Genomic DNA, 56,966 nt, shown 5'->3' with positions numbered 1-56,966 from the left:
GACCGTGTGGGTCTGCGCGCTGCGTGATGTCACGGCGCAGATGGAACTGCAGCAGACCCTGGAGCGCGCCAGTCGCGATTCCGAGGATGCCCGCGCCGCTGCGGAGGCGGCCAACCGGGCGAAGAGCGCCTTCGTCGCCACCATGAGTCACGAAATCCGCACACCGCTCAACGGCATCCTCGGCCATCTGGAACTACTGGCACGCTCACCGTTGCAGCCTGCGCAGCAGGAGCGCGTGCAGCGCATCCGGCTGTCGGCGGACTCACTGATGGCGATCATCAGTGATGTGCTCGATTTCTCGAAGATCGAGGCCGGGCAGTTGGATATCGACCCGGCTCACTTCAACGTTCGTGAACTGATCGAGCAGGCCACGCTGCTGTATGCGCCCGAGGCGCACAAGAAGGGCGTGAAGCTGTTCTATATGATCGATGGCGAGCTTGAGGATGCCTACCAGGCAGATGCGCATCGCATCCGGCAGATCATCAACAACCTGCTGAGCAACGCGGTGAAGTTCACCGAGTCCGGACGCATCACGCTGCACGCCGGGCTCGGGAACTGCCTGCAGCCGAACCAGAGCGTGCTGCGGCTGCGGGTCGTGGACTCCGGCATTGGCATGTCCGACGAGCAGCTTGCGCATCTGTTCCGTCCCTTCGAGCAGGGCGATGCCAGCGTGTCCCGGCGTTACGGTGGCAGCGGGCTGGGGTTGGCGCTGTGCAGGCAACTTGCGCATCTGCTGGGCGGCAGCATCCAGGCCGAAAGTACGCTGGGTGTCGGCACCGTGTTCACCCTGGAGGTGCCGGTTCACCCTGTCGATGCGCCGCATGGCGGTGACCAGCCGCTGTCGGGCACCACCGTGACGCTGCTTTCCGCAGCGCCGGAGTGGCGGCAGGAAATCGGGCAGGTCCTGCAGCGCTGGGGCGCGGGGTTGACCGTCCTTGATCGTCCGGCCGCGCTGCCCACCGATGCCGCAACGACAACGCTGTTGATTTTCGGCGAGCGCCGCGCATGGCCGGAGGAGGATGAGCAGGCGCTGTGCAGCCTCCACGCCCGGTTGGTGCGCGCGTACCCGAGCGGCCCCCTGGCCCCCGAACGCCGTCCTGATGGCGTGCACGTCACCAGCTATTCCAGCCGGGCGCTGCTGCGCGCGTTGCTGCAGGATGCGATGGGAGCGGAAGCGCCATCGCCGGTCGCCGCGCAGGCACGGCCGCCGGCGGGACGGGGAAGGGTGCTGCTGGTGGAGGACAATCCGGTGAACCGCGAGCTGATCCAGCAGCAGCTGGAGGAGCTCGGCTGGCATGTGGGCACCGCCGAGGATGGCCAGGCCGCGCTGAGCCTGTGGCCGTCAGCCAGCTGGGACGTCGTGCTGACCGACATCAACATGCCGGTGATGGACGGCTACGAGCTGGCCCAGGCGCTGCGTGCACGCGGGGATAAGGTGCCGATCCTGGCGATCACCGCAACCGCACTGGCCAGCGAGCGGGAGCGCTGCCGGCAGGCGGGCATCGATGGGCTGCTGCTCAAGCCCCTGGATCTGGAACGGCTGTCGGCGGCGTTGTCCCGCTATGTTCCCCCCAGCAACCGCAGGGCGTCCCCGTCGGCCGCGGGGGAGGGGCTGCCGCTGAAACTTCGGGCCCTGTTCGTGGAAAGCGGCGCGCGTGATCTTGACGTCCTTGCCGCCGCGCTGCGGGAAGGGCAGCAGGCCGCGCTGCTGGACAAGGTCCATTCCCTGAAGGGCGTGCTGTTGATGATGGGGGAGCGTCCGCTAGGTGAGCGCTTTGGTGCTGTGGAGCACCGCCTGCGCGAGCACGACACGGTGGATGAAGCCGAGCTGCAGGCGCTTCTCGCGTCCCTGTCCGCGCTCATCGACAGCTATCGGGAGGGCCTGCCGGACGGCTCGTGAGCGAACGCCGATCAGTCCGGATCGGGGCCGTTTGAACGCAGGCCGAGTTCCGTCGCGAACTTGAAGAGATCGGCTTCCTTGTCGATGCCCAGCTTGGCCATCCCGATCCGCTTTTGCGTGCTGATGGTCTGCTTGCGCCTGTCCAGGCGCTCGGCAATTTCGTTGATGCCAAGCCCCGACACGAACAGCGTCAGCACTTCACGTTCCCGTGGCGAGAGCGCTATCTTCCTTGACGCTGCGGCATGGTGTGGCAAGATCTGCGCGACCGACGGCGAGAGGTAGCGCCGGTTGGCCCACGCCGCAGCGATGGCCGCCGGAACATGGCTGGTGTCATCGGCCTTGCTGAGGATATGGGTGATGCCGCGCTGATAAAGTGACTGGATGACCACCGGCTGGTCCATGCCCGTCATCACGATCACACGCAGGTCGGGGTAGCGTTCGCGGAGTGTATCCAGCAGGGCGAGGCCGTCGCCGTGCGTGCCGCCCGGCATGGCGTAGTCGGTCACCACGACATCACATGCGGTACTGTCCAGCAGCGCCACCAGCTCCGAGGAGTCGGACGCCGTTCCAATGCACTGCAGCGTGGGAACCGCATCGATTGCGGCCTCGATTCCCATGCGGATGACCGGGTGGTCGTCTGCAATGGCTACACGAATGATCGGATGAGACATGCAACAGCCCCGCGCTGAAGTTGGCCCGCCACACCGGCGACCCGCCGCCGCAACTATAGGCCAGGCGACCGCGTGTTGGCATGCCTGGCGATACCTGCAACCAAGAGGATGACTGTATGGCCTTGAACCTGGTCGTTGCCGACGACCATCCCGTGATGCTGGCCGGCATGGAAATGCTGCTGCGCTCCGAACCCGGCATCGCGGTCGCTGGCCTGGCCAGCGACTCGACCGGACTGGTTGCGCTGCTGAGCGCCGCATCGGTGGACGTGGCCGTCTGTGACTTTTCGATGCCGAACGGACGCTACGGCGACGGCGTGACCCTGCTCAGATTCCTGCAGCGGCGGTTTCCCAACCTGAAGCTGGTGGTGCTCACCGGCATGGAGAGTCCGCTGGTCCTGCGCTCCATCCAGGCCGCCGGGGTGACGTGCATCGTGAGCAAGAGCGATTCGCTGGAGCACGTGGTTCCTGCGGTGCATGCGGCCCGGTCCGGCCAGCCGTTCGTCTCTCCGGCCATTGAGCGATTGCTCGCCGACGCGGCCGAAGCACCTGCCAGTGGCGCGTCCGCACTGTCAAAGCGGGAAACAGAAGTGCTGCGCATGTTCGCCGAAGGATTGACCATCCGGGAAATCGCCGAGCGGGTAGGGCGCAGCAGCAAGACCGTCAGCACGCAGAAAATGGCGGCCATGCGCAAGCTTGGGCTTAAGCGCGACGCGGACGTGTTCGAGTACGCGCTGGCGCATGGGCTGGTGCAGGCATCACAGTGCGCCCGTGCAGGCGCCGGTGGAGAATCGGACTGATTCAGGCATTGTCCGATGGTTTTGCGCTGCAGCGTTCGTATTCTCGGTGGGGCACACCCCTGTAACCGGTGACCACGTGCCCGACCCCAATTTTCTGGTAACGCTGCTGCTGCTTCGATTCAGCGAGCTTTCGGCCAGCTCGCAGGCGAGCTTCCTGGACTGCCTCAATCAGTACCTGTTTGCCTCGCCGCAGTTGCGCCGAGCGCTGCGCCGCCAATGGCAGGACCGATGCAGTGACAGCGAAGCGGGCCAAGCTTCGGGCCCGGCACGGGGCACTGTAAAGCAGAACGCTTCTCAACACGATTCTTGACGTCTGCCAACAGGCATGGCCGCTGCAACGCACCCTGGTGGCATCTGCCGGGGCGGGCGGCGCACGCGCGCAGCGCCTCGGGCAGGGCTGCAACGCCGGGTCCCCCCGCTTTTGGGACGAGTCCGATTCGACTCCCGGGTGGCCCTCACTAACCTCGCAAGTGTCCGCTGAGTGCTTCCCCTTCGGTTCGTCCGAACGCTCCAGGAAGCCGTCCAGCCTTCATTTCACTTCGAGGAGAGCCTCATGAACAAGATTCATTCAATCGTCTGGAATGCGGCCGCCGGTCGATGGGTCGTCGCCTCCGAATTCGCCACCCGTCGCCGTCGCGCCCACGCGGGCAGCCGTACCGTGCTCCGCCCGCTGCAGCTGGCTATCGCTGTCGCCCTGGCGTGGGGCGGTGCCGCTGGTGCAGAGACGCTGCAGTTCCCCGGCGCCCCGGTTGACGTTGCCGATGGCACGCGAGTCGTCGAGGACATCATTGTAGCCAATGGCGCGACGGGCGTCGTCGTTGGCAACGGCGGCACGCTGATCCAGCAGGGAAATTCCTTCCGCATCGGCGGCACAGCGAACCGCGCCACCCAGAATCTGGACCTCAGCGGGCTGTCTCACTACGTCTACGACAATGCCAGCCTCATCTTCAGCGTCGGTGGCCGCGTCATAGGCGGCACACGGGATCAGACCGGGGCTACCACCGGTACGGTTGTTTTGGCTTCGGATACCAACCTCATCCGCGCATCGCATATTGGCATAGGCGATGTTGGCCGTAGCATCAGCGCAGCGGCCACCAATCAAGGTACCGTGCGTCTGGGCCAGAACAATACGATCAATGCCGACAGCATCACGCTCGGCGGCAACCAGAGCACCGGCACCCTGGTTTTCCAGGACTCAGTCACGGACGGGACTCTTATCCTGCGTGGGTCGGACGGGGAAAGCGCCGTGGGCACCTGGAACATTGGCACGGGAAACAGCAGCAATTACAGCGGCACCACTGGCAATGTCGACCTGCGCCGAGGTGTGCTTGACGCAAAGGTGGACGCCCTGAACATCGCCGGCGCGACCTATGGTGATGCCACCGCAACTGGCACACTCAGCCTGGGCCGGGGCGTGCTCGAGGCCAACACCATCATGCTCGGCGAGCGGAGCAGCACCTCAGGCACCGGTGGCTCGAACGGGCGTCTCAACATTGGCCAAGGCGGCACCGTGCTTGCCAATACCATCACCTTGGGCAACCGCACCGGTACGACAGGGACAGTGTCGTCGAACATCACCCTCGATGGGGGTGCGCTGCGTGCTGGCAGCATCCTGGCGGGCGCCGGTCCCGGCACGCGTGTGATCACCTTCAACGATGGCGTGCTGGGCAACCGTGCCGCAGGCCAGGACATGCGGGTTGACGTTCCGGTGGTGCTGGCCGCAATCGGCGAGCACGCGTTCCGCGTCGATGGCGATGATGCCGTGATGACCGTCAGTGGTCAGATCAGCGGCAATGCAGGCACCCTGACCAAGACCGGCGAGGGCGTGCTGGCCCTGACCGGTGCCAACACCTACAGCGGCTCGACGCGCGTCGATCAGGGCCTGATCCGATTCCAGTCCGGCAGCAACCTGGGCACCGGCAGCATTGTCTTGGATGGCGGCGGCCTGCAGTGGGCCGCAGGCAGCAACGAGGACATCTCCGCGCGACTGGAGGCGCTCGGGACTGCGGGCGCGGTGCTGGACACCAACGGCAACGCTGTCACCCTGGCCACGGCGCTGCACGGCGAAGGTGGCCAGCTGATCAAGCGCGGCAACGGCGCGCTCACCCTGACCGCAGACAACACCCACACCGGCGTGACCCGCATCGAACACGGTGAACTGGTGCTGGGCGATGGAAGCGCAGCCGGCAATGTGGCGGGAGACATCGTGAACAACGCGCGGCTGACCCTCAACCGCGGTGACCGCATGTCCCTGTCCGCCAACATCGCCGGCAGCGGCGAGCTGCTGCTGGCAGGCAGCGGCACTGTCGTGCTGTCCGGCGACGTCGCGCACAGCGGCGGCACCCGGGTGGCGGCCGGCACCCTGCAGATCGGTGACGGCGGCTCGCGCGGCACGCTGGGCGGCGATGTCAGCCTGGCCGGTGGCACCTACCTGGACGTGGACCGCAACGACACGTTCCTGCTCTCGGCGCGTGTCGCCGGCGATGGCGCGCTGCGCCAGATCGGATCGGGCACCACCGTGCTGGACGCTGACCACCGCTACGCCGGCGGCACGTTCATCGCGGCCGGTGCGTTGCGCCTGGGCAACGGTGGCACCAGCGGCAGCGTGACCGGTGCAATCGACAACCAGGGCTGGCTGGAATTCAACCGCAGCGACGACGTGCTGCTGGACAATGCGGTGAGCGGAACGGGCGGCCTGGTGCAGATGGGCACGGGTACCCTGCGCATCGCCGATGACCAGGCCTACACCGGTGCCACCCGCGTGCTTGCCGGTGCACTTCAGGTTGATGGCAGCATCCGGTCGGCAACCGAAGTGGCCAGCAATGCCACCCTGAGCGGCAACGGCGCCATTCACGGTGACGTGGTCAACGCCGGCGTGATCCGTCCGGGCAGCGGGAATGACTACGGTCGCCTGACCATCCAGGGCAACTACGTGGGCCAGCAGGGGCAGCTGGAACTGAACACCTGGCTGGGCGACGACGCATCGCCCAGCAGCCAGCTGGTGATCGATGGCGGCAGCGCCAGCGGCAGCACCACCGTGCGCGTTCACAACACCAGCGGCACCGAAGGCCACACCGTCGGGGACGGCATCCTGGTGGTTGCCGCCATCAATGGCGCCACCACGTCGGCCGATGCCTTCAAGCTCGGAAACTACGCACGAAACGGCGCATTCGGGTTTGGACTCTTCCGCGGCGACCTGGAAGGCAAGTCGGCCGAAAACTGGTACCTGCGCAACGCCTTCGTCGTGCAGCCGCCGGTCGATCCGACTGACCCGATCAAGCCGACTGACCCGGTCAATCCGGTCGACCCCATCAACCCGGTCGATCCGACCAACCCGGTGCCTCCGGTGGCCCTGCCCATCTTCGGCCGCGAGCTGGCGACCTACGGTACGGTCCAGCCGCTGGCGCGCGAACTGGGTGCACTGGCGATGGGCAACCGGCGTGACAGGGCGCAGGCCGCCGCTGCGGGCGACAGGCCGCATGCTGCCTGGGTGCGTGTGGCAACCCGCGACCTGCACAACCGGTACGAATCCATGGTTGCGCCGGAAGCCAAGGGCAGGCTCAACGCGCTGCAGGTCGGAAGTGATTTCTGGCAGGCCGCCCCGTCGGCAGGCGCCCGCTGGCAGGCGGGCGGCTACTTGTCGCACGCGAGCAGCAATGCGCAGGTCGACGGCATCTATACCAATGATGAGCGGACCCGCTATGTGCGTGGGGCGACCGGCAACGTCGAACTGCAGGCCACCAGCGCTGGCTTGACCCTGACCGGCGTTGGCAGCCGAGGCGGCTATCTTGACGCCGTCGTCCAGCTGACCCGCTACGGCGGTTCCGCCAATGCGGGCCCGGTTCGTCTCAACACCCGTGGCGGCGGCTACCTGGCATCGCTCGAGGCCGGCTATCCGTTTGTCACGCAGGCCGGCACCGGGCAGTTCACGCTGCAGCCTGAGGTCCAGCTGGTCTGGCAGAAGGTGCGTTTCGATGCAGGGCAGGACGTTGCAGGGCAGGTGTCGCTTGGGAGCACGCAGGGGCTGAGCGGGCGATTGGGCATCAACGGCAGTTGGCAGTTCCAGAGCGCGGGCGGCGTGCAGTGGGCGCCGTACCTCGCCGCCGATGTGTGGCACGAATCGGATGCGCGCTCGGCAGTGACGTACGCCGGCAAGGACCAGATTCCCCTGGCGGCGGGTGGAAACCGAGCTTCGTTGAGCGCTGGCGTCAACGTCCGGTTGAATGAGCGCTTCAACCTGCAGATCTCCGGTGGGTGCGAGCGCTCGATGGGCAACAGCAGTGGTGCCAGCCGGGAAGGCTCGTTCGGCAACCTCAGCCTGCAGGTGCGCTGGTAAGGGCGAGCCGCCGGTGTCGTCCATCAGATGCGGCGATCCCGCATCTGATGGCGCCCCAGCGATCACCGCAGTCGAGCAGGGCATCCAGGGGCGTGCCTGCTGCCCAGGCTGATTCGTGGGATGATCCTGACATGACAACACCATCGGAGCGGAATCGGCTGTTGTCTGCGGCAACGGAATCGGCGATGGACGCCAAGCTGGGCCAGAAGCTGACGTCAGCGGAGAGCGACAAGATCTGGAACACATGGGACTTCATTGGCAGGGAAGGGGAGGGGCTGGAGCTGTCGGTCGTCAACCCCACAGCGGTCCTGGGGCCGGTACTGGGCGCGGACTATTCCCACTCCATCCGGTTGATCAAGCACATGCTGGAAGGACAGCCAGGATGCCCGAAGATCAATTGTGGATTCGTGGATGTGCGTGACGTGGCCGACCTGCATCTACGCGCGATGACCCACCCAGCTGCCAGCGGCCAGCGCTTCCTCGCCATCGCGGGCGAAAGCCTATGGCTGAGCGAAGTCGCCAAAGTTCTGCAGCAGCGACTCGGCACGTCCGCAGCCCGGGAATCGAGCGCTCAGCGATGTTGATCGAGCCCGCCAGGAGGCGAAGGAACTCCAGGCGCAGCTAAGCAAGGCATCCGAACAGCACAGGGCACTTGAGAAGCAGCTGCGTCAGGAAATCCAGGCCGCCCAATCAGCGGCCGCCACGGCCAGTCAGTCTGCCGATCTCCTGCGCGGCAGATGTGATGCGCTCGAGGGGCAACTTTCAGGGCTTCGAGATTTGCCAGCTCAACTGGAAGTAGCGCTCAAGCGATCCAAAGAAGTTCGCGTCGCTGCTAATGTCAGACCGAAACGCAAGCAGCCGAAGCAATGACCACCTGGCCGCAATCCCGGCCAGTGACACGAATAGGGATCAAATCTGGCTATTTGGCCGGCCCCATTGCCACGAACTCGGGTCGAATTTGAAGCAAATTTGGCCCTAGTTGCCGCACGTGCCACTCCAGACACGATGGCCTCCAAAGGGCGAACCGAATCGCCCGAGCTCCTCCAGCTAATCCATTTGCCCGCCAATCCGCCGTTAGGCCAGATCTGGGGCAACAGTTTCGCGGTTTCGTCGAATTAGGGGCGCCTTGATGGAAGTTCCACCAAATGTGTGGCGACTTTTCGTAGCAAATGGGGCGACTTTCCGTAGTAGGTGGGGCAACTTCTCCCCGTCAATCAGCCGAGCCAGAGGCCCAGCCATTGCCACGCCGAGGACACGAACGCGGCCGTAGCCCGATACATCATTTCGCATAATGTATATTATGTTCGCGAAGCTCCGGGGCTGGCTGGCACGTCTCTTGCCTCGGCCCCTGACCCTGTTGCGGCATGGAGCCTGATTGTGCGTGATCGGAACCTGACCGGCCCTTGGGCCGGTTTTTCGTTTAGGGCTGGCCGACTGGTCACCCCCGAAGGCCGCGAGCTCGAACCACAGGATCTGGCCTGGCTATCGCTCACTGCTGCTCAGGCACAGGAATGGCGGCGTCTGATGGGCGAAGCTCGTTCAGATCCGTCGATCGACAGTTCTATACGTGGGAACAATCGACGCGCCGGCTTCCCGCATTGTCCTGCCACTGTCGTCAATCTGCGCGATGTTGTGGCTCGCCGCCAAGAGCGGTTCCCCAGGGTGATGGCTGACCCCGACGCCGATCCATCGCGTGCAGCTCCACATGAACGAGGGCCTCAGCCTCGCCAGCGCGTGTGAGGCGCTTCCGTAGGGGCGCTGCCCCTACACCCCGGCTAGAATGCGCGCAGGACGCCTTGGGGAGCCGTATGGACCGCGAACGACACGAACCAACCTTTAGCGCTCCTGATCTGCATGACGTGCAGTTCCGGGGAAATCGAAGCCGCCCAGCCCGGCAACAAGAGCCAGCTTCGCCCTGGCTCTACATGGCCGTCGCCGCAGTTACGCTGATCGTGATCGCCATGGGGCTGATCGAGTGGAATGCTCGGCGGCAAGCCGCAGCGATGACCCGCGAACTGATGCGCCCTATGACGGCGCAAGAGGAAGCCGAGTTCAAGGCACAACTGGATCGCGACATGCAAAAGCTCGAGGCCGAGAACGCGGCGGACGTGGCAGCGGTTCGCCGAACCATCCAACTCGACCGAATACTCTCGCCTGCGCCACGGCGCCCACTCGGCGATGGGGAGCGTTGTATGCAAGGCCATCGCTTCAAGCGCATCGAAGGCGGCTGGCGCGACCTTCCCAACGATCCCTGCTAGGCAAGAATCGTTGCGATTAGCAGCAACACCACAAGATGGCCGATGTAGTAGCCATAAAAGACCTTGCCGGAACGCGGCACAGCAACGTTGAAGTGGCCCAGCCGCAACGCTGGAATGGCGAGCAACGCCCACGCGTTGCCGTTGTAGGCGCACAACAGGCCCATGCAGCCCCACACTAGCCACGGCTGACCACCCTGCCCTCTATACCAGCGCCAACCCGCCAGAACGAGCCACACGCCCGGCCAAGCGTAGTCCAGCCATACCGGAGCGACTACAGCGAGAAGCGCGACCAGCGCCCAGTATCGGCGTTCGATGGCCCATATGCAGGTAGCGGCCGCGGCGAATGTCAACAGGACGTTCAAGGGCAGCAGCTGGCCGAATGCGAGGACGGCCACAGGCGTTGCGGCAATGCCCCAAGTCGCAAGACGCCGGGCCGACTTCGCTGCATCCGCGCCCGGCTGAGCCAGATTGAACGCCATGACCAACGCAAAGACCGGGAAAGCAACCCGGCCAAGCTCCGAAAGTACCGGCACGTAGCCCAGGTGGAAGACGGTCACCACGTGATCGCCAGTCATCAGTACCAACGCCAGCCATTTGAGAAGTTCGCGCCCGCCGCTGGTCATAGCCGGTTCTCCCCCGGAGGCGTGGTCATGTAGCTGCTGCTGTTGAACTTCGGGGACTCTGGAAAGGTACCCATTGCGCGCTGGCCGCGTGCGATGGTTGTGCCTTCGAGCTGGCGCTGATTGATGTCCTCCATACCTCGATTTATCTGCGTCTGCCCATCAACGAGTCGATCCTCGCGCCTAGGCAAATAGGGCTCGTACTGACCACTCCGTGCAACCATGCGACAGGTCGGTTCGTCCGCCAATTCGTACCGCGTCCCTTGCTCAGTCACGCACGTGCAGCTGGGATCGTCACGTTGACCAAGGCCATTCTCCCCACCAAGCGACGACATGCAGAAGATGCGCGGCGGCTCGGCCGGCAGACTGAGTGCGCCGTCATAGACGGGAGCGCTCCACGGTTGCGATGGGATGCGCGGGAGGAACTTGTCGACATATTCCTTAAGTGGCTGTTTCGGGCTCGGCGCGGCTGCACCGCCCGCCGTCGCAGGCGCTCCGTCGCGCGGTGCAGTCGCTTGCGCAGTACCGCCAACTGCGGGGCTGTCGCCGCCGTTCAATCGCTTATCCATGCGCCCGAACGCGAAATACATCATAAAGACGGCGGCAACAGCCAGTACCGGCAACGCAATGACGTACCACGGAATGCGCCGCTCGGTGGTGTCCAGTTCTGTGGACTTGTACATGCCCATGGGGCGCTTGGGTAGCCTGCGGCGCTTAGTGACCAGCGGTGTGGCTTTCTCCGCTCGGGCCTCGAACCTATCGAACTCTCGGAGATCGACAAACTTTGTACCGAACCGGCGGCGGACGTGCACATGGCGCTCGATCAGGTCATGCACAAATTGATCGCACTGCTTATCCGGCGACTGGCTGATGAAGATGAAATCCAAGCCCTTGTGTCGGTGCTTAGCCAGCTGTTCGACGTGGTGCGGAACCTTGGACCCTGTTGGCCGCTTTGGCAGCATGCCGTGTTCGTACGCCTCGTCAACGAGCGCAACAGCGCCATCGGGCAAGAAGTTCGGCCAATCCTTGAACTGCTCCGGCGTCATTTCCAGCACGCCCGACTTGGCGTAGTCGAACTCACGGATGTTGCAGGCGTACACAATCCGCCCCTGATCCTTGAATTCAAGAAGCCGCTCGATGCCATGCAGCGTCTTGCCGTGTCCAGGTTGGCCCGTATACCAGTAGATCATGAGCCCGACCCCAGCTGATCGGCCACGGACTTAGGCACGATGAAGATTTTCCACGCCATGCGAACCGTCAGGGCCGAGAAGATCATCGAGAAGCACGTGCCGACACCAAGGTAGGAAAGCATCTCCCATGCCGTTCCATCAATGCCGCCGATGAACTGCATCACGAATTCCTTCAGCTTGGGCAGAAGCGCATTGAAGGTGACGGTAGTAAGGCCAAACGTTGCCAGCAATTTGCCAAGCATTCCCGCCGCTGCATCCTTGGTTTTGCCAAGCAGCGACGAAATGCCATCGGTGATCCAATCAGAAACCATGCCCATTAGAAGACCGCCCCCATCAAGATTCGAATAGCCGTATAGGCGCCAAATATCAGGATCAAACCCCGTAGGATCGCTGCGATCCTGCAGAAGTACGGAACATCAGCCGCGCTTACCGTCTTACCCATGATGGTGATGGCCGGAGGCTGAGGACATGAACTGCCGCCGCCGAACATGTTGCTTGTATCAAGGCTGTCGGTAGACAACGGAATGCCCCACTTCTTCGCGCTGGCAATGTCCGCTGCGCCATCACCGATTGGCGTCACGTCTCCCCTGCCCTCTAGCGCATCAGGAACGCCGTTCCCATTAGCATCTGTCTTGCTAGTTCCTGGCGTCTCCGACTTCTCGCCCGCCATCTTTTCCAGCGCACACGTAGAGCGCCATTGCATCAGCAGTGCTGCGTACTCCATTGCTTTGCAATGCTCGCCGGTGCAGATCGGCATACCCGACTGAGAGCAATGTCCGCCGCTGATGTTGTTGTTGCGACGGGTGTTGCAGTCAATGCGCCACTGGATGCGTGCCTGTCCGCACATGATGGGTGAACCGCTGCACGAAGGCGGAGCGTTGCAAGCATCGCCACCGCTGAACGTCTCGGGATCATCAGGACCGGTCGGATCAGGATTTCCGTCTTCGTCCTTGTCGCGCTTACAGGTGCCATCCGGCCCGCGCACCTCGCCCTTAGCGCACTGCCCATCCCCGGGAATGCACTGACCCGAAGGGCTGCGGATCATCCCAGACGGGCATTCCTCATCTTTCTTCTTACATGAGCCGGCCACAAGCACCATGCCGTCCGGACAAGGCTTCTCGTCGGCGCAGGCATTGCCGACCTTAACCTTGCCCTCCGGACACTCTGGCTCAACTGGCTGGCACACGCCGAGCATGGCGTTCCACACCATGTTCTTGCCCTGGGCGTCGCAATCTGGCTTCTTCTCACACGTCCTACCGTTGGGCGAGTAGGTGGTTGTGTCATCGCCGTTATCACGGTACGAAACCTCACAGCCATTCACGCAACGCACCGATCCCGAAGGCGGAAAGAACGGCGTCACCTTGCTGGGCTCAGACGAACATCCTCGCGTGTAATACCACCTTGCCTGATCTGGGAATGCGGGGACGACATCCGTAATGACATTGCCCCGAAACGTACATGCCGCCTTCACTGTGAAGTAGCCTCGCCCAGTTCCTTCAACAGTCTTGCTAGTCACGTTCGACTGCGCGATGCCCTCAGGGCCAACAGTCGCGATACAACGCGCTTGCGCTCCGCCCCAGGCCGCCGCCAGAGATTGCGCATTTCCGTCCGTACACATGTCGTCGTACGAAGCGCAGTTCGCCGCCTTCGCCTTTCCAACGAAGAAGCATGCTGACAGCAGGACTGTGAGCGCCACGCACACACGCCAATGAGGGAGTGTCACGAAGCCTTGGAGAATCCGGCGCATTACATGCCCTCAAAAGCGATCCAGCATGCGCCGCAGATGCCAACAATGACGAAATAGCCCATATCAGTTCCTCCAAAGAAAAAGGGGGCGAACGTTGCCGTGCGCCCCCGGTTTCAGCACTTGCCCGATTACTTCGCTGCCCTGCGGGTGTACGCCCACACCAGGAGCACGCCGATCAGCACGGCGCAGGCAGCGATGACCACGCCCATATCGGCCTTGCCACCGGCCAATTCGCCTGCGATGGCGGCCCCCGGCGAACTGGAACCGGATGCCAGTGCGGCGCCCGAAGCGACAAGGGCGGTGGTACCGGCGCCAATCTTGGCGACGGCGGACGAACCGAAACGGCGAGCAGCGTTCATGAACTTCATTGTGGTTTTCCTCGTCATCAGTAGACCCCTATGCGCGCAGCGCGGAATACGAGGCGCGCTTTCAACCCGATTGCCCAAACTCCGACGATGGAGAACGCGACAAGGGTTCCATCAGCCAAGCTCAGGGGCGGAAGAACTGGCTGGTGGTATGGCATCCAAACCGGCACCGAACACGTGCCGTCCTGCTGCACGTTCTCAGCAGCACAACCGACCACGTAGAGCGGTGCCGGATCGGACATGACTTATGCCTGCGCGCCAGGTCGCGCCGGCTGCTTTGCCACCGGCCGCAGCACAGTGAACTTGCTCAGCGTTGCGACGCCCTTGTTGACCTGAAGCATCGATTCGATATCGAGCTCGTACTCGCCTTCGGGGTAGCCCGGCTGACCCTTGTCCAGGCGCACATCGAACGGGTAGGCAAAGCCGCCGGTTTCAAGCTTGGCCTTCTGCTTGCGGGTGGTGTACTCGACGTTCTCGCCAGCGTCGTTCTTGAAACTGCCGCCGCGTTCATCGATTTCATTCTTCAGGACGGTGACCTTGATGCTCATGTGCTGTTACCCCTTTTGGGTTGGTTGTACGGCCGCGATTTCGGGCCAATGCGCTGCTGTATCCCCTGTTGCCCACCCCGGCAGCTTTGGCGAGGTGCAGGATTCGATGACTGCCTTCAACGCCTCAGCGTCGGGGCAGTGCTGAACGATGAAACGGAGGGTCGCGCCATACTGGCGGCGCAGATGACGGCGTGCGCTCTTCCACGTGGCCTCGACGGCCGCTTTCGTGATTTCGATGCGCGTGGCAACGCAGCGCAGAAAGGACAGGACCGGGTAGGCACCGAGCAGGTACGAGGCCGGGTCACGCAAAATATCCAGCGGCAGTTCCTTGCGGTTTGAGTTGCGGAACTGAGCCTCATAGCGCACCCACGGAGAGCTCTTGTCACCCTGCTCCCTGCCCTTCTCATACACCCGCAGCTGCTTCTCCGACTTCTTGCCGCCGATGTAGAGCGTCTTGCCGTCGCCGCTGTCGTAGTCGTCCACCAACTGCGCCTTAGGGCGCTGACCACGGTTATCGAACTCGCCAGCTGCGTACCACTTCTGCGCCAGGCGCAATGGGTATTCGCCGATCAGATCATCTGCACACACGTCGACGCGGGTGATCCTTCCGGCGCAGCTTTCGAGCTTCGCTCGAAGCTCCAGCCACCGCTGCGCATGGCCGCAGCGCGCTGCGCCTATCGCCTTGCATCCATCACCAGTTAGCTCGATACGAGCGGTATACGTGCCATCTGCGCGGCGGCACTCTTCGCCGCCGAGTTCGATCATCCCGACGAACTTCTTGGCCGCGTCGATGATCTTGATACGCCACGTGTAGAAGCGACCGCCGCCCGCCGTTTCATCCAGTTCAAGGCCAAGCCCAGCGAAGAACCAGCAGAACACTTGCAGGGCCGCGATGCGCGCATTCTCCGGGGAGAACTCGATCCACTGGCGGACCTCCTCGAAACTATCGCCATCACGGAATGCGACCTCGTCCAGCGCTGCGCGCAGATCGATGGAAGCAGAGAACCAGTCAATGCCGACCGTCAGGGTTCCCTCGGGGTTCCTGAATTCACTGACTCCCCTGTTAGACGAGGGGAGTCCCGACTCGGCCAGCACCGCGCGATCACCGGCCATTGGTGCGGCCCTTCCAGAGCTTCCACAGGCGACGAAGCGCCAGCCATGCCTGTTCGATCACGATGGAGAGCAATGCCGCTCCCAGACAGACGGCGATGAGCGCGGCGCACGCCGCGAGGCCCATGTCGAACTCCGCCAGTTCGGCGAATGAGGGAAGCCTACTCATGCGGCGCGCTCCTGCTCTTCGGCGTAGCGAGCAGCGGCCAGCAGATCGCCGCGCTTGGTGGCGGCGATTTCGGCCTGATAGAGCGCCTCGTGGCTCGGGGTCCAACCGGTTGCGGCCAGCTCGGCACGAGCCTGGGCGACGATGGCCGCTTCCTTGGCGCGCTGGACGGCGGCATGGTCACGCCGGTCCAGCAGCCACGACACGATGCGAGCGACACCGATGGAAACGGCAGCAATGGCCGCCAGCAGCACGAAGGTAACGAGTGGATCAATCATCCCTGTCCCCTGCCCCAAGCCCCAAGAGGACCCGCCAGCGGCCTTGGGGTGCCGGTGGCGGGGTGTTTAGCCACGCCAAACACGGGGGCATGTATAGTCCGGCTATACACCCCTGTCAAGGCTTGCTAACCATGGACACCGCCAACGATCTGCTCGACAAAGTAAGGGCCGCTTGCAACCTGCCGTCCGACAACGCTTTGGCGCAGAAGATCGGGCTCACGCGAGCGATGGTCAGTTCCTGGCGACATGGCCGCCATCCGATCCCGGATGAGCGAATTGCGCAGATGTGCGCCTTGGCAAAGCTCGACGGACCCACGTGGATTGCGATGCTTCACGCCGAGCGTGCGCAGACTGCAACCGAGCGTGCCCTGTGGCGGCTCATGCTGGACAGGCTGAGCGCGGCGGCTGCGGTCGTCGCGCTGGTAGCGCTGTCGATGCCGGGTCTAGCAAACGCAAAAACCGCCAAAATTCAGGCGGTTAGCGCTCCCGACAACGGCGGTATGTATATTATGTTCATTACGCCATTGCCCGATCCAGGCTTCACCAGTCACGCCCCTGATCCACTCCAGGCGCCGGCCTGATTGTCAGTGATTCGATCACTGCCAACCGCACTTTGGGCTTCCCTCAACCTCTGCAGGAATGGCAAAGGATCTTGCGGATCTGACAGTGGCGGGTAAAGACGGCTTTGCGGGCGTAGTTTTGCCGCTGATCTTGCCGTGGCTGCACGCCAGCCTGGCAAGAGCGCTTTCGCCGATTCGGCACCAACGACCGAGGCCTCAGGAGCGCGTTCTGGCACCCCAGCCGTAGCCACTCACTGGTCGTGACGCGTCACGCTATCCACGTGCGACCAACGCATCGCATCACAGGAACCTGTGCATCACAAAGACATCCACCAAGCCCAGCGTCCCATGCCGGAACGCCTTCGGTAGCGTTCCCACCACATCGAACCCCAGCTTCCGATACAGCGCCACCGCCGGCCCATTGGTACTGACCACGTAATTGAACTGCATGGCCAGGAATCCTTCCGCCCTCGCCCGCTCCAGACTGTGTTCCACCAGGGCCCGGCCCACACCTTGCCCTTGTGCCGGCGCATCCACCACATACGTGGCGCTGGCCACATGCGCCCCAAGGTCGGGGAAATTCGGGCCCATCTTGTACATGCCCACAACTCGGCCCTCCAGCATAGCTACATGAGGTGCCTGGGCCTGGAACCAATGCGCGCGAAACGTTTCGACTCCAAAAGAGCCGGCAAAGGGCAGCGCATCCTGCGCCGCAATGGCCGCCTTGAACATGCCCCACATCGCGTCGAAATCGCCTGCACGGGCGGGCCGGATCTCCATGCGTCTCCTACAGATCTGTGGTGGTGACCAGGCCGGACACTACCAGAATCCAGCCCCTGCCCCATGGCTGCTTCACGCGCCACCGCCATCGGCTCCGCAATAGTTGTGGGAATTTCAGCCCTCAGAGCAGTAGATGCCTCCTGTTTCCGTGCACATCCCGCACCGGCTTCGACGGTGGCGCGTTCCCGCCTACGTCCTGCTGGGCATCTACCTGCTGTACCTGCTGGCCGGCAACATCTTCCTCAATACCCCGCTGTTCGATCAGTTCACCAACCGCAAGCCGCACAAGTTCGTGATGACCACCGGCCCGGCCATCACGCTGCTGCCCGGCCATGTCATCGCCTGGAACGTGCACATGCGCGGCCACGTGAACCACACGGTCTACGTGCTGCATGCCGAGCGCGCCAGCGCCCGGTTGGCGGTACTGCCCCTGTTCCAGCGCGAGGTACGGGTTCCGCGCTTGCAGGCGACGGGGGTTTCCGCCGAGATCAGCCGCGTCGAAGAAGCCATCCCGCCACCGCCGCGCAGCGACCGTGGCTGGACGCTCCGTTTCGACGCCATCCACAGCAACAGCATCCGCAGCGCACGCTTTGGCAAGTTGCTGATCATTGGCAAGGGCCGGGGTACGGTGGGCTTCCTCAAGCAGCTGCGCGGCGGGCCGTCGGAGCTCTTCGAATCCGAGGTGGCGTTCAGCGATGCGGACACCAGTTTTGACGGCGTGCAGCTGTTGGGCGACATGGATCTCACCGCGCGCTTCAGCTATCCGCGCCACTATCGGGACCAGGCGCCCGGTCTGGCCAAGTTGAAGCTGCTGCATGCCAAGCTCGAGGTCGACGCCCGCAGCCAGGGCCTGCGCATGGACACGGATGCCACAACGCCGAAGATCTCCAGCGCGCCCGTGCCCGGACGCCTGCAGCTGGCGCTGCACCTGATTGACGGCCAGCTGCAGCCCGGGGACCGCGCAATCTGGCAGGTGCCGCTCTACCTGGGTGACGGCGCCCCCAATCGCGGCGTGCTGGCCCTGCAGCTCAATGTGTCCAACGACCTGCGCCTGCAGGCCCGCCTGCCGCCAAAGCCCGGCTCAGGCAGCGAAGTGGATGCCGATCTGCACATCAGTGGCCGGAACGTTCCCTTCCAGCAGCCCGCCCAGCTGCTGGAACGCAGCTCCGGCACAGTGCGCGGCGAATGGACGTTCACTTCGCTCAACTGGATCCCTGCCCTGTTCGTTCGCAAGCCGTGGCTGCAGCTGGACGGCGGCGGCACGCTGAAGGCGGACCTGCGCGTGCGCAACGGCGAACTGATCGAAGGCAGCACCGTGGACATTCCGGCCGCCGAAGCCGTGGCCGAAGTCGCCGGCGTACGCCTGGCCGGCACGGCCAGCGCCCATGGCGAACTTAAGGCCGGCAGCCCCAGCCAGGCACAGCTGGCTGTCCGGCTGCCACGATTCACTGCTCGGCCAACCGATGCCAAGGACGTGCGCCTGTTCGACGGCCGTGATCTGGCCCTGGACCTGACCGGTGATGGTCGCCTGCAGGAGCTGCGCAAGGGTGTCCGCGCGCACCTGCGCTTCAGCCAAGCAACGATTCCCGACCTGGCCGCCTACAACCGTTACCTGGGCTCGCCGCAGGTGCGGCTGCTCCGTGGCACCGGCAGCCTGAGCGGCGATGCCACGCTCGACACCGATGGACGCGTCGGCCTCGGCACTGCCCGGCTGCTGGGGCGCAATGCCAGCGCCAAGGTGGCAGGGCTGGACATGGGCGGCGACGTCGACGTGAAGGCAACGCTGCGCCGCGGTGACTTCAATCAGCGTCATTTCGATCTGTCCGGCACCACCGTCGAGCTGCGCAATGTGCAGGTGGCGGATACAGAGCAAACAAGCCCATGGAAAGGCCGCGTGGCCTTCAAGCGTGGCCGCATCGACGCGCAGTCGCCCTTCCAGGTCGATGCCACCACGGATCTGGATCTCAGCGATGCCCGCCCTTTGCTTGCACTGTTCGCAGAGCGTACCGACTACCCGCGCTGGACCCTGTCGCTGTTGGATTCCGGCCAGGTGCAGGCACGGGCGACGCTGCGCTGGCGCCCGGGCCATCTGATCATCGATGGACTGCAGGCCGAGAACGATCGGCTTTCGGTACGCGCGCGGCTGGATCTGCTCGACCAGCGCAAGCGCGGTGATCTCTACCTGCGCTGGGGGCTGCTGGGTGCGGGCATCGAGCTGGACGGTGACCAGCGCCAATGGCACCTGGCGAAAGCAAGGGAGTGGTTTGACCAGCGACCTTCCCTGCTGCCAGCGAGCGAGGGAGCGGGTGCCGTCGGTTCTTCAGATTGAAGGCCAGCAACCTGCATCCGTTCGCTGCCCCTGTGCGTAGACAGGCAGCACAAGCATCAGGGAGCTGCACGCTATGAAGCGGAGTTCACAGGTTTCCGGATTTCTGGGATGGGTGGCAATTACTTTCGTCGCGGCCACGCTGGGGGCATGGGCGTCCACGTCCGCGGCAAGCTTCTACGCTACCCTCACGCTTCCGGCATGGGCGCCACCGGCCAGCGTCTTTGGTCCGGTGTGGACGCTGCTCTACGCCATGATGGCGGTTGCCGCGTGGCTGGTCTGGCGCGAACGTGGCTGGCGCGGGGCACGACCCGCGCTGCTGCTCTATCTGGTGCAGCTGGCCGTCAACGCACTGTGGAGCTGGCTGTTCTTCGGCTGGAAGCTGGGCGCGCTTGCCTTCGCCGACATTCTTGTATTGATCGTGTTGGTGTGCGCGACGATCGTCGCGTTTGCGCGTACCCGCCCGGCCGCGGCAGTGCTGCTGCTTCCCTACCTCGCCTGGATCCTGTTCGCCTCGGCGCTCAACTTCGCCGTCTGGCGGGCCAATCCAGGGCTGCTGTGACACGCGGATCCAGCGTTCATGCCTGGGCCACGGCCTGTGGGCACCAGGTCCGCAGCAGGGCCGGCTTGAACGCCTGCTGCCCGCAACCGGTGGGGCACCGCACCACTCGCGCTGCAGTATGGCTGACCAGGCCCTGCCCTTCTTCTGCCTTGAAGATCGTCTCGCAGGAAAGGCAACGCGCTACCAGCGAGTACAGGTGCAGCAGCCGGCCACTGGCTGGATCCTGCAGTGCATCCACATCCAGCAATTCAAATTGGCAGCTGTCAGGGAGCATGCGGTACTGGGGCGCGGGTTCGGTCTGCAGGTTCACGGGCGTGGCATCTGTTGGAATTGCAGTCACCGTAGGGCAGCCGCTGTCTAGCTGGCGTGCAGCGCAGATGTGCTGGCCGCGAAACCTGCACCGGTCTCTGCATCGAAATCTGCTAGGGTGCGCGCCGATGCCTACATCCACATTGCCAGCACAACCCGATCACCCCATTGCCCTCAGCGCCGCCCTGAAAGCGCACACCCGAGCGGCCCACGATCGCCTCGACCAGCACCTGTTGCAGCAACACATCTTCGCGTCGCGCCAGCGTTACCTCTGCTTCCTGCGCGTGCAATGGCACTTCCATAGCGCCGTTGCGCCGCTGTACCGGATGCAGGATCCGGGCGCGACCCGCTTGCCGCTGATCGAGGAGGATCTTCGCGACCTCGGCGCTTCCATGCCGGTACCCCATGCCTGGCAACCGCAGCCTCAAGCATTCTCGAAAGCGACCGTTCTGGGCTGGCGCTACGTGGCGGAGGGCTCGACGCTGGGAGCGTCCGTGCTGTTGAAGATGGCCGCTGCGTTGCAGCTTCATGCCGGGTACGGGGCGCGCCACCTGCGTCCTTCCGAGCTCGGTGTGGCCGAGTACTGGAGACGCGAGCGGGAGGAACTGGATGCGCTCGTTTTAAGTGGCCAAGAGCGCGCACAGGCATGCAGGGGCGCGACAGACGCCTTCCAGTTCATCCGTCGCTGCGTAGATGAAGAATTCAGGTTTGAATGAAAGCCCCTTCACATTCACGTGGTGGTATGCGGCGGCACGCTTTTGCTTCACCATTCATGCACACCGGATGCAGTGCTGGGCCGTTCCAGCCATCCACGAATCATGAGTCCCGCCCTTGACGCCTCCTACCGAATCCGCGCACGACACTGCCCTGTCCCGTTGCGCGCGCGAACCGATCCACACCCCTGGCGCGATCCAGCCCTACGGTGTGCTTCTGATCGTTGAACCGCAGTCCCTGCAGGTACGCGAGCGCGCCATCAGCCACCCCGGGCTGCTGAAACAGTTCGGCGAACCGTTGATGCAGCACGTCAGTGAAGTGCTGGGCGGCGTGCTGGCACCGTTCCAGGGCGTGTTGCAACAGGCGACGGTGGGCAGCAGCGCGCATGTCGGTGCCGTGCACCTGGATGGGCACGGCCGCCATCAGTTGCTGGTGCACCGCTCCGCCACGGATCTTCTGGTCGAGCTGGAAGCACCGGTTCCCGGCCAGCCCGGCTCGCTGGAAGAACTGTATCCAGCCATCCGCGAGCTGATGACCGGCATTGAATCGGCAGCGACGGTGGAAGACCTGTGCAGGCTTGCGGCCGCGCACATGCGGCGGCTCACCGGCTTTGACCGCACCCTGGTCTATCAATTCGATGCTGGCTGGAATGGCATCGTGGTGGCCGAAGATGGCAATGGCCTGTTGCCGTCCTACCTGGACCTGCGCTTTCCCGAGTCGGACATTCCCGCACAGGCCCGCGAACTGTACCGCCGGAACCGGGTGCGCCTGATCGCGGACAACAACTATACCCCTACCCCGCTGATGCGGGCCGAAGACCACCGCGAGGCGCCACCGACCGACCTGAGCCTGGCCGTGCTGCGCAGCGTGTCCCCCGTGCATCTTCAGTACATGCGCAACATGGGGACCGGGGCGTCGATGTCGGTGTCACTGGTACATGAGGGGCGGTTATGGGGCCTGGTGTCCTGCCACACCGTGCAGCCACGCCGCCTGCCCTACCACGTGCGTACCGCCTGCGAGTTCATGGGCCAGATCCTGTCGCTGCAGATTGCACTGAAGGAGCGCGCGCTCGCGATTGAAGAACGCGTCGCGCGTCGCTCGATACTGGTCAAGCTGCTGGGCCGCATGGCCGGCGACGAAGAATTCATGGCGGCCCTGCGCCAGGACGAAGGCAGCCTGCTGTCGCTGACCGGCGCGGCCGGGGCTGCCATCGTGCACAAGGGCGACTGCATGCGCGTGGGTGAGTGCCCACCGGCCAGCGACGTGCTGGCCCTGGCCGATTGGCTGGCTACCCGGCAGGCCGGGCAGGAAACCTACTGCACCGACCACCTTGCCGCCGACTGGTCGCCTGCCGCGCACCTGGCCGATGTAGCCAGCGGCCTGCTGGCAGTGTCCATTTCGCAGCTGCATGACAGCTACCTGATGTGGTTCCGGCCGGAGGTGGTGCGAACCGTGCGCTGGGGGGGAGACCCCCGCAAGACCGCAGCGCCCGGCGTCGCACTCTCCCCGCGGAGCTCCTTCGACGCCTGGAAAGAGACCGTGCGGCAGCGCAGCCTGCCGTGGACCGACGCCGACTGCGATGCGGCACACGAGATGCGCACGGCCATCGTCGATATCGTGCTGCGCAAGGCCGAGGAGATGGCGGAACTGAACGAGCAGCTCCTGCGCAGCAACAAGGAACTGGAAGCCTTTTCCTATTCGGTCAGCCACGACCTGCGCGCCCCCTTCCGCCACATCGTGGGCTATTCGGAGCTGCTTGGCAGCTCGGCGGGCGACCGCCTCAACGAGACCGAGCGCCGCTTCCTGGATACGATCGTCGATTCGGCAAAGTCCGCCGGCACACTGGTGGATGACCTGCTCAGCTTCTCGCAGATGGGACGCTCCACGCTGGGGCGGGTGCGGCTGGACATGGCTGCGCTGGCCGAGGACGTGCGCCGGAGCCTGGCGCTGGATTACGCCGGCCGCGACGTGCAGTGGACGCTCGCGCCGCTGCCGGAGGTGGAAGCCGACCCGACGATGCTTCGCCTGGTCTGGCAGAACCTGCTGGCCAACGCGATCAAGTTCACCCGCGAGCGTGAGCACGCGATGATCGAGATTGGGCACGACCGCAGCGACGACGAAGATCACTTCTTCGTGCGCGACAACGGCTGCGGCTTCGACATGCGTTACGTCGACAAGCTGTTCGGTGTGTTCCAGCGCCTGCACCATGTGGAAGAATTCGAAGGCACCGGCATCGGCCTGGCCAACGTACGCCGCATCATCGGCCGCCATGGCGGCCGTACCTGGGCCGAGGGCGAGCCCGGCAAGGGCGCGACCATTCACTTCACCCTACCCCGCTCCACAGGAGAACACCCATGAGGGACCTGCGGCCGATCCTCCTGGTAGAGGACAGCCCCAAGGATGCAGAGCTGACGATGGCCGCGCTTGAGCGCTGCCAGCTGTTGAACGATGTCATCCATGTACGCGACGGCGCCGAAGCGCTGGATTACCTGCGCTGCGAAGGCAAGTTCGCCGGTGCCATGCACGGCGGCCCGGTGGTCGTGCTGCTGGACCTGAAGCTGCCCAAAGTCAATGGCTTGGAGGTACTGGAGCAGGTCCGTGGCGACCCGTACCTGAGCAGCACCCCGGTTGTGATGCTGACCTCCTCGCGCGAAGAGCAGGATCTGGTGCGCAGTTACGAACTGGGCGTCAACGCATTCGTGGTCAAGCCGGTCGACTTCAAGGAATTCTTCGACGCCATCCAGGGCCTGGGCATGTTCTGGGGCATCACCAACCAGCCGCCACCGCATCGGCCCAACGGTTCGGGGCAGCGCAATGCGTGATGGATCGCGCCGCAGCGAGCGCCTGCGCATCCTCATGCTGGAGGACAGCGCGCTTGATGCGGAGCTGATCAGCGCCCAGCTGCAGCGTGCCGGCCTCGATTTCGAGGCCGAGCGCCTGTGGACCCGCAACGCGTTCATCGAGGCCATCGAAAACCGCCCGTTCGACGTGATCCTCGCCGATCATGTCCTGCCAGGCTTCGATGGTGACGCAGCACTCGCCCTGGCGCGCGAGTGCGTGCCGCAGACGCCTTTCATCTTTGTTTCCGGCACCCTGACCGAGGAACTGGCGGTACAGGCCCTCACGCGCGGTGCCCGCGACTATGTGGTGAAGCAACGCCTGCAACGCTTGCCAGATGCGATCCGCCGCGCCCGCCAGGAGGCGCAGGAGCGTATCCAGCTGGCCAATGCGCAGGCCGCGCTGAACGAAAGCCAGGCCCAGCTGCAGAAGGTGACCGATGCCGTCCCGGCGCTGATCGCCCAGTTGGACAAGGACCATCGCTACCGGTTTGCCAACAAGGCGTTCCTGGACTGGCATGGATTCAGCCTTGCAGAACTGCTGGGTCGGTCGGCTCGGGATGTCAGCGGCATTTCCGCCTTCGAGCACGCCCTGCCCAGCCTGGAACGGGTACTACAGGGCGAGCGCACCCGCTTCCAGGCCGAACTGATCCATCGCAGCGGCGAATCACGATTCGTGCAGATGGACTGCGTGCCTGAGCATGCCGCCGATGGCAGCGTGGCCGGGTATATCTGCCTGGGCAGCGACGTGTCGCTGCTGAAACAGGCCGAGCTGGCCCTGCGCGAAGACAACCAGCTGCTCGAGCAGCAGGTACAGGCACGCACGGCCGAGTTGCGCGCCAGCAAGCGGCGCCTGCAGGCGATCTTCGAATCCAGTTTCCAGCACCAGGTGCTGCTGGATCTGTCTGGACGCGTGGTCGATGCCAATGACGCGTCACTGGCCGCGGTGCTGGCAGACAAGAAGGACGTCGTTGGCCAACGCTTCGCCGAATCGGTCTGGTTCGGCACCACCGAGGGCATCGCAGCGCTGATCGATCGGGCCGTGGCCGCAGCGGTACAGGGCCGCAGTTCACTGCATGCGCTGGAACTGGAACTACCGACCGGGCGGCGCAGCTTTGATTTCTCGTTCCGTCCACTACTCGATACGGAGGGCGTGGTCACCGCTGTGGTCTCCGAGGCCGTGGAAACCACCGCGCGCGTGCAGGCTGAGCATGCGCTGCGCCAGTCGCAGAAAATCGAGGCGGTCGGCCAGCTCACCGGCGGCATCGCACATGATTTCAACAACATCCTGACGGTCATCTCAGGCAACGTCGAGCACGCCATGCTGCTCAGCGAGCGCGCGGGCGAACCCGGAGCGATGGTGAGCCGTGCGCTGGACAATGCACTGAAGGGTGTCGGCCGTGCCGCCAGCCTGACCCAGCGCCTGCTGGCGTTTGCCCGCCGCCAGCCGCTGCGCAGCCAGGCCGCCAACCTCAACGAGCGCCTGCTGGACATGCACGACATGCTGCAGCGTGCGCTGGGTGAGCTGGTGCAGCTGGAGATCCGCAGCGCCGAGGACATCTGGTGCGTCGAGATCGACGTCAGCCAGCTGGAGGCCTCTGTACTGAACCTGGCGGTGAATGCCCGCGATGCGATGCCGCACGGCGGCCGACTGGTGATCGAGGTCGACAACAGCCACCTCGACCACGACTACGCCGCGCTGTTCCCGGATGCAACGCCGGGCGAGTACGTGATGCTGCGGGTGCGCGACAACGGCCACGGCATGGATGCGGCGACGCTCGCCCGGGTCTTCGAACCCTTCTTCACCACCAAGCAGGTTGGCCGTGGCACCGGCCTGGGCCTGTCGATGGTGCACGGGTTCGTCAAGCAGTCAGGCGGCCACGTACTGATCGATTCGGTGGAAGGCGGCGGCACCAGTATCACCATGATGTTCCCGCGTTCACTGCTGCCGTTGCCCAGCGAGGCGCGCACTCCGCAGACCGGCCTGGCAGGCTATTCGCCGCGCGAGGAAACCATCCTGGTGACCGAGGACAACGACGATGTCCGCGCCCACACGGTGGATGCACTGCGGCTGCTGGGCTACCGGGTATTGGAAGCCCACGACGGCCCTTCCGCACTGCGGCTGCTGGAACGCCCGGATACCAGGGTGGACCTGCTGTTCTCGGACGTGGTGATGCCCGGCATGTCGGGCTGGGAGCTGGTGCGGGAAGTCCGTGAACGCTGGCCGGAGGTCGCCGTGCTGTTCACGTCGGGCTATCCCCGTGACCACGACCAGGTGGGCAGCCAGGGCCGGGCCGTTGCGCTGCTGCCAAAGCCGTTCACCCGAAGTGATCTGGCGACGGCCGTGCGCACCGCGCTGGAGGCAGCGCCACACTGAGGTCAGGACGCCGGATCGCGCCCGCCGGCCGCGATCCGGTTGATGTCCGCGCATTCCACCGTGCCCGGCGGATGCTCCCTGGCGGCCAAGGCAATCATCGCCTGGCCCAGTGCCAGATTGCTCGTCACCAGCGAAGGCGCGACCGCGCCGACCAGTTTCATCAATGGCGCACCGCCCCAGTACAGCGGCTTCAGCACTGCATGACGGGTGCCGGTACCCGGGACCGGACGAACGCCTCCTGGGCGCAGCATCACCGAGCGCACCGGCAGGGCCTGCAATGCCACTTCGGTCTCGCCCTTGACCCTCAGCGGCATTACCCGGCTCTGCGGATCCGCACCCGCACCGGATACATATAGAAAGCGCCCCTCGGGATTCGCCGCCGCCCAGGCGCGTGCAACCGCCAGCGTGATGTCCAGGGTCACGCGTCGATACTCGGCCTCTGCCGTGCCGACCGGTGGCGCACCGGCACAGTAGAAGCATGCGTCGAAGCCGGCCAGTTGCTCATGCCGGCCTTGCATATGCAGGAAATCGGGGACGATCAGTTCGCTGCCAGGCCCGTTCAGGCTGCCCGGCCTGCGGACCAGGGCAGTCAGGTGGGCCACCTGCGGCGAGCGCTGGCAGGCCAGCGCAACACCCTGCCCCACCAGGCCCGCAGCACCGGTCAACAGAATCCTCAACGCACCTTTCCCGGTCATGGTCGCACCCACGCTAGAGTTTCACGAAACGCTGGATCTTCCGCGCCAACCAGCCACTGAACACCAACGGCGCGTCCAGCGCTGACACGCAGATGCAGGGAACACCGGGTGCAGTTACCGGTTGATGCTCCACCTCCTCGTCCAGGTCCGCCACGTCGCCCGGCGCGAACAGCCCCAGCGCGTCGTTGTACGAGCCTCGAAGGATGTGGGTCAGTTCGCTGCGGCCATGGCTGTGCATCGGCAGGCACTTGCCCGGGGCAATCTTCAGCATGATCAGCGAGGGCATCTGCTCAGCCCTGATGCAGTGCACGCCGGGCGCCATCCAGCGCCAGCGCAGGGCACTGAGCGAAGCGCCGAAGTAAGGATGCAACGAGGCGGGCAGATGGTCCGGATCGGCCTCGGGCCGCTCCCTCGGCACCGGGCGCCTGGCTCCGGCGATGGCGCTCGGCGCGTCCGAGGCCAGCTGCATCAGCATGGCCTCGCGCAACTGCTCGCGACGCGCGTCGGCCGCGGGCGGTTGGGTCTGCTCCAGCAGCACCGAGCCGATCGCCTCGGCATCGCGCAGGCGCTGCCGGCAGTGGGGGCACTGCTCGAGGTGGGCACCGGCCACGATGCTCAACGGCGCCGGCAGCGCGCCGGCGGCATAGCTCATCAGCGTGGATTCGTGCAGGTGGTGATGCGGATTCACAGCGCACCTCCCACTTTGGCCTGCAGTTGCAGGAACGCACGTCGCAGGTGTGACTTTACCGTTCCAAGCGGCATGCCCAGCGCCTGGGCAATCTCGCTGTGGCTCTTCGCCTCGAAATAGGACATCCGCACCAGCCTCGCCTGCACGGCGGGCAGCTCGTTGATGCGCTGGCGAAGGCGCGCCTGGTCGGCGAACTGCTCGGCGCTGCTGCGCTCGATCATTTCCACCGCCGCGGCGTCTTCCACCGCTGCCTGCACCTGCATCCAGCTGCGCTCTCGACGGATGCGGTCGATATGCAGGTTGCGCGCGATCCGGTACAGCCAGGTACTCAGCGCGCCTTGGGCCGCATCATACTCGGCCGCCCGCAACCACAGGCGCAGCAGGCACTCCTGCGCCATTTCCTCGGCCACGGCGTCGGGTGCCCCCAGGCCACGCAGATACACGCACAGCCGCGGCATGAAGTAGTCATAGATCCGCATGAAACAGTCGCGGTCGCGCAGCCGCGCCACACTGTCCATGTCATCGGCCCAGTTCGTCGGCTCGCTGCTGGGCTGCTGGGAACTGGACACGGTGCGTGCGGTATCGAAGTTGAGGAGGGTGCTGGCAGCGTCAGGGTACATCTGCGTGAGCGGCGGGCAGGTGAAGGTCTGTCCTCTCTACGCGCAGGGGCGGCCATTGGATGCAGCAGGCACTGTGCATCCAAGCAGCCGCGCCCGCCGTATGACCTGAGCCTCCCGACCGGATGAACACCATGCGCACTGCCTGGCTGCTGCTGTGCCTGCCCCATGCCGCGCTGGCGGCGCCCTGGCTGCGCAACGAGGGCGTGGCCACCTCGGCGCAGGGCGATCTGCTCTATCGTGAAGTGCACTGGCGGCGCGGCCCATCGGAGGGTGCCGAGCGCTGGGTGCTCTATCAGTGCCCGGATGGCCGCCCCTTCGCCCGCAAGCATCTGCCGGCCAGCGCCCGCCCGCAGGCCCGGGGTTATTCGCTGCAGGACAGCCGTAGTGGGCAAACCGCTGAAGTCGACGCGAGTGGCGAGTCGGTGTCGATCGCCTGGAAAGAAGATGCCGCCAGCGAGCTGCGTCAGCGTCGGCTTGAGCTGGCACCGGATGCGGTGATCGACACGGGCTTCGACGCCGCGGTGCGCCAGCATTGGCCAGCGCTGCTGCGAGGTGAACGCATCAGCCTGCCCTTCCTGGTGCCGGGGCGGCAGCGCTTCTTCCCGGTGCAGGTGCGGCGTACCGGCCCTGTTCGCTGGCAGGGCATCGACGCCCAGGCCATCGAGGTCAGTCTGGACACGTGGTACGGCGGCATCGCGCCGCGCCTGTCGCTGGTCTATGCCAGCGCCGACCGCCGCCTGCTGGAATTCCGCGGAACCAGCAACCTGCGCGATACCCGCGGCACCTACCCACAGGTCACGGTGCGCTTCAGCTCGCCGGTGGCCGAGCGGCCCGCCAGCGAATGGCAACAGGCCTGGGCGCAACCGCTGGTCGAACGCTGCAGCGTGATGCCCAAGTGAAGCCGGAATTTTCCACAGTCGGCCGCATCCATTGCGCGCACTGCTGCGTAGAGGAAGACACGACACCCGCCGAGATCCGCCATGGCCTCTGTAGCGCCCCTCCCCCGCCGACGCTGGCGCCTGCTGCGCACCCTGAAGCGCTGGGTCGACACCGGCAGCGCTGCAGACCACGCCGCTGGCGAGCCCGGACGCATCGACTGGCTGCGCGCCGTACCGTTCGCGTTGATGCACCTGGCCTGCATCGCGGTGATCTGGGTAGGTATCTCGTGGACGGCAGTGATCGTCGCCGCAGCCCTCTACGCAGTGCGCATGTTTGCGATCACCGCCTTTTACCACCGCTACTTCTCGCACCGGACGTTCCAGGCATCGCGAACGGTGCAATTCGTGTTCGCGGTGATCGGCGCGTCCAGCGTGCAACGTGGGCCGCTGTGGTGGGCGGCCCACCATCGCCATCACCATCGGCATGCCGACCAACCGCTGGACCCGCACTCGCCGCGCGAAGGCGGCTTCTGGCGCAGCCACATGGGCTGGTTCCTCACCCGCGAGGCATTCGCCACGGATCTATCGCGCGTGCCTGACCTGGCGCGCTTCCCGGAACTGCGCTGGCTGGACCGCTTTGATACGGCGGTGCCGGTATTGCTGGCTGCCGCGCTGTACGCACTCGGCGCCGGCCTGGAGCGCTGGGCGCCCGGACTGCACACCTCTGGCCCGCAGTTGCTGGTGTGGGGCTTCTTCATTTCCACCGTGGTGTTGTTCCACGCCACCGTTACCATCAACTCGCTGGCCCATCGTTTTGGCCGGCGGCGCTTCGAGACCCGTGACGACAGCCGCAACAACCTCTGGCTGGCTCTGCTTACCTTCGGTGAAGGCTGGCACAACAACCACCATTTCTTCCCTGGGACCGTCCGCCAAGGGTTCCGCTGGTGGGAGATCGACCTGACCTGGTACGGGCTGCGCGCAATGGCGGCCATGGGCCTGGTGAGGGGGCTCAAGCCCATCCCCGAGTGGGTACTGGCCAAGGCGAGGTACTGACATGCGCATCGCGATCATCGGCTCCGGCATTGCAGGCCTGGCCAGTGCCTGGTGGCTGGACGGCGAACACGAAGTGACGCTGTTCGAGGCCAACGATTACCTGGGCGGGCATACCCACACCCATGACGTGCAGGTGGACGGCACGCGCATGGCGGTGGATACCGGTTTCATCGTCTTCAATCCCCTGCACTACCCACTGCTGACGGCACTGTTCGAAGAACTGGGTGTGGCCTCGCAGCCGACCACCATGAGCTTCTCCATGCACAGCGAGCGAAGTGGCGTCGAGTACAACGCCACTTCGCTGGATGGTCTGTTCTGCCAACGTCGCAATCTGGTTTCGCCACGTTTCTGGGGAATGCTGGCCGACCTGCGCCGGTTCTACCGGGATGCGCCGCTGCTGCTGGCGGAAGACGAAGGCCCGACACTGGGCCAGTACCTGCGCGGCCAGCGCTACGGCACCGCTTTCATCGACGAGCACCTGCTGCCGATGGCTTCGGCACTATGGTCGTCACCGACCGCCACGGTCATGCAGTTCCCGGCCCGCTACCTGGCCCAGTTCATGGCCAACCACCAGATGCTGCAGATGACCGGGCGCGCACCCTGGCGGGTGGTCAGCGGTGGCTCGGCACGCTATGTCGATGCCCTTCGCGCCCGCTGGCGGGTGCGTGAGCGGCTGGAATGCCCGGTTCACTCGGTCGAACGCATGCCGTGGGGCGCGCGCGTGCACAGCGCGGCCGGCGTGGAGGGGTTCGACGAGGTCATCCTGGCGTGCCACAGCGACCAGGCGCTTGCCCTGCTGCATGACGCCGATCAGGTCGAACGCGAAGTACTCGGCGCCATCCGCTACCAGCCCAACGAAGCAGTACTGCATACCGATGCATCGTTGCTGCCGCGCAACCGCAAAGCATGGGCTGCATGGAATGCACACGTGCCCAGGGATCCAGGCGCGCCCTGTACGGTCAGCTATTGCATGAACCTCCTGCAGGGCCTGCCCGGTGACACCCCGCTGGTCGTGACCCTCAACCGCAGCGAGGCGATTGATCCGGCCAAGGTGCTGCGCAGGCTGCACTATGCCCACCCGGTGCACGATCATGCCGCTATCCGCGCCCAGCAGCGCTGGGCAGAGCTGCAGGGCCGCCGCCACACCTGGTTCGCCGGCGCATACTGGGGCTGGGGCTTCCACGAAGACGGCATCCGCAGCGCCCGCCGCGTGGTGGACGCGATGCGCGAGTGCACCGCGCACCTTGACAGCGTTGCGCCCGGCGAGGTGGCAGCGTGAGTGCCAGCGCACTCTACTTCGGGCAGGTGATGCACCGACGGCATCATCCGCAGCCCCACGCGTTCCGCTATCCGATCGCGCAGCTGCTGCTCGATCTGGACGAGCTGGAGACCGTGTTCGCCGGGCGCTGGCTGTGGTCGGTCAATCGCCGCAACCTGGCCGAGTTCCGCCGCAGCGACTACTTCGGCAATCCCGCACAACCGCTGGCCGATGCGGTGCGCGATCATGCTGCGGCTACCCTGGGCTATCGGCCTGCCGGCCCGGTACGCCTGCTCACCCACCTTCGCTTCGGCGGGCACGTATTCAACCCGGTCAGCTTCTACTACTGCTACCAGTCCGATGGCAGCACCCTGGACTGCATCGTCGCCGAGATCACCAATACGCCCTGGAAGGAACGGCACGCCTATGTGCTGCCAGTCGCCACGGCCACCCACGAAGGCGCCTCGCTGCGCTGGCGGTTCGACAAGCGCTTCCATGTCTCGCCGTTCATGCCGATGGATTGCCACTACGACTGGCGGTTCAACCGCCCAGATGATGATCTGCGCGTGCACATGCAGGTCTGGCGCCAAGGCGTTCGCCAGTTTGATGCCACCCAGGCCATGCAGCGACACGCCCTGGACGGCCGCGGGCTGGCCCGGGTCCTGGCCTGCTATCCCTTGATGACCCTGCAGGTGATGGCCGCCATCCACTGGCACGCGCTGCGGCTGTGGCTGAAACGCAACCCCGTGCATGACCACCCTGCCCTTGCCGAGAAACCGCGATGAACTCGATGACTCCCCTGGTCGCCCTGCCACGTCCCGGCGCCTTGGATGCCTTCCTGCGCCGCCGCCTGCTGCAACAGCTTGCCCCCATGCGCGACGGCCGCCTGTGCGTGCGTGATGCACTCGGCGAAGTCTGGCTGGGCGATGCCCATGGCGAGCTGCAGGTGACCGTCACCATCGATGACCCGGCGTTCTACCGCAAGGTTGCAGCGCAAGGCAGCGTGGGCGCAGGTGAAAGCTACATACAGGGGGAATGGCACTGCGATGACCTGGTGGCGCTGATCCGGCTGCTGGTACGCAATCGCGACCTGCTCGACGGCATGGAGCGCGGCCCGGCCCGCGTGGGTGGCTGGCTGCTGCGCGGCTGGAACCGCCTGCGCCGCAACAGCCGTGAAGGCAGCCGCCGCAACATTGCCGCGCACTACGACCTTGGCAACGACTTCTTTGCCCTGTTCCTGTCGCCGGACCTGATGTATTCCTCAGCCCTGTTCGACACAGAAGACGAGTCGCTGGAATCCGCCTCCCGGCGCAAGCTGGACCGCATCTGCCAGCAGCTCCAGCTCAAGCCGGGCGATCGCGTGGTGGAGATCGGCACCGGCTGGGGTGGTTTTGCGCTGCACGCGGCGCAGCACTACGGCTGCCACGTCACCACCACCACCATCTCCGCCGAGCAGCACGCGCTGGCTGCCCAGCGCGTGCAGGCGGCCGGCCTGCAGGACCAGGTCACGCTGCTGATGCAGGACTACCGCGACCTGCAGGGCCAGTTCGACAAGCTGGTGTCGATCGAGATGATCGAAGCCATCGGCGCAGAATACCTGGACACCTACATGGCCACGCTGCAGCGCCTGCTCAAGCCTGATGGCGTTGCCCTGCTGCAGGCCATCACCATCGAGGACCATCGCTACGAGCAGGCCCGGCGCAGCGTAGACTACATCAAGCGCTATGTGTTCCCCGGCAGCTTCATTCCGTCGATCAACGCGATCATGGCCGCCAAAACGCGGTCCAGCGACCTGCAGCTGATCGCCCAGCAGGACTTCGGTCACTCCTACGCGCTGACCCTGCGCGCCTGGCGCCAGCGCTTCCTCGCCCGGTTGCCCGACGTGCAGGCGCAGGGCTTCGATACGCGCTTCTGCCGCCTGTGGGAGTTCTACCTGGCCTACTGCGAGGGCGGCTTCCTGGAGCGCTCGATCGGGGTCTCCCATCTGCTGATGGCGCGCCCGGGGCATCGCCCGGGCGCCTCATCGGGCCAAGGCAGCTGAGATGCGCAGGTTCTGGCCCAATCTGCTTGGCAACCAGCTGGTCTGGCTGTGCGCCGTAGCCGGCGCCGGGCGCGGCTGGCAGTGGCCGGCGTTGCTGGCAGCCTCTCTCTACATCGGCAGCCAGCTGCTGACGTCGCCGCAACCACGGCTGGACCTTCGGTTGATGGTGTTGGCACTGGCCTGCGCATGGCTGGTCGATGCCAGCGCCGCCGCCAGCGGCACCGTGCGCTACGCCGCCGCCCCGCTGGGCTGGGTGCCGCCCCCCTGGATCATGGCGCTGTGGGCCGCGTTCGCGATGACGCTGACCACCTCGATGCGCTTCCTGCTGCGCCACCCGGCCTTGCCGGCTCTGTTCGGCCTGCTGTTGGCACCGCTGGCCTATCTCTCCGCAGCGCGCGGTTTCGATGCGGTCCGTTTCGCCGCACCCACGTGGCAGGGCCTGCTGGTGTTGGGTGCGGGCTGGAGCATCGCGCTTTCGCTGCTGTGCGTCACCGCGCGTCGCGGCTCTCGCACCACCCCGCCCTCCCTGGCCGGAGCATCGTCATGATCAATCTGCTGTGGGTACTGCTGTATGCCGTGCTGGTGATGAGCTGGGGCTGGGCCTGGCAGCGCCGCCACCAGAACATCGGCGTTGTCGACGTGCTCTGGGCCAAGTGCGTGGGTGCCTCGGCCCTGCTGCTGGCGCTGCTCGGCGATGGCGCGATGTTGCCTCGGGTTGCGTTGGGCCTGCTCGGCGGCCTGTGGGGCGGCCGGTTGGCGCTGCACCTGTGGCGCCGGGTCCGTAGTGAACCCGAAGACGGGCGCTACCGTTATCTGCGCGAACACTGGCAGAGCCACCAGGGCAAGATCTTTGGCTTCTTCATGGCGCAGGCGCTGCTAGTCGTGCTGTTCGCTCTGCCCTTCGTTGCGGTGGCAGCCAATTCCCATGCCGGCCTGACACCGTGGACAGTCGCCGCAGCACTGGCCTGGCTGTTGAGCGTCGGCGGCGAGAGCCTGGCCGACCGCCAGCTCGCACGTTTCCGTGCCGACCCGGCGAACAAGGGCCGCACTTGCCGCGAGGGGCTCTGGCGTTATTCACGCCACCCCAACTACTTCTTCGAGTGGCTGCACTGGTTCACCTATGTGCTGCTCGCCGTCGGTTCCCCCCTGTGGTGGCTGGCGTGGGCCGGGCCGCTGCTGATGTATCTGTTCCTGCGCTATCTCAGCGGCATCCCCTTCACCGAGAAGCAGGCGTTGCGCAGCCGCGGCGACGACTACCGTGCCTACCAGCGCAGCACGCCGATGTTCTTTCCCTGGTTCCCCCGTTCTTCCAAGGAGCATTCCGCATGAGCGCGATCCCGTCACTGAATCCGGCTGAAGATGCGGAAACCGGGCTGATCGCCTGGGCCGAACGCGGGCTGGTTCCCGATGCGGCGCTGCGTGCCGGCATCCGGCGCCTGTGCGCGCAACGCCTGCACGAGGAATCGGCGGGGGGTATCGAGGCACAGTCCGCGCGCTTCAGCCGTTGCATCGCAGAACTGACCGACAGTCCGCTCGCATTGCATACCGACGCGGCCAACCGCCAGCACTACGAAGTTCCCGCGGCATTCTTCCAGGCCTGCCTGGGAAAGCGGCTGAAGTACAGCAGCTGCTACTACCCTACCGGGCGCGAAACGCTGGACCAGGCTGAGGAAGCGATGCTGGAACTGTATGGCCAGCGCGCCGGACTTGCCGACGGCCAGCAGATTCTCGAACTGGGCTGTGGCTGGGGTTCGCTGACCCTGTGGATGGCCGAACGCTATCGGCAGGCCAACATCACTGCGGTATCCAACTCGCACAGCCAACGCCAGCACATCATGGCGCAGTGCCAGGCCAGGGGCCTGCACAACGTCGAGGTGCTGACCTGCGACGTCAACCAGCTTGAGCTGCCCACGGCACGCTTCGATCGCTGTGTCTCGGTGGAAATGTTCGAACATGTGCGCAACTACCAGCGACTGCTGGCGCACGTCGCGCAGTGGCTGAAGCCCGACGGCGCGCTGTTCGTGCACATCTTCGCCCATCGCACGCTGATGTACCCGTTCGAGACCGAGGGCGGCGACAACTGGATGGGGCGCCATTTCTTCACCGGCGGCCTGATGCCGGCCGCTGACACGCTGCTGCATTTCCAGCGCGACCTGCGACTCGATCAGCGCTGGCTGCTGGACGGCACCCACTACCAGCGCACCGCCGACCATTGGCTGGCCAACCAGGATGCGGCCCGCGAGGCGGTGATGCCGGTACTGGTCGCAACCTACGGCCAAGCGGCGGCGAAGATCTGGTGGCAGCGCTGGCGCATGTTCTGGATGGCCTGCGCCGAGCTGTTCGGCTACGACGATGGCCAGCAGTGGCTGGTTGCCCACTATCTGTTCCGTCCCCGTTGAGGTGTGACATGCGCATGCGCTCCCTGCTTCCCCTGCTGGCCTTGAGCCTGTTCGGTTCCGGCTGCAGCTCCAGCGATACCCGTCCCCTGCCCCGCCCGCCCTCGGTGGACGTGCCGCGCTTCATGGGCGACTGGTATGTGATCGCCCACATACCCTCATGGCCGGAGCGCGAGGCCTTCGACGCGGTGGAGAGCTATGCGCTGCGGCCGGACGGGCGCATCCAGACGACCTTCACCTATCGCAAGGGCAGTTTCGACGCCCCGCAGAAGTCCATGCACCCGGTTGGACGGGTCGAGAAGAACGGCAATGGCGCGATCTGGGGCATGCAGTTCATCTGGCCGATCCAGGCCGAGTATGTGATTGCCTGGCTGGACGACGACTATGGCCAGACCATCGTCGCACGCAGCAAGCGCGACTATGTCTGGTACATGGCACGTACCCCGCACGTATCGGACAGCGACTACCAGCACGCCGTGGAGCGCATCGCGGCCATGGGCTACGACACCGGCAGGCTCAGGCGCGTACCTCAGTCGGTGCGATAGATCGCCAACCGCCGACCACTCGGCTCGCGGGTGACCAGGCACTTCAGCGTGACGCGTCACATTAATACCCCCCTCGAAGGGTGCCGGCAGCCCTGCAACCCAGGCCACCTGTACCCAGCGAGAGCGCACCAGGACACTGCGTCCACACGGCTTTCAACCTGACGATACGTCCAGCCCATGGATCAGCTCTTATCGATGGAGCTCATCCATCGATCTTTAGGAATAGTCGTAAAAACGCAACAAATTCGATGTTCGACGCGACAGCGGCGCCAGAATGGCGGCCACGCCCACGGGCGCTGACCACCTCCCGCGCATGAATGGATTTCCTGCACCGCGCCGGCTTCGACTGGCGCTCCTGGACGACCATGAAGTCGTCCGTCGCGGCACCGCCCTGCACCTGTCAGGCGATCTCCGGTTCGACATCGTCGCCAGCCATGGTTGCAGCAGTGCGCTGATCGACAGCCTGCACCGCTTGCCCGTGGATGTGGCCATCATCGATCTCACGCTCGCCCGTGGCGACCTGGGCGGCATCGAGCTGGTTACGCTGCTCTGTCGCGAATTCCCGCGCACACCAATGCTGGCCTTCGCCACGCTCTCTCCCACCACGAATCTCAACAGCCTGATCGATGCCGGACTCGGTGGGTTCGTCAGCAAGGCCGAACCCCTTGCGGCATTGTCCGACGCCATCGTGCGCGTCTTCCAGGGCCTGATCCGGATTCCGCCGGACGTCAGGCTGGCCGGCGATCGTGGCGAGCTCAGCCGCAACGAGCGGGAGGTACTGGAGCTGCTGCTGGAAGGCCTGACCGTATCGGAGATCGCGCTGCGCCGGCACCGCAGCATCAAGACCGTCAGCACACAGAAGGTCGCGGTGCTGCGCAAGCTGGGCTTGCGCAGCGATGTGGAGATCTATGCGCTGCGTGAACGGTTGGAGTCGCCGTGAGGCGCCATGCGCCATTGCGTCCGTGCCTGCTGATCCGGGGGTTGCTGGTACTGCTTCTCCTTCCCGCCGCGTCGGCGGAAGATATCCGGTCACCACGCTGGCTACCGGGCAGCAGCGTGCGGGTCTCCACCGCTCCGTCCCTACGCCCCGTGCCCGCAGCGATAGCCGATCCGTCATCACCGCCGACGCTCGCCCATGGCTACGCCAACCTGGTGGCGCGTCACGCCCAACTCAGCTTCCTGGAACACCCCTATCCGACGACCGCCGCATCAATCCTCGCTGTATGTCATCACGAGGCCGACCTGGTCATGGTGTTTGGCGGCGCGAGACACCAGAAGCTGCCCTGCCCCGACCTCGCCGCGTCCAGCCGCTTCCGGGGTGGCGCCACCCTGCTGGCAGGGCGCGCCGGTGAATGGCTGCCACGGGAGATACGCGAGCTCGACGGCCGGGTGGTGGCCGTCGTTGAAGGCGGGCCCTACGCCGGCTGGCTGCGCGCGCATCATCCTCAGATCCGGCTGCAGCACCTGCCTGATCGGTACGCAGCATTGACGGCAGTTCAATCCGGCCTGGCCGACGTGGCGATTGGCCTGGAATCCACGCTGCGCCCGCTGGTTCGACGCCATTTCAACGGCAGCCTGCGCCTGCAGCCATTCGACAGCGACTTCTCCACCGACCTCTACCTGCTCGTCCGCCAGGAAGACCAGCAGCTGCTTGAACGCATCGGACAGGCGTTGCGGGAGATCACGCTGGAGGAGCATGCGAGCCTGCTCCACCTGTGGGCAGGCCAGACCCTGCCAGCGGCCGCGGGAAACGCACTGGACTGGATGCAGGCCTCGCCCCCGCGCGGCTGGCTGCTGCTGCCCCCTCTGCTGGTCGCGCTGTTGCTGTGGCCCATGACCCGTCACCTGCGGGTACGCGGCGACCGCCGCAGCGCGCAGGCCATCGGGATGATCAGTCACGAGATGCGCAATTCGGCACAGGCCGTACTGGCCTCGATCGAGCTGCTTGGACGATCGACACTGCCGAAAGGCGAGCGCGATCTGCTCGCCGCTGCCAGCAGCGCCGGCCAATCCCTGCGCGGCCTGTTGAATCGCGCACTGGACTTTTCGCGCCTCGCCAGCGGCGCTTTCAGGCCGCATGCACAAGCCTGTGATGCGACCCGGCTTTGCCGGCAGGCACTGGAGGCCATTCGGCCTCAGGCGCAACAGAAAGGCCTGCAACTGCATCTTGATGCCCCGACCGAACCTTCGCCGATCATTCGGGTGGACATTGATGCGCTACGCCAGATTGCCAGCAATCTGCTGGCCAATGCGGTGAAGTTCAGTGATATCGGCGGCATCGAGCTGCGCCTGCGACTGCTTCCAGTAGCGCGGCCGCAAGAGCTGCTGCTGGAGGTGATCGACAGCGGGATCGGGATCGCGCCCGCACAGGTAGCCGAACTGTTCCAGCCTTTCCATCAAGGCAGCGGTGGGCATCAGCGTGGCGGTAGTGGCCTCGGGCTTTCCATTGCACGCGAGCTGGCACGTGCGATGGGGGGCGATCTGACCGTGCACAGCGTCCTCGGTCGCGGCAGCCGCTTCATCCTGCGCCTGCCGGTATGCGCTGCTGACTCTGCCGAGAGTGTCCGGGACATGCCCGTGGAGGGCACGCCACTGGCCGGGCTGCAACTGCTGCTGGTGGAGGACCACGCACTCAATCGCCACGTCATTGCCGAACAGTTGCGGCGCTGGGGCGCCGAGGTATGTGCCCTGGAAGACGCGGCCAGCGCGCTGGCCGAACAGATACGCCACCCCCGCCCTGCCGCGCTGATCGACATTGGGCTGCGTGGCATCGATGGCTACGCATTGGCACGCGAACTGCGCGCCCGCAGCGGGCATCCGGTCCGTCTGATCGCCTTGTCTGCCCGCAGCGGGCGACGTCACCACGCACGCTGCCGCCGCTCGGGTTTCGACGCGGTGCTGGCCAAGCCGCTGCGCGCCGCCGAACTGCTCGCTGCGCTGGGCATTCCGGCGCCGGAGAGCGTGGACGCACTTGAGCAGGTGACTGAAATGGACGCGGCCTACAGCGCCGACATCTGCGATGAACTCGGCAGGATCGAGCGGATTGTCGATCATGCAGACGCATCGGCGCTCGGTCATCACGCGCACCGATTGCAGGGCGCGCTACAGATGCTGGGTCAATGCGAGCACGCCGCCATCGCGGCCGAGCTGGTCGATCTGGCGCAGGACGCCACGCCGGACTGGACCGACGCACGTCGCCTGCTGGGCGTACTGCAGGCCGGACAGGGCGCCCGCGTCGCGGGAACCCTGCCCACCCCCTTGATCACGCGGCCAGACGCTCGACCTGGCGACGGGTCAGGTCATTGAAGCGACCCAGCGACATCAGGTGCTGGTGGATCAGTGCCAGCCAGCCACTGCGGTGCCACTCGACCACGGTTGCTTCCGGCAGCGCGACGAACTTCTCGACGTCCACGACCAGGAAACCGTTGAGGTTGAACTCCCGGCCATCCGGGATACGCACGGTGGCGTTGCGCTCCACCAGCAGGCCGTTGTCGACCAGGGCCTTGGAGAAGGCCTGGGTCTGTTCGTGTTCGCGGGTGTACTGGCCGCAGAATTCCAGGGCCTGCTGCACCATCTCGGTGGCCTTGCCATCAACGAACAGCGGTTGGCCTTCTTCGCCACCCTTGACCACGCGTGGGCTCTCTTCGTCGATGCCCAGCAGGAAATCATTCTCCGCACCGGTGTCGATGAAGATGAAGGGGTGGCGGCGCAGGTAAGCGGGAATATAGGCCTCGTCTTCCCACAGGCCATCCTTGATGAACAGGTTCTGGTCGGACACGCCCACGGCAGCCATCGGAACCGCGCTCGGGCCGGCAAACAGGATCGGGAAGTGGTGCAGGGCCAGCGAGAACTCGCCCAGCACCAGCGGAATGGCATTGTTGCCGGCGGCGAACTCGAGCTTGCCCGGCAGGATGCGCAGATCGGCATGCACATCGGCCTGCAGCGGCACCGGGCGGGTATAGAACAGGGGGGCGCCGCTCGGCGCCGCTTCGGTGGTGGTGTCGCTGGTGGTGGTCATGTTGGGAACCGTTCGATCATGCGCGCCTGCCATCCCGGGCACGCCAGCGGGAACAACCTGAATCCCGCATTATCAACAAGCTCGATGACAACGGCCACCCCACCGGCGAACTATTTCAGCTGCAGGGGGTAGCGCTGCCAGAGTACGTGGACCAGGAAACCGGCCAGCTCGGTGTCGCGGGCACTGACCGCCGCACGGATCTTGTCCAGCAGCACCATGTCACTGCAGGAACGCACGTCGGCATGGTTGGCCTGCCCTGCCCTGCGCGCACGATAGCGCGCCGCCCGCTGCGCATCGCTCATCGCGTACCCGAACTTGGGCGGACGACCGCGCTTGCGCGGCAGGGTCAGCTCCAGGGTTCCGGGGTCTTTGTCATCACGCATGAGAGGGGTGCGGGCGGCGGCGAGCAACGGGGGGTGCGCAATTTATCGTGAGGCATCACTTTAATCCAGCTTTTTCTACAGATTTGGTGCGATGCAGCGCCAATGTTGCCGTGTCGGTGCGGATCCATCCACGCATGGCGTGGATCTACTGCAGAGCTCGCGACCCGGTCACCCGGTAGATCCACGCCATGCGTGGATACGGAAACCCGGACAAAAAAAATGGGAGCCCGCGAACGGGCTCCCTTGCCTTCTTCATGCCGCGCGTACTGGCTCATAGCCGTGCAGGTGCGCCTCACTGCTGGCCCGCCCCTGGCTGAGCGAACGCAGCGAGGTGGTGTACCCCACCAGCTGCGCCAGTGGCGCGAAACCACTGACCTCGGCACGACCGTCCTGGTCCTCGATGCGGGCGATGCGGCCATGGCGCCGGTTGAGGTCGCCGACCACATCACCTACCGACGCCGACGGCGAATGCACCGTCACCGCCATCACCGGCTCCAGCAGCTGCGTGCCACCCTCGGCCAGCGCCGCCTTGATCGCCTCGGCGCCTGCGCGATGGAACGCCATCTCCGAAGAGTCCTTGGCATGGGTCTGGCCATCGACAAGACTGACCTCGATGCCGACCACCGGATGTCCCTGCGGACCTTCCGACAGCGCGGCACGCACGCCCTTTTCCACCGCTGCGATGAAGCTGCGCGGCACCACGCCACCGACGATGCGGTCGTTGAACACGACAAGGTCGTCGTCGCGCGGCGCCACATCCAGCACCACGTGCGCGAACTGGCCCTGGCCACCGGTCTGCTTGACCAGCCGCCCGACGACACCGGTCATCGGGCGCATCGGCGTCTCCTGGTAGGCCACGCGCGGCGCACCTACGGCCACGTCGACCTTCCATTCGCTGCGCAGGCGCTCGACCATCACTTCCAGATGCAGCTCACCCATGCCCCAGACCAGGGTTTCACCCGTTTCCCGGTCCGTTTCCACACGGAACGAGGGATCTTCCTGGGCTAGGCTGGCCAGTCCCTGCGCCATCCGGATCAGGTCCGCCGCACGCGCCGGCTCCAACCGCCAGGCCAGCACCGGCGCCTGAGCCTGGATGTTCTCCAGGCGCAGCGGCTGCGCACGACTGCTCAGCGTCTCGCCACTGACCGCATCCTTCCAGCCCAGTACCGCGACGATGTCACCGGCCACGGCCTGCTCGATGTCATGGGTCTGGTCGGCCTGCACCCGCACCAGGCGACTGACACGCCGCCCTTGCGGATGCTGCGAACTGGCCACCGCGTCGCCCACCTTCAAGGTGCCCGAGTACAGCCGCACGAAGCTCAACGCGCCGTGCTGCTGGTGGGTGATCTTGAACAGCAGGCCTGCCAGTGGACCGTCCGGATCCGGCGGCAGCATCACCTCACCCTCATCGCTTTCGGCGCTGACAGCAGGGCGATCCAGCGGCGACGGCAGGTAATCGACCACGGCATCCAGCAGCGTCTCGATGCCCTTGTCCTTGAACGCAGCACCGGCCAGCACCGGCACGCCTGCACCTGCCAGCGTCGCCCGGCGGATTGCCGCGCGCAGCGCCCCGGCATCGATCACGCGACCTTCCAGCCAGGCATCGGCCAGTTCTTCGTCATGATCGGCCACAGCTTCGACCAGCGCATCGCGCTGGGCCTGCCATTGGGCCCGCGCCGCTTCGTCCCACGGGGTCACCGTGGTTGCGCCGTCCTCCTGCCACTGCAACATGCGCTCATCGACCAGATCGACCCAGCCATTGAAGCCGCTTTCGCTGCCCAACGGCACGCCCAGCGCCCACGGCCGCGCGCGCAGCTTGTCCTGCAGCTGCTCCAGCACGCGTTCAAACGAAGCGCCTACGCGGTCCATCTTGTTGACGAAAGCGATCAGCGGCACGTGATGGCGACGCGCCTGGCGCCACACCGTCTCGGACTGCGGCTGCACGCCATCCACGGCCGAGAACACCGCCACGGCGCCGTCGAGTACCCGCAGGGATCGCTCGACTTCGATGGCGAAGTCGATGTGGCCGGGGGTGTCGATCAGGGTCAGCCGATGCGGCGGCAGATCACGCGGTGCCCACTGCGCCTGCACGGCGGCCGCGCCGATGGTGATGCCCCGTTCGCGCTCGATTGCCGAGAAATCGGTGGTCGCATTGCCGTCGTGCACTTCGCCGACGCGATGGATCTCGCCGCTTTTCCACAGCAGGCGTTCGGTCAGCGTGGTCTTGCCGGCGTCGATGTGGGCAATGATGCCAAGGTTGCGACGGCGGGAAAGGACTTGGGTGTTCATGAGATAGGTTCCTGCAAAGCCAACTACGGGGGCCGCGCACCCCGGTTGGCGACAGGGTGCGCGGCTAGCGTTCGGTCTCGGCGATCTGGTGCATGGCACGTTCTCCTTGCGGTACGTCGGGTTAGGGAAATGAAACTGCAGAAACGAAAAGAGCGCCCCGAAGGGCGCTCTGTGGATGATCCAGCGATAGCCGCTTCAGCGGCCCTGTGGAGCTCCAGGCAGACACGCCCGTTCCGCGCTTGCGCGGGTCAGGGTGAAAAACTTCAGGAGCGGCATCCGGTTCATGGGGCGCATTCTAGACCTGCCAATCTGGCGCGCAAGTGAATATTGCGCACATGAATGGAACGATGAGGCCGACAACGATAGGGGTCAGATCCCTTTGCCAGGGGCAAAGGGATCTGACCCCTGGCAGCCCTCACTTGCAGCCGTGCAGCTTGCGCGCCTCGGCCACTGTTGCAGGCTGGTCATCCCCCATCGACATCCAGCCCTTCAACGAAATCGCCGGGTCCACGTGCGGCAGCCGTGGGCCACCATGAATCACGACCTCGATCCAGCTCCCCACCGGCGCCAGCTCGGACAGGCGTGCCGCCTGATCATCCTCGGTGCTGAATGTGTCGTCCGGGCCCGCCGGCGGCGTGGTATTCACGGTTTCCGTCTTACGGGTCCGGACCCGAAGAGCACCATCCGGCAGCCGCTGACTGATCACGTCGTAGCGCTCGATACCGTATGCCCAGCTGTTCTCGCCAACACTGCGGGTCTCGCTACCGTCATCCGCCACGGTCACCACCTCGCCTGCCGGCCCGACAACGCCCGCGACAGCCCCCAGGCCGGACATCAGTGCCTGATAGACGATCATCTGCCGCTGCTCGGTAGTCAACGCTCCGGCCTTGAGCTTGGCGGCAGGAATCTTCAGGTACGCCGCTTCACTGCACAGCACCAGCACCTGCTGGTCGTCCCAGCTCACCGACATTTCCTCGTTGGCAAAGTACTGCGTCTTCATCGACGTCACTGCGGCACCGTCGCCACTGGAATGCCGGGTTTCGATCAGCGAGGCATTCTCGGCCGCGTTGGTCAGCGAAACCTGGGAGGTCGACGCTGCATGGGCTGCGCAAACGGAAGCAATCATCGCGGCAAGCAGCACGCTGCGGGTAACGGTGCGGAACATGGCGTCAGTACATTGAAGAAGACGAAGCCGCCATGATACCCGGAGCAACCGGGTGGACCTTCGCTCAGGTCACCACCACCAGCGGAACCCCGCGCCGCGGATGCTCCAGCACCACCACATCCTGCTGGTAGACGCGCCGCAGGTTGTCTTCGGTCAGCACCTGCAACGGCGTGCCATCGGCCGCGACCCTACCCTGTTCCAGCAACACGATGCGGTCGGCATAGCCTGCGGCCAGATTGAGGTCGTGCAGGACCACGATCACGCACGCACCGGCTTCGGCACAGGCACGCACACTGCGCAGCGTGCGCTCCTGATGGCGCAGATCCAGCGCAGCAGTGGGCTCATCCAGCAGCAGCAATGGCGTGTCCTGTGCCAGCACGCGCGCGAACGTGGTCCGGGCGGACTCACCACCGGACAGCTGCTGCACCTCGCGCAGGCGCAACGCCTGCAGTTCAGCGGCATCGATCGCAGCTTCCACCTGGGCGTCATCGGTGACCGGGTCCGGCGGATGCGGCAATCGCCCCATCGCCACCACCTCTTCGACGCTGAAGGCAAAACGCACGCCGTGCTCCTGCGGCATCACCGCGCGCTCTCGCGCCAGCGGCCCCGCCTTGTAACTGGCCAACGGCATGCCCAACAGGCTCACCTCCCCCGCATCGGCGCGCAGGTCGCCGGCCGCGACCGCCAACAGCGTGGACTTGCCCGCACCGTTCGGGCCCACCAGTGCGGTCACCGTACCTGGTTCGAACGCCAAGGAAATGCCGTGCAGGATCTCGCGTTGCTGGCGGCGCACCACCACCTCGTGCAGCTTCAGCAGCACACTCATGGCACCGCCTTGCGGCGCTGCTGCAGCACCAGCCAGAGGAAGAACGGCGCACCCAGCGCGGCCGAGAACAGGCCCAGCGGAATCTCCGCGGGCGGATCCAGCGTGCGCGCGGCCGTATCCGCCACCACGATCAGCAGTGCACCCAGCAGGCCGGACAACGGCAGCAGCCAGCGATGACCGGGACCCACCAGCAGGCGCGCCACGTGCGGCACCACCAGGCCAACGAAGCTGATCGAGCCCGCAAACGCCACCGCCGCCCCCACCAGCAGCGCGCTGAACGCCACCAGTCGACGCCGCGTGCGGGTCACATCCAGCCCCAGGTGCTGGGCCTGGCGCTCACCCAGCGCCAGCATGTCCAGCGGCGTTGCCAACCGTTGCAGCGCCAGCACACCGATGGCAAACAGCGGTACCACGGCGGCCACGTCGGCCCAGTTGGCACGTGCCAGCGAGCCCATCTGCCAGAACACCAGCGACTGCAGCTCGCTTTCGCTTGCGATATAGGTGAGAAAACCGATCAGCGCCGAACAGAAGGCCGCCATCGCGATACCGACCAGCAGCAGCGTCGCATTGCCACTGCCCTTGCCCGGCCGCGCCAGCGCATAGGTCAGGCCGATGGCCAGGGCGCCACCGACGAAGGCGGCAACCGGCACCAGCCAACCGGCGGCACCGGCAGCGCCGAGAACAATGGCAGCCACTGCACCCAGCGCAGCACCCTGGCTGACACCGACGATGCCGGGGTCGGCCAACGGATTGCCGAACAGGCCCTGCAGGCTGGCACCGGCCATCGCCAACGACGCACCGACCATCGCGCCCAACAGGGCACGCGGTATGCGCAGCTGCCAGACCACCGCCAGATCGCGGCTGCTGACCGCCTGTTGGTCAAGCAGGCCCAGCTTCACCGCCAGTGCCTGCATCACCTCCAGCGGTGGCAACCGCAACGGACCCACGGCGAACGACGCCAGCACTGCCCCCAGCAGTGCCAGCAACGCCACCATCAACATCGCCCGCCCGCGACGGCGGCGCCGATCCGCCGGACTCATGCCTTCGGCAACGCCGCCAGTGCCTTGGCCAGCGCCAGCGCGCCCGCACCAGAACCCACGCTGGTGTACTTCAGCTGCACATCCGGCATCACCCAGACCCGATTGGCCTGCCCAGCCGGGGTCTGCTTCAGCGTCGGGTACGCCTTCCACAGGCCTTCGGCACCGCCGAACAGCTGCAGGTCATGCTCGGTCACCAGGATCACTTCCGGTGCCGCCGCGACCACGCCCTCATTGCTCAGCTGCGAGTAGTTCTTCACCCCGGCCTCGGTACCGATGTTGATGCCGCCGGCCAGTGCGATCAACTGCGCCGACGCGCTGTCGGCACCTGCAACAGTGGGCGAGCCGCCAGCGCCGGTTGCCGAGACGTGGATCAATCGTGGCGCATGGCCCAGGCCCTTGCCAATCGCTGCAGCCTCGTCGAGCTGACGCTGCACCTGCGTGGCCAGTGTTTGCCCCGCTTCGGCCAGCCCTAGTGCGGCGGCGACCTTGCGCACCTTGTCCGGCGCCGGCTGCAGGTCATCGATGACCACCGCCGGCTCGCCCACCTCGCGCAGCTTTTTCGCCAGCTCGGTGTGGCGGCGCAGGCTGTTGCCGAGGAACAGCGAGCCCTGCAGGCTCAGCACGCCCTCCACGCCGGTGGTGCGGTTGAACAGGAACTGGTGCGGCGCGGCCAGGCCGGCCTGCGTGGTGGTGTTGGTCGGTGCCGCGTACACCTGCTGACCCAGGCCCAGTGCCTCGATCACTGCGATGACGTCGTCGCCCCCGGCGATGACGCGGCTGGTGTCGGCAACCTCGACGTCTGCGCCATCGTCGGAATGCACCTGGGCCGGCAGCACGGCCTTCTGGCCGTGCACGGAGGGCAGTTCGGCACCGGCCACGCGCTGCCAGCCTGCCGGCAACGCGGTGTCCGCAGCGGCGGTTGCGGCGGGCGGCTCGGCGGCCTTGTGGCCATCCGACGGCGTTGACGAGCCACTGCAGGCAGACAGCGCCAGCGAAACAGCCAACGGAAGCGCACACAGGCGCAGACGGGACGCGATGTTCATGCTCGTTCTCCTTGCTGGCAGGGCGACACGCACGCCGCCCTGCCCTGTGACTTACTGCTTCGGGGTGATGCGGGTGATGCGGTCACCCTTCGGATCTTCGGCGCCACGCGACTTGTTCACCGCAAACACGTTGCCCTTGCCATCGGCACGCACATGGTTGGGAAGGGTGCCGCCATCGAGGTTGGCAACCACCTTGCCGTCGCCGTTCACCACGGTGACCGTACCGGCGCCGCGATTGCTGACATAGGCCAGGCCGGAGGCATCATCGAAGGCGACGTTCAGCGCGCCGGCACCGACCGGCACGTCATGCAGCACCTTGCCGGAAGCCACATCGACGATCAGCAGGTTGTCGGTGCCCTGCGAGGCCACGTACAGGCGGTTGCGTGCTGCGTCGAAGGCCACGCCCGAGGCGCTGATCGAATTGCCCAGGTCGATGACCTTGTCGACCTTGCCGCTGGCCACATCGATCACCGCCGCCTCCGGCGTGCCGATGCTGACGGTGAACAGCTTGCCACCCTTCTCGTCCAGCACCAGGCTCATCGGCGTGAACTTGCCATCATCCACGCCGGACTCCAGCGTCACCTGCGGCAGTTCCTTGAACGTCTTCGCATCGAACACCGACAGGTGGTCCTCACCCGTGGCCGAAGCGAACACCTTGCCGTGGGTGCCGTCGACCACCACGTCGCGCGCATGCGGCACGGTGTCGACCGGGAACTGGTGGACCAGCGAGAGGTCCTTCTGGCGATAGACCGCAATCGAATTCTGGCGGGTATTGGTCACCCAGACATTGCCATTGATGTCATCCACGCCCACACCGTAGACCGCATAGACCGCGCCGTTGGTGCTGCCCGGCACCTGCGCCGGGGTGATCGCCCTGGTCACCTTCAGCGACTTCGGGTCCAGCTTCAGCAACTGCGACTGGGTCACCGGCGGACGGCCCACCGCCGAGGTCACGAACACCGCATTGCTGGCGGCGCTGTAAGCGGACTGATACAGCCCCGGCACCAGCTTGTTGGACTGGGTGGCGAACTGCGCCTGGCCGGACAGCGGCAGTTGCGGCGACACGCGCAGCTTCAGCACCGTGGCCGCAGCCGGCTGGCTGGCGCGCACCACCACCGGGTGGGTGCCCGGCACCGCATCGGCCGGAATGCTCAGCTGGGTCTTGAAGTTGCCGTCGGCATCGACCACCAGCGGCTGCGTGTTGAGCACGCTGTCGCCACGCAGCAGGCTGACCTTCTGGCCCGGCACGAAGCCACGACCAACTACGTCGGCAGTGCTGCCGGGAACCACGTTCTCACCGCGCGAGACGACCTCACCCTTGAAGGTGGCGTTGGCCGGCTGATCGAACACCGGCTGGGCGGTGGCGGTCACCGCCAGCAGCAGACCGGCGGCGAGAGAGGTAAGGCGGAAAGACGGACGGAACGACATGGCAGGCTCCTTGCACACGTAGGCCGCGCCGCGTGGCGCGGGATTCATCGGTTGCCTGGGCCGCTGCACGCCGGCAGCCTCGCCTGGGTAGTGGGGTCGCACGGCATGGCGTGCGAAGGCATTCATTCGGCGGCGCTGTCCCCGCCACTGGGCGCGCCGTCGCCGGTGCTGCGGTCGGACACGCCATACAGTTCATGCAGCGCAGCGTGGAACGATGCCGGCAGCATCGGGCCGTGGCCGAGGCCATCGAACTCGCGGTACTGCACGCTCAGGCCCGGCACCCTGCCCAGCCGCTCGGACAACTGCATCGCCGCATCCGGGGTGGCGCCACTGATCCGGCGCAGGTGCGCAACCACGCGCGGGTTGCTTATATCGCGCTTGCCGCGATCACCGACCCGCTCGGCGCCGCCCAGCATCAGCCAGAGCTTTGCCGGCTGGCCGTGCACGTTCTGCACGAACTGCTGCTCCGGATCACCCAGCGCCGCGCCCTGGCTCCACCACAGCGACGGACTGGCTGCCAGATAGGACTGGAACGCCGCAGGTCGCGTGTACAGCGCATTGAGCACGAATAGCCCGCCCAGCGAATGACCCCACAGCGCCTGCTGCTGCGTATCGATGCGTGCGCGTCGCTCGACTTCCGGCTTGATGCGGCGCTCGATCACATCCAGGAAAGCCGCAGCGCCGCCGCCGACTGCCTGGGTCGTGCCGCTCTCGTCGTCGGCACGGTCGATCCACGCGGTGTAGTCGAAGGTACGCGCCTTGGAATCGATGCGCAGGTCGTTGTCGTAGCCGATCAGCACCAGTACCGGCGGTGCCTTGCGCGCGGCCAGCTCGGCCAGCAGCGGCTGGTCCAGCACCATGGCCACGGCATTGCCATCCAGCGCGTACAGCACCGGGGACGGGGTCTTGCCGGCCTTGGCCGGAATCGCCAGGTTCACCCGCCAACGGCGCTGCTGGTCCGGGCTGTCCACCACGAAACGTTCAAAGCGATAGCTGGCCGCCGGCTCGTCCAGCACGGTGTGGCCGATCTTCTGCAGCGGATTGCGCTGCTGCGCATGAGCGTAGGGCGCGGCCATCAGGACCCCCATCATCAGGGCGGCCATGCCGCGGGCCAGTGGACCACGGCGCAAAGGCGGGACGAAATGCTTCATCAGCGGCGGCAGGAGCGGCCGATGGCCGCCGGTTCATAGGGGACCGCAGTCTACCTTAAACGCGAATGATTATCACATCGATCGAACGTCACGCTGTGTATCACGCGCGCGATGCGTTCATTTTCCCGGTTGCACCGGAAACACCGGATCCACTATTTTGCCGGACAGCGGGGCGCAGGAGCGCCCTTCCCTCGCAGGGCTGCGGATGGATGGGCAATCGAGCCGCCGGCCGCGCCCTGTCCTTTGCCAAACCCATCCACGCATGGCGTGGATCTCCTGACCACCATCCACGGGAATGAATCCCGTGACTGCGAGAACACCTTGAAGCGCACCGCCCTGATCGCCCTTTCCCTCGGCCTGATTGCACCGCTGGCCGCCCATGCCGCACAGGACCTGCCAACGCTCTACCAGGCCTTTGAAGAGGCCGGCAATTCGTCTCTCGGCATGGACGAACTCAACCAGACGGTGACATTCACTGCCGTGGCCCTGGGTGTCTCCAGCAACCTGGCGGGCGAGCCGCTGATCGAGGCCGGCGACGACCAGGGCAATGTCCTGGCCCGGCTGACCAGCGACGACGAACAGCAGGCGGCCAAGCTGGGCGCACTGGAAGAAGGCGCGACTTTCACCGCAAGCTGCACGCTGCAGTTCAGCTCGGGAACGGATTACCTGTCCTTCGGCGACTGCAGCATCAAGTAAGAAAGAAGCCGGCGAAACGCCGGCTTCGTTTTCCCGCCCTGTAGAAGTCGAGCCATGCTCGGCTGTCGCTTCCGCAGGTGCTGCTGGGTCGGTCCAGAGCGGAGTCGAGCATCGCTCGATGCTACATAAGCCAGCTCAACGGCCCTTCGCGGCCCTCGCCGCCTCACGTTCGGCGCGCAGGCGATCAAGCTTTTCCTTCAGCTTGATCTCCAGGCCACGCGGCACCGGGTTGTAGTACACCCGTTCGCCCATCGCATCCGGGAAACCGGTCTGGTCCAGCGCGATGCCCCCCTCGGCATCGTGGTCGTACTGGTATTCGGCGCCGTAGCCCAGCTCCTTCATCAGCTTGGTCGGCGCATTGCGCAGATGCAACGGCACCTCTTCGGTACCGCTCTGGCGCACGTCGGCCTTGGCCTGGTTGAACGCGGCATAGCCCGCGTTGGACTTGGCGGTGCTGGCCAGGTACAGCACCAGCTGGGCGAACGCGAGCTCGCCTTCCGGGCTACCGAGCCGCTCGTAGATGTCCCAGGCTTCCAGCGCCATGCTCTGCGCGCGCGGATCGGCCAGGCCGATGTCCTCAATGGCCATGCGGGTCAGTCGACGTGCCAGGTAGGATGGATCGCAACCGCCATCTAGCATACGGGTCAGCCAGTACAGCGCGGCATCCGGATTGGAGCTGCGCACGGATTTGTGCAGCGCTGAAATCTGGTCGTAGAACTGCTCGCCGCCCTTGTCGAAGCGGCGGGTACGATCGGCCAGCACCTGGGTCAGGGTCTGCGGGGTGATGCGACCCCCCTCCCCACCCGCCAGTTCGGCGGCGATTTCAAGAAGGGTCAGTGCGCGGCGCACGTCACCATCGGCAGCGGTGGCGATTTCCAGCAGCAGCTCGGGCGCAACCTCGATACCCTCCTCGCCCAGACCGCGTTCGCGGTCGCCCAGCGCGCGTTCCAGCGCTTCGACGATATCGGTTGGCGATACCGCTTCCAGTACGTGCACGCGGCAACGCGACAGCAGCGCCGAGTTCAGCTCGAACGACGGATTCTCGGTGGTGGCACCGACGAACAGGATCGTGCCGCGTTCGATGTGCGGCAGGAACGCATCCTGCTGCGCCTTGTTGAAGCGGTGCACCTCGTCCACGAACAGCACGGTGCGCCGGCCCTCAGCGAAGCGCTGTGCGGCCTCTGCCAGCACCTGACGCACTTCCGGCAGCCCGGACAGCACCGCGGAGATGGCACGGAACTCGGCATCGGAGTACTCGGCCAGCAGCAGTGACAGCGTGGTCTTGCCGCAGCCCGGTGGCCCCCACAGGATCATCGAGTGCACACGTCCGGATTCGACTGCACGGCGCAATGCGCTGTCCGGCGCCAGCAGGCGCTTCTGCCCGACCATTTCGTCGAGGGTGCGCGGGCGCATGCGCTCGGCCAGCGGGCGCAGATGTTCCCGATCAACGCTCAGCAGATCGGGGCCGGGGAAGGAAGTTGAACGATGTCTTGCCACCCGCTCATTGTACCGCGACAGGGTGACGACGATTCCGGTAGTGCCGGCCGCTGGCCGGCAGATCAAAATTGCGTCAACCAAGGTTGACACCCACCAAGGCGGTGCCGGTTGACACCCACCGGAGCAGGCAGCGCCGGGCCATGCCCGGCATCCCCGATCAATTACCGATAACGTCGGTGCCCTTCGGCGGCGTAAAGCTGAAGGTGCCAGCCGCGAAGCCCGGGTTGCGCTTCCAGCCGCTGAAGCTGATCACGGTGCGCTGGCCAACCGCATCGGTGATTTCCATCTTGGCCAGGCCCTGGGCATTGAAGCCCAGCGCGGCGTACTGGAAGCTGGCCTCGGTCTCGCGCTTCGGCGACAGCGACAGCCACTGCAGGCCATCGCGCTGCGCGGCCTCTTCGCTGACGTCGTACTGCTGTTCCAGCAGCGCCGGGTTGATCAGCGCGGTCAGCGGGCTGTTCTGCTCTTCCTTGCCCTGCTCGCGCACGGTGGCCTGCTCCAGGTCCGGCTCGTACATCCAGACTTTTTTACCGTCGGCCACGATCAGCTGTTCGTGCGGGCGCACGTATTCCCAGCGGAACAGGCGCGGCGCCGACAGGGCCACGCGGCCACTGGTCGATTCCTTCACCTTGCCGCGGCTGTCGAACACCTGCTGGCTGAACTGTCCGTCCAGGCCCTTCAGGCCACTGGTGAAGGTCTTCAGGTCATCGCGGGCGCCAGCCCAGGCACTGCCGGCGGCGGCGCAGGCCACGGCCAGCGTGGTGGTGGCAAGGAAACGGCGGAAGCGGAAGTTCATGCGGAAATCCTGTGGGCGCGGGCGCCAGGAAAGGTGGTTGCCAGTGTGCCCGGAGAAAGATGAATGGCCGATCAGGGCGACATTATGCCGCCCTGAACGTCCATCGGCGATTCAGCCGCCAGATGCCGGCAGCTTGCCGTACAGCACCTGGCCGCGGAAGCCGCGACGCACTTCGCGGTACAGCGCGCGGAACGCGGGGTAGTCCTGCGGCTGGCACAGCGCCTCCGGCCCACGCACCGCGTTCTGCCGCAAGCGGTGGTGCACGATCACGTCCTGGCCCTCGCGGCTCCAGTCCACGCGGTACTCGCCGGCGGCGTTGGCGAAACGCTGGCTGGCCGGGATGGCGATGATCGGCGCATTGGCCGGGAACTGCAGGCGATAGGTTTCCTCGCGCAGGCTGGCATTGCAGTAGAACGGCGTCTCGTTGGCCGGCGCCGAGGCGGTGGCGTACAAGCCACGTACCGACTCGCCGCCCGGCGGATCCGGCACGGCCATGCCGCCGGCCACGCTGAAATCGGCGTAGTCCTCGGCCTGGAACGCCATGCGATAGCCGAAGGGCCGGGTCAGGTCGACCGGCACGCCCTGGATCTGCAGCTGCCCTCGCCCATCGAAACCGGACGAGGCCATGATCTGCTCTTCAGCGCGCGCACGGTTCTGCGCGTTGAGCTGGGAGAACTGCGCACGCATGCCGATCTCGGCGTTCTCGCCAAGCTTCGGAATCGTCTCACCGCGCAGGTTGCCGTTGGCGTCGAAGGTGAATCGCACTTCCATCGAGGTGGCATTGCGCTCCGGCGTGTTGGCCGGGGTACGCGCCAGCGTGGCGTCACGGGTACGCATCACCGGCGCACCCAGGTCACCTTCCGGCAGCTGCCCGAAGCGTGCCCACGCGGTGGTCGAATCCAGGTAAAGATCAAACTCGGGGATATAGGTGATGGCGTGGTTGAAGCGGCCCAGCACCGGAATCTTCGGCAGCGTCGGGCCGCCCCCCGCACCGATCAGCACCGGCGAGCTGGCGATACCCTTGGCCGCCAGCAGCGCCTCGAGGATCGTCACGTGGTCCTTGCAGTCACCATAGTGATTGTCGAGGATGCTCTGCGCGCTGTTCGGCTCCAGGCCGCCGTTGCCCAGGTACACCGCCACATAGCGGATGTTCTGCGCGACCCAGCGATACAGCGCATCAGCCTGTTCGCGGCGGTCGCTGATGCCGGCGGTGATCTCATCAGCGAGCGCCTGCAGCGCCGGGGTCACCTCGGCCGCCGGGCCCGCCTTGAGCTGGTAGGCGCGCCCCATCTGCGACCAGTCACGATACGTGCTGGCCATGATGTTCGGGCCGAACTCCCAGCCCGCCGCCGACCAGTTCTGCGCCGGCATCGCCTCGCGGCGCTGGTAGCGCCAGCGCCATTGCGCCTGGCCATTCTTCACTGTCGGCCGGTCACTGCCCTGCACGCCGCGGCTGTCCACGTACATCGGCAGGTTGGCCGGCGCACTCAGGGTGACCTCGGCGTCCTCGTACTCGGTGAACACGTTGAAGGTCTCCCACAGGCCGAAATAGCCCGGGAAGTACGGCGTAGCCTGGGTGCGACGCACCTGGTAGTACAGGCGCGTGCCCGGGGCCAGGTTCGGGAACACGATCACCCGCACCTTGCGGTCGGCATACATCGCCGCCGAGGCGCTGGAGTAGCTCTCCTGCGTGTAGATACGGTCGGCCGGAACGTCGCGGCGCTGGCCGTCGGCAGTGATGGTGTAGGCGCCAAGCACCTCCAGCGTTTCCATCTTCTCGCTGTAGCTCAGCCGCACCTGGCTGAACTGCTCGACCGAGGCCTTGGTCTTGAGCAGGACTTCGTAGGTTTCGGTCTGCACATTGCCCGCATCCGGCCGGACCTGGTAGTCGGCGCGGTAACGGACAATGCTGAAATTATTGCTGGCTTCGGTATCGCCGCTGGTGGAAGGCGGCGCCGTGGCGGGCGCGGAGGTGGCGGTTTCTGCCAGTGCCGGGCCGGCAGCCATCAGGGCAGCCAGCGCCAGCGCCAGCGCGCTTGGTACGGGGTGAAGCATGCGTCGGTTCCTTGGACGTCGTGGGGGATACGTCGGGTCTTACTTCGGCGGCGGCGGTGCCAGCACCGTGCGGTCGCCGTTGTGCTCGGGCGGGCTGACCACGCCGGCCGCTTCCATGGCCTCGATCAGTCGCGCTGCACGGTTGTAGCCGATCTTCAGCCGGCGCTGCACGCCGGAAATCGAGGCACGGCGGGTCTCGGTGACCACCCGCAGCGCTTCGTCATACAGCGGGTCGGACTCGTCGCCGGCCGCACTGGTCTCGGGCAGGCCAGTGGCGCCGACGACCACGCCGTCGCCCATCGTCTGCACTTCGTCCAGCACGCCGTCGACATAGTCGGCCGGGCCCATCGCCTTGAGGTGCTCGACCACGCGATGTACTTCGTCGTCGGACACGAACGCACCATGCACGCGCTCGGGCAGCGCGGTGCCCGGCGGCAGGTACAGCATGTCGCCGTGGCCCAGCAGGGTCTCCGCGCCAGACTGGTCGAGAATGGTGCGCGAGTCGATCTTGGAGCTGACCTGGAAGGCGATGCGGGTCGGGATGTTGGCCTTGATCAGGCCGGTGATCACATCGACCGACGGGCGCTGCGTGGCCAGGATCAGGTGGATGCCAGCCGCACGCGCCTTCTGTGCCAGGCGCGCGATCAGCTCTTCCACCTTCTTGCCGACGATCATCATCATGTCGGCGAATTCGTCGATGAAGATGACGATGAACGGCAGCGTTTCCAGCGGACGCGGCGCCTCGCCCAGCTCCGGGTTCGGCTTGAACAGCGGATCCATCAGCGGCTGGCCGGCGTCCTGGGCTTCCTTCACCTTCTTGTTGAAGCCAGCCAGGTTGCGCACACCCACCGCGCTCATCAGCTTGTAGCGGCGCTCCATCTCGGCCACGCACCAGCGCAGGCCGTTGGCGGCCTCCTTCATGTCGGTAACCACCGGCGCCAGCAGGTGCGGAATGCCCTGGTAGACGCTCAGCTCGAGCATCTTCGGGTCGATCATCAGCATCCGCAGGTCTTTCGGCGAGGCCTTGAACAGCAGGCTCAACACCATCGCGTTGACCGCCACCGACTTGCCCGAACCGGTCGTACCGGCCACCAGCAGGTGCGGCATGCGCGCCAGGTCGGCCACGGTCGGGCGGCCGGCGATGTCCTTGCCCAGCGCCAGGGTCAGCACGCTGGCCGATTTGTCATATTCCTTCGAGCGCAGCAGCTCGGACAGGAAGATCATCTCGCGGGTGACGTTGGGAATTTCCAGGCCGATGACCGACTTGCCCGGGATGACGTCGACCACGCGCACCGACTTCACCGACAGGCCGCGCGCGATGTCCTTGTCCAGCGAACTGATCTGGCTGACCTTGATGCCCGGTGCCGGCTCGATCTCGAAGCGGGTGATGACCGGGCCAGGGTTGGCGCCGACCACCTGCGCATCGATGCGGAAGTCCTTCAGCTTGAACTCGATCTGCCGCGACAGCGTTTCCAGCGTTTCTTCGTCGTAGCCCTTCGGCTGCGGCTTGGGATCATCCAGCAGCGCCAGCGGCGGCAGGTCGGAACCATCGCCGTTGACGCCACGGAACATCGGAATCTGGGTATCGCGCTTGGCACGATCACTCTTCTCGATCACCGGCTCAGGGCGCGGTTCGATCTTTACCGGCTCGCGCTTGGCGCGCACTTCGGCGTCGGCCTTGCGCACTTCCTGGCGCTCCTCGCGCATCACCCGGGTCTGCTTCCACTCGGTGACTTCTTCCTTCTTGCGTTCCAGCAACGGCGCCAGCGACATCACGCCACGGCCGATCTTCTCCATCACCGTGAACCAGGACAGCCCGGTGGCCAGGGTGATCGAGGCCAGCAGCAATACCAGCACGAACAGGTTCGCCCCCAGCGCGCCGAAGCCCACCGTGAGCGAATTACCCACCAGCTTGCCGAGGATGCCGCCGGCACTGGCGACATCGCCACTGAAC

Annotated in this window: 54 protein-coding genes (2 of these 54 running past the window's edge); 26 read left to right on the top strand and 28 right to left on the bottom strand. The window is 65.6% G+C overall.

Annotated features, from left to right (window positions below):
* Positions 1-1,900: the 3' portion of a hybrid sensor histidine kinase/response regulator gene (locus tag AC5P8U_RS08555; protein ID WP_353079995.1), read on the top strand. It extends 1,343 nt beyond the left edge of the window; 1,900 of the gene's 3,243 nt are visible here — the last part of the coding sequence; the start codon falls outside the window, past its left edge; it ends in the stop codon at positions 1,898-1,900.
* Between the two features lie 11 nt (positions 1,901-1,911).
* On the opposite strand, the gene AC5P8U_RS08550 is transcribed toward AC5P8U_RS08555, so the two are convergent.
* The gene (locus AC5P8U_RS08550) at positions 1,912-2,571 is read right to left on the bottom strand and encodes a response regulator (protein ID WP_252744713.1); all 660 of its coding nucleotides are present in this window, start codon (positions 2,569-2,571) and stop codon (positions 1,912-1,914) included.
* A gap of 116 nt (positions 2,572-2,687) precedes the next feature.
* On the opposite strand from AC5P8U_RS08550, the gene AC5P8U_RS08545 reads away from it, so the two are divergent.
* The 6 genes from AC5P8U_RS08545 to AC5P8U_RS08520 all read left to right on the top strand — a co-directional run bounded on the left by AC5P8U_RS08545 (position 2,688) and on the right by AC5P8U_RS08520 (position 9,962).
* On the top strand, positions 2,688-3,368 hold the full coding sequence (locus AC5P8U_RS08545; protein WP_088497472.1) for a response regulator: 681 nt from the start codon (positions 2,688-2,690) through the stop codon (positions 3,366-3,368).
* A 76-nt stretch (positions 3,369-3,444) separates the two neighbouring features.
* Complete coding sequence (locus AC5P8U_RS08540) at positions 3,445-3,678, top strand: hypothetical protein (RefSeq protein WP_143592550.1); 234 nt, start codon at positions 3,445-3,447, stop codon at positions 3,676-3,678.
* Positions 3,679-3,921: 243 nt separating this feature from the next.
* Positions 3,922-7,704 carry an autotransporter outer membrane beta-barrel domain-containing protein gene (locus tag AC5P8U_RS08535; RefSeq protein WP_495214077.1) on the top strand — a complete coding sequence of 1,261 codons (3,783 nt, stop codon included), beginning with the start codon at positions 3,922-3,924 and terminating at the stop codon, positions 7,702-7,704.
* Positions 7,705-7,889: 185 nt separating this feature from the next.
* Positions 7,890-8,288 carry a Rossmann-fold NAD(P)-binding domain-containing protein gene (locus tag AC5P8U_RS08530; RefSeq protein ID WP_252744717.1) on the top strand — a complete coding sequence of 133 codons (399 nt, stop codon included), beginning with the start codon at positions 7,890-7,892 and terminating at the stop codon, positions 8,286-8,288.
* 607 nt (positions 8,289-8,895) lie between these two features.
* Complete coding sequence (locus tag AC5P8U_RS08525; protein ID WP_495214076.1) at positions 8,896-9,444, top strand: DUF3653 domain-containing protein; 549 nt, start codon at positions 8,896-8,898, stop codon at positions 9,442-9,444.
* 185 nt (positions 9,445-9,629) lie between these two features.
* A complete protein-coding gene (locus tag AC5P8U_RS08520) occupies positions 9,630-9,962 on the top strand; it encodes a hypothetical protein (protein ID WP_495214074.1) in 333 nt (110 codons plus the stop codon).
* Here the strand turns inward: AC5P8U_RS08520 and AC5P8U_RS08515 are convergent.
* From AC5P8U_RS08515 to AC5P8U_RS08475, 9 genes are all read right to left on the bottom strand, one after another.
* On the bottom strand, positions 9,959-10,585 hold the full coding sequence (locus AC5P8U_RS08515) for a TraX family protein (protein ID WP_495214072.1): 627 nt from the start codon (positions 10,583-10,585) through the stop codon (positions 9,959-9,961). The genes AC5P8U_RS08520 and AC5P8U_RS08515 overlap by 4 nt on opposite strands.
* A complete protein-coding gene (locus AC5P8U_RS08510; RefSeq protein WP_495214071.1) occupies positions 10,582-11,772 on the bottom strand; it encodes a zonular occludens toxin domain-containing protein in 1,191 nt (396 codons plus the stop codon). Before AC5P8U_RS08510 ends, AC5P8U_RS08515 begins: the two co-directional genes overlap by 4 nt.
* Positions 11,769-12,089, bottom strand: coding sequence for a DUF2523 family protein (locus AC5P8U_RS08505; RefSeq protein WP_495214069.1), 321 nt, complete (start codon positions 12,087-12,089; stop codon positions 11,769-11,771). The genes AC5P8U_RS08510 and AC5P8U_RS08505 overlap by 4 nt, the downstream gene beginning before the upstream one ends.
* Complete coding sequence (locus AC5P8U_RS08500; RefSeq protein WP_495214067.1) at positions 12,089-13,519, bottom strand: hypothetical protein; 1,431 nt, start codon at positions 13,517-13,519, stop codon at positions 12,089-12,091. Before AC5P8U_RS08500 ends, AC5P8U_RS08505 begins: the two co-directional genes overlap by 1 nt.
* A 128-nt stretch (positions 13,520-13,647) precedes the next feature.
* Positions 13,648-13,887, bottom strand: coding sequence for a hypothetical protein (locus tag AC5P8U_RS08495; RefSeq protein ID WP_495214066.1), 240 nt, complete (start codon positions 13,885-13,887; stop codon positions 13,648-13,650).
* Between the two features lie 242 nt (positions 13,888-14,129).
* Positions 14,130-14,432 carry a single-stranded DNA-binding protein gene (locus AC5P8U_RS08490; RefSeq protein WP_495214065.1) on the bottom strand — a complete coding sequence of 101 codons (303 nt, stop codon included), beginning with the start codon at positions 14,430-14,432 and terminating at the stop codon, positions 14,130-14,132.
* A gap of 6 nt (positions 14,433-14,438) precedes the next feature.
* Entirely contained in the window at positions 14,439-15,545 is a 1,107-nt protein-coding gene (locus AC5P8U_RS08485; protein ID WP_495214063.1) for a replication initiation factor domain-containing protein, read from the bottom strand.
* Positions 15,535-15,711: a hypothetical protein gene (locus AC5P8U_RS08480; protein ID WP_495214061.1), complete on the bottom strand. Its 177-nt coding sequence runs from the start codon at positions 15,709-15,711 to the stop codon at positions 15,535-15,537. Before AC5P8U_RS08480 ends, AC5P8U_RS08485 begins: the two co-directional genes overlap by 11 nt.
* A complete protein-coding gene (locus tag AC5P8U_RS08475; RefSeq protein WP_495214059.1) occupies positions 15,708-15,986 on the bottom strand; it encodes a hypothetical protein in 279 nt (92 codons plus the stop codon). The genes AC5P8U_RS08480 and AC5P8U_RS08475 overlap by 4 nt, the downstream gene beginning before the upstream one ends.
* Positions 15,987-16,117: 131 nt before the next feature.
* On the opposite strand from AC5P8U_RS08475, the gene AC5P8U_RS08470 reads away from it, so the two are divergent.
* A complete protein-coding gene (locus AC5P8U_RS08470) occupies positions 16,118-16,567 on the top strand; it encodes a DUF3693 domain-containing protein (protein WP_495214057.1) in 450 nt (149 codons plus the stop codon).
* A gap of 279 nt (positions 16,568-16,846) precedes the next feature.
* On the opposite strand, the gene AC5P8U_RS08465 is transcribed toward AC5P8U_RS08470, so the two are convergent.
* Entirely contained in the window at positions 16,847-17,326 is a 480-nt protein-coding gene (locus tag AC5P8U_RS08465) for a GNAT family N-acetyltransferase (RefSeq protein WP_072167010.1), read from the bottom strand.
* Between the two features lie 133 nt (positions 17,327-17,459).
* Here AC5P8U_RS08465 and AC5P8U_RS08460 point away from each other — a divergent pair, with 133 nt between their 5' ends.
* Together AC5P8U_RS08460 and AC5P8U_RS08455 are read left to right on the top strand one after the other, a co-directional pair.
* Positions 17,460-19,655, top strand: a complete 2,196-nt coding sequence (locus tag AC5P8U_RS08460) for an AsmA family protein (protein WP_495214055.1) — start codon at positions 17,460-17,462, stop codon at positions 19,653-19,655.
* A 73-nt stretch (positions 19,656-19,728) separates the two neighbouring features.
* Positions 19,729-20,214, top strand: a complete 486-nt coding sequence (locus tag AC5P8U_RS08455; RefSeq protein WP_072167008.1) for a TspO/MBR family protein — start codon at positions 19,729-19,731, stop codon at positions 20,212-20,214.
* Positions 20,215-20,230: 16 nt separating this feature from the next.
* On the opposite strand, the gene AC5P8U_RS08450 is transcribed toward AC5P8U_RS08455, so the two are convergent.
* On the bottom strand, positions 20,231-20,524 hold the full coding sequence (locus tag AC5P8U_RS08450; protein WP_151354712.1) for a hypothetical protein: 294 nt from the start codon (positions 20,522-20,524) through the stop codon (positions 20,231-20,233).
* Between the two features lie 127 nt (positions 20,525-20,651).
* On the opposite strand from AC5P8U_RS08450, the gene AC5P8U_RS08445 reads away from it, so the two are divergent.
* The 4 genes from AC5P8U_RS08445 (at position 20,652) to AC5P8U_RS08430 (ending at position 26,451) form a co-directional block, all read left to right on the top strand.
* A complete protein-coding gene (locus AC5P8U_RS08445; RefSeq protein WP_172412153.1) occupies positions 20,652-21,239 on the top strand; it encodes a biliverdin-producing heme oxygenase in 588 nt (195 codons plus the stop codon).
* A 115-nt stretch (positions 21,240-21,354) separates the two neighbouring features.
* Positions 21,355-23,595 (top strand): ATP-binding protein, encoded by a 2,241-nt coding sequence (locus tag AC5P8U_RS08440; protein WP_088497484.1) that lies wholly within the window; start codon positions 21,355-21,357, stop codon positions 23,593-23,595.
* Positions 23,592-24,059 carry a response regulator gene (locus AC5P8U_RS08435; protein ID WP_005416517.1) on the top strand — a complete coding sequence of 156 codons (468 nt, stop codon included), beginning with the start codon at positions 23,592-23,594 and terminating at the stop codon, positions 24,057-24,059. Before AC5P8U_RS08440 ends, AC5P8U_RS08435 begins: the two co-directional genes overlap by 4 nt.
* Positions 24,052-26,451, top strand: a complete 2,400-nt coding sequence (locus AC5P8U_RS08430) for a hybrid sensor histidine kinase/response regulator (RefSeq protein WP_088497485.1) — start codon at positions 24,052-24,054, stop codon at positions 26,449-26,451. Before AC5P8U_RS08435 ends, AC5P8U_RS08430 begins: the two co-directional genes overlap by 8 nt.
* Before the next feature lie 2 nt (positions 26,452-26,453).
* On the opposite strand, the gene AC5P8U_RS08425 is transcribed toward AC5P8U_RS08430, so the two are convergent.
* Genes AC5P8U_RS08425 through AC5P8U_RS08415 form a run of 3 tightly spaced genes read right to left on the bottom strand, consistent with a single transcriptional unit; the run spans position 26,454 to position 28,454 of the window.
* A complete protein-coding gene (locus tag AC5P8U_RS08425) occupies positions 26,454-27,146 on the bottom strand; it encodes an NAD-dependent epimerase/dehydratase family protein (RefSeq protein ID WP_088497513.1) in 693 nt (230 codons plus the stop codon).
* Positions 27,147-27,159: 13 nt separating this feature from the next.
* Positions 27,160-27,834 carry a ChrR family anti-sigma-E factor gene (locus AC5P8U_RS08420; protein WP_065196721.1) on the bottom strand — a complete coding sequence of 225 codons (675 nt, stop codon included), beginning with the start codon at positions 27,832-27,834 and terminating at the stop codon, positions 27,160-27,162.
* On the bottom strand, positions 27,831-28,454 hold the full coding sequence (locus tag AC5P8U_RS08415; protein ID WP_053496654.1) for a sigma-70 family RNA polymerase sigma factor: 624 nt from the start codon (positions 28,452-28,454) through the stop codon (positions 27,831-27,833). The genes AC5P8U_RS08420 and AC5P8U_RS08415 overlap by 4 nt, the downstream gene beginning before the upstream one ends.
* Positions 28,455-28,585: 131 nt before the next feature.
* Between AC5P8U_RS08415 and AC5P8U_RS08410 the strand changes: the two genes are divergently transcribed.
* The 11 genes from AC5P8U_RS08410 (at position 28,586) to AC5P8U_RS08360 (ending at position 39,931) form a co-directional block, all read left to right on the top strand.
* Positions 28,586-29,353 carry a hypothetical protein gene (locus AC5P8U_RS08410; protein WP_031269076.1) on the top strand — a complete coding sequence of 256 codons (768 nt, stop codon included), beginning with the start codon at positions 28,586-28,588 and terminating at the stop codon, positions 29,351-29,353.
* 81 nt (positions 29,354-29,434) lie between these two features.
* Complete coding sequence (locus AC5P8U_RS08405) at positions 29,435-30,385, top strand: acyl-CoA desaturase (protein WP_065178583.1); 951 nt, start codon at positions 29,435-29,437, stop codon at positions 30,383-30,385.
* Between the two features lies 1 nt (position 30,386).
* Entirely contained in the window at positions 30,387-31,664 is a 1,278-nt protein-coding gene (locus AC5P8U_RS08400; RefSeq protein WP_072167003.1) for an NAD(P)/FAD-dependent oxidoreductase, read from the top strand.
* Positions 31,661-32,428, top strand: a complete 768-nt coding sequence (locus AC5P8U_RS08395; RefSeq protein ID WP_088497487.1) for a DUF1365 domain-containing protein — start codon at positions 31,661-31,663, stop codon at positions 32,426-32,428. The genes AC5P8U_RS08400 and AC5P8U_RS08395 overlap by 4 nt, the downstream gene beginning before the upstream one ends.
* Positions 32,425-33,684: an SAM-dependent methyltransferase gene (locus AC5P8U_RS08390; RefSeq protein WP_088497488.1), complete on the top strand. Its 1,260-nt coding sequence runs from the start codon at positions 32,425-32,427 to the stop codon at positions 33,682-33,684. Before AC5P8U_RS08395 ends, AC5P8U_RS08390 begins: the two co-directional genes overlap by 4 nt.
* Position 33,685: 1 nt before the next feature.
* Positions 33,686-34,231, top strand: coding sequence for a DUF2878 domain-containing protein (locus AC5P8U_RS08385; protein WP_088497489.1), 546 nt, complete (start codon positions 33,686-33,688; stop codon positions 34,229-34,231).
* On the top strand, positions 34,228-35,013 hold the full coding sequence (locus tag AC5P8U_RS08380; RefSeq protein WP_088497490.1) for a DUF1295 domain-containing protein: 786 nt from the start codon (positions 34,228-34,230) through the stop codon (positions 35,011-35,013). The genes AC5P8U_RS08385 and AC5P8U_RS08380 overlap by 4 nt, the downstream gene beginning before the upstream one ends.
* Positions 35,010-36,083: an SAM-dependent methyltransferase gene (locus tag AC5P8U_RS08375; protein WP_495214049.1), complete on the top strand. Its 1,074-nt coding sequence runs from the start codon at positions 35,010-35,012 to the stop codon at positions 36,081-36,083. Before AC5P8U_RS08380 ends, AC5P8U_RS08375 begins: the two co-directional genes overlap by 4 nt.
* Before the next feature lie 8 nt (positions 36,084-36,091).
* Positions 36,092-36,625: a lipocalin family protein gene (locus AC5P8U_RS08370; protein WP_072166997.1), complete on the top strand. Its 534-nt coding sequence runs from the start codon at positions 36,092-36,094 to the stop codon at positions 36,623-36,625.
* A 313-nt stretch (positions 36,626-36,938) separates the two neighbouring features.
* Positions 36,939-37,565 carry a response regulator transcription factor gene (locus tag AC5P8U_RS08365; RefSeq protein ID WP_072166996.1) on the top strand — a complete coding sequence of 209 codons (627 nt, stop codon included), beginning with the start codon at positions 36,939-36,941 and terminating at the stop codon, positions 37,563-37,565.
* On the top strand, positions 37,562-39,931 hold the full coding sequence (locus AC5P8U_RS08360) for an ATP-binding protein (protein ID WP_227836684.1): 2,370 nt from the start codon (positions 37,562-37,564) through the stop codon (positions 39,929-39,931). The genes AC5P8U_RS08365 and AC5P8U_RS08360 overlap by 4 nt, the downstream gene beginning before the upstream one ends.
* Here AC5P8U_RS08360 and AC5P8U_RS08355 read toward each other — a convergent pair.
* The 9 genes from AC5P8U_RS08355 to AC5P8U_RS08315 all read right to left on the bottom strand — a co-directional run bounded on the left by AC5P8U_RS08355 (position 39,888) and on the right by AC5P8U_RS08315 (position 49,968).
* Entirely contained in the window at positions 39,888-40,643 is a 756-nt protein-coding gene (locus tag AC5P8U_RS08355; protein WP_053496662.1) for a SapC family protein, read from the bottom strand. The two genes, AC5P8U_RS08360 and AC5P8U_RS08355, sit on opposite strands and share 44 nt — an antisense overlap.
* Positions 40,644-40,753: 110 nt before the next feature.
* Complete coding sequence (locus tag AC5P8U_RS08350; RefSeq protein ID WP_005409616.1) at positions 40,754-41,026, bottom strand: hypothetical protein; 273 nt, start codon at positions 41,024-41,026, stop codon at positions 40,754-40,756.
* Positions 41,027-41,278: 252 nt separating this feature from the next.
* Positions 41,279-43,315, bottom strand: coding sequence for an elongation factor G (gene fusA, locus AC5P8U_RS08345; RefSeq protein ID WP_495214046.1), 2,037 nt, complete (start codon positions 43,313-43,315; stop codon positions 41,279-41,281).
* 415 nt (positions 43,316-43,730) lie between these two features.
* Positions 43,731-44,480, bottom strand: coding sequence for a hypothetical protein (locus AC5P8U_RS08340; protein ID WP_111178202.1), 750 nt, complete (start codon positions 44,478-44,480; stop codon positions 43,731-43,733).
* A 64-nt stretch (positions 44,481-44,544) separates the two neighbouring features.
* Positions 44,545-45,306, bottom strand: coding sequence for a heme ABC transporter ATP-binding protein (locus AC5P8U_RS08335; RefSeq protein ID WP_151354639.1), 762 nt, complete (start codon positions 45,304-45,306; stop codon positions 44,545-44,547).
* The gene (locus tag AC5P8U_RS08330) at positions 45,303-46,346 is read right to left on the bottom strand and encodes a FecCD family ABC transporter permease (RefSeq protein WP_188241049.1); all 1,044 of its coding nucleotides are present in this window, start codon (positions 46,344-46,346) and stop codon (positions 45,303-45,305) included. The genes AC5P8U_RS08335 and AC5P8U_RS08330 overlap by 4 nt, the downstream gene beginning before the upstream one ends.
* Entirely contained in the window at positions 46,343-47,389 is a 1,047-nt protein-coding gene (locus tag AC5P8U_RS08325; protein WP_353762405.1) for a heme/hemin ABC transporter substrate-binding protein, read from the bottom strand. The genes AC5P8U_RS08330 and AC5P8U_RS08325 overlap by 4 nt, the downstream gene beginning before the upstream one ends.
* Positions 47,390-47,440: 51 nt before the next feature.
* Positions 47,441-48,817, bottom strand: a complete 1,377-nt coding sequence (locus AC5P8U_RS08320) for a YncE family protein (RefSeq protein WP_252744651.1) — start codon at positions 48,815-48,817, stop codon at positions 47,441-47,443.
* Positions 48,818-48,939: 122 nt separating this feature from the next.
* Positions 48,940-49,968: an alpha/beta hydrolase gene (locus AC5P8U_RS08315; protein ID WP_495214045.1), complete on the bottom strand. Its 1,029-nt coding sequence runs from the start codon at positions 49,966-49,968 to the stop codon at positions 48,940-48,942.
* Between the two features lie 321 nt (positions 49,969-50,289).
* Between AC5P8U_RS08315 and AC5P8U_RS08310 the strand changes: the two genes are divergently transcribed.
* Complete coding sequence (locus AC5P8U_RS08310; protein WP_069138585.1) at positions 50,290-50,664, top strand: hypothetical protein; 375 nt, start codon at positions 50,290-50,292, stop codon at positions 50,662-50,664.
* A 135-nt stretch (positions 50,665-50,799) separates the two neighbouring features.
* Here AC5P8U_RS08310 and AC5P8U_RS08305 read toward each other — a convergent pair whose 3' ends face one another.
* From AC5P8U_RS08305 to AC5P8U_RS08290, 4 genes are all read right to left on the bottom strand, one after another.
* Entirely contained in the window at positions 50,800-52,077 is a 1,278-nt protein-coding gene (locus AC5P8U_RS08305; RefSeq protein ID WP_227836677.1) for a replication-associated recombination protein A, read from the bottom strand.
* 241 nt (positions 52,078-52,318) lie between these two features.
* Entirely contained in the window at positions 52,319-52,957 is a 639-nt protein-coding gene (lolA, locus tag AC5P8U_RS08300) for an outer membrane lipoprotein periplasmic chaperone LolA (RefSeq protein WP_005413289.1), read from the bottom strand.
* Positions 52,958-53,068: 111 nt separating this feature from the next.
* Positions 53,069-55,012 carry a DUF3857 domain-containing protein gene (locus tag AC5P8U_RS08295; protein ID WP_438914618.1) on the bottom strand — a complete coding sequence of 648 codons (1,944 nt, stop codon included), beginning with the start codon at positions 55,010-55,012 and terminating at the stop codon, positions 53,069-53,071.
* Positions 55,013-55,051: 39 nt separating this feature from the next.
* Positions 55,052-56,966, bottom strand: partial view of a DNA translocase FtsK gene (locus tag AC5P8U_RS08290; protein ID WP_111104379.1) — the 3' portion only. Its footprint extends 446 nt past the window's final position; the window shows 1,915 of its 2,361 coding nt (coding positions 447-2,361); its start codon lies off the right edge, out of view; it ends in the stop codon at positions 55,052-55,054.

The sequence above is a fragment of the Stenotrophomonas sp. YJH_SMC_81 genome (assembly GCF_059370875.1).
This window is presented reverse-complemented; position numbering and strand designations above follow the sequence as displayed.

Coding starts and splice junctions, on each gene's coding strand:
- AC5P8U_RS08550 (WP_252744713.1), bottom strand. CDS start 2,571: ATGTCTCATCCGATCATTCGTGTAGCCATTGCAGACGACCACCCGGTC.
- AC5P8U_RS08545 (WP_088497472.1), top strand. CDS start 2,688: ATGGCCTTGAACCTGGTCGTTGCCGACGACCATCCCGTGATGCTGGCC.
- AC5P8U_RS08535 (WP_495214077.1), top strand. CDS start 3,922: ATGAACAAGATTCATTCAATCGTCTGGAATGCGGCCGCCGGTCGATGG.
- AC5P8U_RS08530 (WP_252744717.1), top strand. CDS start 7,890: ATGGACGCCAAGCTGGGCCAGAAGCTGACGTCAGCGGAGAGCGACAAG.
- AC5P8U_RS08520 (WP_495214074.1), top strand. CDS start 9,630: ATGGCCGTCGCCGCAGTTACGCTGATCGTGATCGCCATGGGGCTGATC.
- AC5P8U_RS08515 (WP_495214072.1), bottom strand. CDS start 10,585: ATGACCAGCGGCGGGCGCGAACTTCTCAAATGGCTGGCGTTGGTACTG.
- AC5P8U_RS08510 (WP_495214071.1), bottom strand. CDS start 11,772: ATGATCTACTGGTATACGGGCCAACCTGGACACGGCAAGACGCTGCAT.
- AC5P8U_RS08505 (WP_495214069.1), bottom strand. CDS start 12,089: ATGGGCATGGTTTCTGATTGGATCACCGATGGCATTTCGTCGCTGCTT.
- AC5P8U_RS08500 (WP_495214067.1), bottom strand. CDS start 13,519: ATGCGCCGGATTCTCCAAGGCTTCGTGACACTCCCTCATTGGCGTGTG.
- AC5P8U_RS08495 (WP_495214066.1), bottom strand. CDS start 13,887: ATGAAGTTCATGAACGCTGCTCGCCGTTTCGGTTCGTCCGCCGTCGCC.
- AC5P8U_RS08490 (WP_495214065.1), bottom strand. CDS start 14,432: ATGAGCATCAAGGTCACCGTCCTGAAGAATGAAATCGATGAACGCGGC.
- AC5P8U_RS08485 (WP_495214063.1), bottom strand. CDS start 15,545: ATGGCCGGTGATCGCGCGGTGCTGGCCGAGTCGGGACTCCCCTCGTCT.
- AC5P8U_RS08480 (WP_495214061.1), bottom strand. CDS start 15,711: ATGAGTAGGCTTCCCTCATTCGCCGAACTGGCGGAGTTCGACATGGGC.
- AC5P8U_RS08475 (WP_495214059.1), bottom strand. CDS start 15,986: ATGATTGATCCACTCGTTACCTTCGTGCTGCTGGCGGCCATTGCTGCC.
- AC5P8U_RS08470 (WP_495214057.1), top strand. CDS start 16,118: ATGGACACCGCCAACGATCTGCTCGACAAAGTAAGGGCCGCTTGCAAC.
- AC5P8U_RS08465 (WP_072167010.1), bottom strand. CDS start 17,326: ATGGAGATCCGGCCCGCCCGTGCAGGCGATTTCGACGCGATGTGGGGC.
- AC5P8U_RS08460 (WP_495214055.1), top strand. CDS start 17,460: ATGCCTCCTGTTTCCGTGCACATCCCGCACCGGCTTCGACGGTGGCGC.
- AC5P8U_RS08455 (WP_072167008.1), top strand. CDS start 19,729: ATGAAGCGGAGTTCACAGGTTTCCGGATTTCTGGGATGGGTGGCAATT.
- AC5P8U_RS08445 (WP_172412153.1), top strand. CDS start 20,652: ATGCCTACATCCACATTGCCAGCACAACCCGATCACCCCATTGCCCTC.
- AC5P8U_RS08435 (WP_005416517.1), top strand. CDS start 23,592: ATGAGGGACCTGCGGCCGATCCTCCTGGTAGAGGACAGCCCCAAGGAT.
- AC5P8U_RS08430 (WP_088497485.1), top strand. CDS start 24,052: ATGCGTGATGGATCGCGCCGCAGCGAGCGCCTGCGCATCCTCATGCTG.
- AC5P8U_RS08425 (WP_088497513.1), bottom strand. CDS start 27,146: ATGACCGGGAAAGGTGCGTTGAGGATTCTGTTGACCGGTGCTGCGGGC.
- AC5P8U_RS08415 (WP_053496654.1), bottom strand. CDS start 28,454: ATGTACCCTGACGCTGCCAGCACCCTCCTCAACTTCGATACCGCACGC.
- AC5P8U_RS08410 (WP_031269076.1), top strand. CDS start 28,586: ATGCGCACTGCCTGGCTGCTGCTGTGCCTGCCCCATGCCGCGCTGGCG.
- AC5P8U_RS08405 (WP_065178583.1), top strand. CDS start 29,435: ATGGCCTCTGTAGCGCCCCTCCCCCGCCGACGCTGGCGCCTGCTGCGC.
- AC5P8U_RS08400 (WP_072167003.1), top strand. CDS start 30,387: ATGCGCATCGCGATCATCGGCTCCGGCATTGCAGGCCTGGCCAGTGCC.
- AC5P8U_RS08390 (WP_088497488.1), top strand. CDS start 32,425: ATGAACTCGATGACTCCCCTGGTCGCCCTGCCACGTCCCGGCGCCTTG.
- AC5P8U_RS08385 (WP_088497489.1), top strand. CDS start 33,686: ATGCGCAGGTTCTGGCCCAATCTGCTTGGCAACCAGCTGGTCTGGCTG.
- AC5P8U_RS08380 (WP_088497490.1), top strand. CDS start 34,228: ATGATCAATCTGCTGTGGGTACTGCTGTATGCCGTGCTGGTGATGAGC.
- AC5P8U_RS08375 (WP_495214049.1), top strand. CDS start 35,010: ATGAGCGCGATCCCGTCACTGAATCCGGCTGAAGATGCGGAAACCGGG.
- AC5P8U_RS08370 (WP_072166997.1), top strand. CDS start 36,092: ATGCGCATGCGCTCCCTGCTTCCCCTGCTGGCCTTGAGCCTGTTCGGT.
- AC5P8U_RS08365 (WP_072166996.1), top strand. CDS start 36,939: ATGAATGGATTTCCTGCACCGCGCCGGCTTCGACTGGCGCTCCTGGAC.
- AC5P8U_RS08355 (WP_053496662.1), bottom strand. CDS start 40,643: ATGACCACCACCAGCGACACCACCACCGAAGCGGCGCCGAGCGGCGCC.
- AC5P8U_RS08350 (WP_005409616.1), bottom strand. CDS start 41,026: ATGCGTGATGACAAAGACCCCGGAACCCTGGAGCTGACCCTGCCGCGC.
- fusA (WP_495214046.1), bottom strand. CDS start 43,315: ATGAACACCCAAGTCCTTTCCCGCCGTCGCAACCTTGGCATCATTGCC.
- AC5P8U_RS08340 (WP_111178202.1), bottom strand. CDS start 44,480: ATGTTCCGCACCGTTACCCGCAGCGTGCTGCTTGCCGCGATGATTGCT.
- AC5P8U_RS08335 (WP_151354639.1), bottom strand. CDS start 45,306: ATGAGTGTGCTGCTGAAGCTGCACGAGGTGGTGGTGCGCCGCCAGCAA.
- AC5P8U_RS08330 (WP_188241049.1), bottom strand. CDS start 46,346: ATGAGTCCGGCGGATCGGCGCCGCCGTCGCGGGCGGGCGATGTTGATG.
- AC5P8U_RS08325 (WP_353762405.1), bottom strand. CDS start 47,389: ATGAACATCGCGTCCCGTCTGCGCCTGTGTGCGCTTCCGTTGGCTGTT.
- AC5P8U_RS08320 (WP_252744651.1), bottom strand. CDS start 48,817: ATGTCGTTCCGTCCGTCTTTCCGCCTTACCTCTCTCGCCGCCGGTCTG.
- AC5P8U_RS08315 (WP_495214045.1), bottom strand. CDS start 49,968: ATGAAGCATTTCGTCCCGCCTTTGCGCCGTGGTCCACTGGCCCGCGGC.
- AC5P8U_RS08305 (WP_227836677.1), bottom strand. CDS start 52,077: ATGCGCCCGCGCACCCTCGACGAAATGGTCGGGCAGAAGCGCCTGCTG.
- lolA (WP_005413289.1), bottom strand. CDS start 52,957: ATGAACTTCCGCTTCCGCCGTTTCCTTGCCACCACCACGCTGGCCGTG.
- AC5P8U_RS08295 (WP_438914618.1), bottom strand. CDS start 55,012: ATGCTTCACCCCGTACCAAGCGCGCTGGCGCTGGCGCTGGCTGCCCTG.